Genomic DNA, 42,654 nt, shown 5'->3' on the forward strand with positions numbered 1-42,654 from the left:
CACTAGACTGCATTAGCTCTTGATGTGTCCCTATGGCAACTATTTGGCCTTTTTCAAGCACGACAATTCTGTCGGCATTAATCACTGTCGCGAGTCGATGAGCGATAATGAGCGTTGTTCTCCCCTGCATTAGGTTGTCTAACCCTTGCTTAACCTTGACTTCACTCACAGCATCTAACGCACTCGTGGCTTCATCTAATAACAATATTGGTCTATCAGCTAATATTGCCCTAGCAATGGCAATACGCTGTTTTTGTCCACCAGATAACTTAACCCCACGCTCACCAAGATAAGTATCATAACCGTCCGATAACTCCCGGATAAACTCATCCGCTTTTGCGGTAATGCAAGCTTGCTGCACTTGCTCTTTTGTTGCATCAATACGACCGTAGCGCACGTTTTCAAATACACTGGTGGCAAATATGACTGACTCTTGAGGCACCAATGCATATTGCGCCCTAAGCTGCTCTAGACTTAACCTCGCTACATCAATATCGTCTAACTTAACCAGACCTGCTTTAGGCTGATAAAAGCGCAGTAATAGCTCAAAAAGCGTGCTTTTACCTGCACCACTCTCGCCCACTAAGGCCACCCTTTCGCCTGCTGATATAGTAAGGTCAATGCCTTTAATAACGTCTTCTTTACTACTTGGATAGGCAAAACGAAGCGCTTCAAGACTCAAACACCCATTGATGTTGGCAGGTAAAACTACAGGGGTTGTCACTTCGGGGATATCAACCGGAGTACGTACTAACTCAATCAGTCTTTCTGCAGCCCCTGAAGCACGTTGTATTTCACTAAAGACTTCGCTGATTGTGGCAACAGAACCTGCTGCCATCACCGCATAAAACATAAAGGCAGACAATTCACCCGCACTGATATTATTTTGCATTACATCTTGTGCGCCTACCCACAAAACCAAGGCTATTGCTGCAATACTTAAGAACATCACTGACGAGATTAAAATTGACCGATATAAAATTCGCCCTTTCGCTGCGGTCATAACCGATTCAACTTGGCTATTAAACTCGGTTCTATCTTTACGCTCATGCCCATAAGCCTGCACGGTATGGATCTCATGCAGAGTTTCATCAATGTATGCGCCTAAATCGCCGACTTTATCTTGGCTTTTACGTGAATACTGACGCACTTTTTTGCCTAAAAAGATCACCGGAATAAACACCATTGGCACAGCGAGTAACACTAGTCCTGTGAGTTTAAGACTGGTTATCGCCATCATCACAATAGCACCGAGTACTGTCACAGTTGAGCGAAATGCCATTGATAAACTACTGCCAACAACACTTTGTAATAGTGTGCTGTCAGCGGTAAACCTTGATATGACTTCACCAGTACGCTGCTCGGCAAAAAATGCAGGGGATAAATTCAATAAATGGTTGTAAACAGTCAAACGAATATCAGCGATAACTCGTTCGCCAAGCCAGGTCATTAAGTAAAAACGACAAAATACGGCACTGCCGCTAATGGCCGTGATGACTAATATGAACAGTACAATTTCATTAAGGCGCTCAGCGTTATCAGCCAAGAAGCCTTCATCCACCATCATCCGCACGCCTTGACCTAAAGAAAGCCAAGCAAAGGAGCCAATAAACAAAAAGATTATTGCTGCAAACACTTTTAGTTTATAAGGTTTGAGAAAATCAAATATCCAAGGTAATACAGCAATAGAAGAGGAAGTATTAGATAAGAGAGCCTCTGTTGACGCTCTCTCTTTTGAATTCGGCACAGTTTACATCCACCAGAAACTAAGTTAATTAGGATAATAACAACAAAAACAACTAATGTAGATGTATTATCAATCGGCGTTATGTATCAACACAACCTAAAATGCTGCTACTATTGTTAACAACATAAGTAAGCCAAAAATAATAACATTACATAGAAATACATTTTTAAATATATGAATAAAACATTCTTTTGCTCACCTAAAAATCACTCAGCCCAATTCAGTTATTCGAAAAAATCATTTGGTTTCACATTAATTGAACTGGTTGTAGTTATCATTATATTGGCTATTTTAGCCATAGTAGCTAGCAGCAAATTTATTGACTTTAGAAAAGATTCTATTGTCGCAACAATGGATGGAATGGAAAGTGCCATGCAGTCGGCTGCAACACTAACCTATTCAAAAGCATCTATCGCCGGCGTTGAAAAACTGCCCACATCGACTCTAAGCATTAACAATATTGATGTAGAGCTAGCCTACGGTTATCCAGATGGCACTGCCGCAGGGATTGATTTACTTATGGACTTCCCAGATGGGGACTGGAACAAACGCCCTAGTGTATTTGCAGGCGCTTGGATTTATTGGCATGGCGTTATCACTGAAGATGCAGGTCAAGCAGCTTGCTATTTACGTTATCGACAAGCTACTTCAGCAAGTGCAAGACCTATTATTAATGTCGTCACCAATGGCTGTTAACGACACACCACCATATTTACAGCATTAAGCATCAGGGTATCTTTTTTCTATACTTTTTAACGAGCGTAGAAATATCCCTAACCCACCGACACTTAACACCAATATAACGATTAAATCGAACGCGCTCATATGGCTAAAGCGGAAATTGATTGAACTTATCACACCAAATATCAAGCCGACTAATGAACCAAAAGTGAGGATCCAGCCAAAGATATTCTTAGCATTATAAAACATCAGTCCAATACCAAACATGAATGGGATCATGATCATGCCACTGGTTAACCCAACCCCGCCCACACTATAAAGGCTATGACTAAAGCCGAATGAACTGGTCACTTTTATCGCTTTTAATAGCATATAAAAGCCACCGCACATCATAATTAATCCAATAAAAAATGAGCCAATCCCACCTGATGTTCCACCTGCACCGTTCATATCATTCCTTTGTTTTGAGTAAAATTACTATTTCTGTATTGAGTGTTTATCGACTTACTTCTTCAAGCACTTGCCCTGTTGCACCGCTAGGTTGAGTGATCCGTAATTTATTCGATAAGGTTGGCGCAATGTCATATGGCGTCACCTCACGATCAATGCGTTGACCTTTAATATTATATCCAGCAAAAATAATTGGTACATGGGTATCGTATCGCCAAGGTGAACCGTGTTTAGATGCGATAACCAAACCTTCTAAATCATTAATATACTTACGTGGAGCAAACACGATATAAACGTCGCCAGAACGCTGTCGATGATGGTTGTTCATTACCAGCTGCCCGACTCGGGTTGGCGGAACATTATTCAACTCAATATCAGTCGACGTAATGGCCATTTCGACCCCTTTTACTTTCATCACTTCTTGGGCTATCGCGGTTTGCACTTGTGCAAGAGACAGATTCTTTTTGGCAATTAATTCACGGTCTAAATAAATATAAGGCTCTGAAAACAAAGTTATTACATCATCATTTAAACCAAACTCTTGTTTTAAGCGTTTTTTAACCCCTTGGTTTAATAAGCTATCAACTTCAAAGTATCCCGCATCGTGATACCCGATATCATGTACATGTGGCGCAGTTTCAGGCACACCATGATCCGCCGATAACACTATCAAAGTATTTTCTAGACCGACTTGCTTATCCACATGACTGAATAGATCAGCAAGGGTTTTATCCAAACGCAGTAAATTATCTTCGGTTTCCAGACTATTGGAGCCAAACATATGCACGACATAATCATTAGACGAGAAACTCACCGCTAAAAAGTCAGTATGCTTATTTTGTCCTAATGCTTCTTTAGATAATAAGGTTTTAGCAAAATCTGCAGTCAGCTCATCCCCTGCAGGGCTTAAAGTTAATTTTGTCGTGAAATACTTACTATCACCTGCGCCGTAAGGGTGAGGAAATTGGTTATTAAATCCTGCTAAGTCAATTTTATGAGTCGCGGATGAATCGACTAAGGTATATTCTTTTTTCGCTAAACTTAACTGCCAACTTTTATCTGAGTAACGCTTGAAAAGCTTACTGTCATTCCAATCATTAACCCACTGAGGATATTGCGGGTAATAATAGTTACTGGTGGCAAACTCACCTTGACTCTTAGAAAACCAAAAAGCTTTACCCATATGCCCTGCAAGTGAAATCGCGCCACGATCTTTTACGGATACTGAGTACACTTTTGATTGACCATTGGTCGCCACCATCAGCTCGTCAGAAAACGTAGTACTCAGCATTGGAATTGGAGAACGACCATCCATTAAAGCCGTCTTCTGAGTTGGATCTATTTCAGTTGATTTATCAACGCCAGCATTCGCTGACAACATATGATAATTTTCATCTTCAACATTATAAACGAGGCGTTCTTGGCTTCGATCATACCAAACATTACCCACCATGCCATGAACACTGGGTGTCGCGCCTGTCGCAAGCGATACGTGGCCTACAATCGTTTCAGTGTTACTGTGTTGATAATGGGCATTAGTATAATGAGTGCCTTCATCAAGCAGATACTTAAACCCATTATCACCAAAGTTATGCTTGTAGCGATCCAGTAAATCACCTCGTAGACCATCAACGGTAATTTGTAGGATTAATTTAGGTGGTGTTTCTGCTGAAATTGCTGCTAGTGGGCTTAAACTCGTCATGCACGCCAAAGCATATAAAGACAAACTAAGTTTATTCATTAGAACTCCGTGATTTAAAAATAGAACGTTCCATATTCATTTAAAACTAGTTAGCATCTTTTGCTAACCTTAGCCCTAAATCAGACATTAAGATTGACTGACTTGCAAAGTCTCGTCGAAAGTTTTCAGACTCGTTGGCATCATAAGCAAAGCTGCCACCACGGGTAGTTTTATGGGCTAAATTGATATCTGAATGCTGAGCGTTATTAGGATTATGCTTAGGCGATACTCGATAAAAACCTTCATCAAATTTATCAATAACAAACTCGCCAACATTACCTGTCATGTCGTAAAGGCCAAGTTCATTTGGCTTTTTGAGCCCTACAGGTTGAGCACGATTATTAGCATTGTGGGCATACCAGCCAACATCATCGATATTGTTCGAGCCACTGTAAGTAAAGCCTTTAGACTTATTGCCACCAATGGCAGCAAATTCCCACTCAGCTTCCGTAGGTAAACGATAATTATCGCCAGTTAATTCATTTAAACGTTCAATGAAATATACCGCTTGCTGCCAACTTAAATTATTAACTGGCACTTTAGGGTTAATAAAAAAGCTATTTGAACCACCCATTACTGACTCAAACAGTTCCTGAGTCACTTCAAATTTTGAAATATAAAAACTATCTACACTGACTTCATGAGCCGGCTGTTCTGACTTTTTAGCTGTTTCCAAGTTGGAACCCATGACGAAGGAGCCGCCATCAACTAACACCATGTCAGCCATAATCGACACAGAAATTGAGTGAGATGAAATGTTAGTGGTGCTGCAAGCGCTTAAAAAAAAAAGACATGTAGCGCCAATCACTCCCGACACTATCGTGCGAGTGCTCTGCAGTATTGACGGTTTAACACTATGGTTAATGTGACCAAGATTATCACCAGCTTGTTTCATATATTTCCCATTATTAATCCGCTGTTTTAAGTAGCAATTATAAAACGCTATATCGATTTGTTAACCAAACTAATGGTTATATTGGATATAGCCGAATTGAGCTTATATCATCAAAGTGAATAGCTTACAATTTACCTCAATTGATACAAACCTGTCAGCTTACATACGATACAAAGCAATTCTGTACAAAACAGACACGCTCAGCCATTAAGAGGTAGTGATATGAAGATAACTCAAGGTCCACAATTTAATGGTAAAGCTTCAAAACGTATGCACGTCATGGCAAAACCCATTGGCGCAGTGTGCAACATTGATTGTGACTATTGTTACTACCTCAGTAAACAAGACTTGCTAGAATATAAAAAAGGCTGCTCCCCTGAAATGGATGAGGCCTTACTAGAAGAATATATTCAGCAATATATTAGTCAGCAGAACACACCAGAAATCATCTTCTCTTGGCAAGGCGGTGAGCCGACGATGCTGGGGCTCGATTACTTTAAAAAAGTCGTTGAGTACCAACAAAAGCATTGTCCGAAAGGGGTTGTCATCTCTAACGATTTGCAAACCAACGGCACATTGCTTAACGACGAATGGTGTCAGTTTTTTAAAGCAAATAACTTCCTGATTGGACTGAGCATTGATGGTCCAGAGCTGATGCATAACACTTACCGCACCAACCGTGCTGGTCGTGGCACATTTAGACAAGTCATGCTTGCGGTAGAACTGCTGCATAAATATGAAGTCAGGTTCGCAACATTAACCTGTGTCAACAAAGTGACCAGCCAAAGCCCTGTTGAGGTGTACCGCTTTTTACGCGATGTGGTGAAGTCTCCGCAAATGCAATTTATCCCAATTGTTGAGCAGAAAACCTTCAGAACCGATGCACCTCAAACCGACACTAAAGCTCCGCAATATCGTCAAGGTGATAAACGTCTTATTCCGGGAAACAAAAGTTCTGTAATGGAGCCTTGGTGTGTTTCAGATGAAGCATGGGGTAACTTCCTCATTGCTGTATTTAATGAATGGGTGATGCATGATTTTGGTAAAATCATGGTGCAATATTTCGAAGCCAGTGTTGAAGCCTGGATGGGCAATAAAAATCCGTTATGCACTTTAGGTCAAGTCTGTGGCAAAGGCTTAGCGCTCGAGCCTAATGGTGATGTTTTTGCCTGTGACCACTATGTCTACCCTGAATATAAAATTGGCAATATAAAAGACACGCCTTTAGCTGATATGGCATTTTCAGAAAAACAGCAAAGTTTTGGTTTAGCAAAATCACGCGGGATAAACTCCCAGTGCAGCCAGTGTGAATATCAGTTTGCATGTTATGGCGAATGCCCTAAAAACCGCTTTATCAGCAGCCGTGATGGTGAGCCGGGCCTGAATTACTTATGTGCAGGCTGGAAAAAGTTTTTCGCCTATATCGATAAACCTTTAGCGTACATTTTACGCAATACAGGCCACCCTGTCGCACACGGTAAATATAGCGATAAGTTAATCCAACAAGCCACAAAAAACCGATAACATTTACCTTTACATATTATTTTTAATAGAGGGTATTTGTATGCCTTCACTACATGAATTGATAGGTTTTAACTATGACATTTCGTCCATTGACATTGTTCACCTTAGTAGCGCTTTCAATGTCGCTACCTGCAATCAGTATCAGCTTGCCAGCCAATGCTGCACAAACTGAAACGACAACCAGTGATTCAAGTGAAACAGTAACTCCTCAAGCAATGGCTTATATTGCCCAAAATATTAATGAGCCTGCAGAAAAACGCGCTCAAGCACTGCGATTTATTGCCCAATACCCAAATGAAAACAGTCTGGTTGCAGTCGCTAGAGCTTTAAAGGACAGCCAACCTATAGTCCGTGAAGCAGCAATTGCAGGTGCAATGCCCTACCCTTTAGAACACCGTTACCGTATGGTCGCACCGTTACTGCAAGATGACGTTGAGTCTGTACGTTTTAGCGCAACAGTTAGCTTGATAAAAGATTTTGAACAATTACAAATGGGACAACAAGCAGAGCTTAGAAGCCAAGCTGATAAGCTGATTGCACAACTTAAACTTGATGAGTCTTATACCCAGCAACTGTTATTAGCTGATGTTTATCGTTGGACATTACGTCCTAATTTGGCGCAAAACATATATCTCGGTTTATTAACATCAGTAGATAAGACTACAGAGTTATATTTAAATCTATCCACTAATTACTATGCACAGGGACAAGATGAACTCGCACTGAGTACATTGGATAAAGGCATTGAGTTTGATAGCAGTAATGCTAACCTGCATTACTCTAAAGCGCTGACGCTAGTTCGTTTAAATCAGAAAAGCATTGCCGCAATCTCGATGAGTAAAGCCACTGAATTAGCGCCTGAAAATGCCTATTACTGGTATTTAAATGGTGTGTTTCAAGAGCCACTGGATATCGAATTATCTATTGAATCATTTGAGCAAGCATATTTAATTTCAGGCTCACCTGAAAACCTGTATGCAATGTGCGATATTTATATTCGTAATAACCACAAAAACACAGAAGAATGCATCAGTGCGTTAGCTGACATCGCCCCACCACAAGTTATTAATGACCTACGCGCTAAACAGGCGCAGTAACACATACAGTAAAGACGAACAATAAAGAACGCATAAGAAAAAGCCTGCAAATAGCAGGCTTTAGCTTTTATATTATGTCATTCACAGCCACATAATATCTGACTCTTAATCAGCGTTTTTCTCTAGACCAAACTGCGATTTACCAAACTGCGATATACCAAACTGTGATTTACCAAACTGGGATGCTTCATTTACTAAATAGTTTCTTAGCCACACATGCCCAGCGTCAGTATCTCTAGAAGGATGCCAGTACAATTTGATACTCAGTGTATTTTTGTCGAGGGGTAAAGCGAATGATTTAACCTTATATAACAGGCCTTGCTGTTTGACGATACTCTTAGCGCAAATAGCCAATAAATCGGTTTGTGAAACCAAAGGTAAACATTCAGTCACTGTGCTAGTTCGATACACCACATTACGAGAATCCAGTTCAGAGATATGAGCAGATCGCATAATACTACTCCGCGCTTGCCAACCTGAGACTGTAATATGCTCTTCTGCTAAAAACTGCTCTAACGTCATCTCATCATGGATCCGTGGATGCTCAGCATTCATCACAGCCACTAATTCTTCATCAAATAAGTGATGAGACTTAATAAAAGATGGCGAAAAATGATCTGCATCGATGACAAAATCATAGCGCTGCAAGCGCAAATCTAATTCAGTATCTTTTGAAAAAATGGGATGAACTTCAAAATGAAGATGTGGCGCTTCTTTGCGAAGATGGCTAAATACCAATGGCAAGAACGTATGGCCGAGGCCCGATATAACTGCAAATGAATACACACGCTCTGCAGAGGCCGAATCGAAACCGCCATCAATTGCGATAGTACTCGTGTAATTTGTCAGTGCTGCAGCCAACGCAGGGTAAATATCTATCGCACGAGGTGTCGGTACCATGGCACTATTATCACGTAAAAATAACGGATCATTATAAATATCCCGTAACCGTTTTAATGCTTTACTTACCGCAGGCTGAGTAATATTTAATCGGTTGGCAGATTTAGATAAACTGCACTCCTCATAAATAGCCACAAAAATGGGAATAAGGTTTAGATCGGTATTTTTCATTTTTACGCATTTTTCACCTAGCCATAAACCCAATAATCATAAACTATTTACCCGTTTAAGCATAACAAGGATTACTTTGGTTCAGGATCTTGATTTGAATATTTTGTTAGCTGCGGCAATGCTTTAGGAAAAACCTTAGTTAGAAATCGTCGAATTAAACGACTTTGCGGTTTTTCCTCATCCGTTTTAACTGCAAACCATAAGGCATAAGCTGAACGCTTAGTTAATGGTTTTGAGTTTGCTTTTGATGGATCAAGTTGCTGAATATTAACAGCAAGATTTTGATTTTGTTGCTTAACCCCATCAAACAACGTGAGCTGTTGGTTTGACTGACGCACCTTGTAGTAAAGTAGTCTGCGCACCTTGGGCCAGGTTTTGGCTTTCACCGCCTGCAGATATAACCAGCCTATTGGCTTCTGGTGACTTTGATAATATCTAGCCATAGCCAAAAATAAACTTATCAAACCAATCACTAAACAAGTCATTACAATGAGTGTATTGCGATAATATTTAAGCCAAGAAGTTAAAGTATGCTTAACAATAACAACTTTTCCTTCGAGTACTTGTTGTTTCATCTCTTTGTTAACGGTATCCCACCAACGAATAACCACATCATCAAATATCAGCTCTCCGCCTTGTTGAACAATGTAAACTTGCTGCTCAATTCGAGTCGATAAATAATCCCCGCGTTGTTCAGAATCAAATAATTGAACAGGATCGCTATAGGTTTGAAATTGTTCATTAGCCGTTTGGGGGATAATATGGCCGATTAAAACAGATAAAGTATCAGCGGCCTTAATTGTTACTGTTCGCGTTAAGCTATCACCAACATATACAGGTGAGTTTGATTGCTGCCATTGTTGCTCAATATTAACGTCTGGCGAACTGAACCAATTATCATCGGGTAAACTCGCATCAGGTATAATCGATTCAAACAGTTGTGATTGGCTAACAAGCTTGCCACTGACTTTGCCATCGCTCGGGGTCATCACCTCTACTGATAGTCCTAATTCAGGAACTTGATAACGTCCAGGAGCTTGTGGATACAAAGAAATTTGCCACAATTGAAATGACCAGGTTTCGCCATTAATTCTTTGGGTAGAATTCACTGAAAACTGTTCACGCTGCTTACTCATCACATTAGGCAGTTCGATATTGTCTATTTGCGTACCACGAGTAAACCACCTATTGGTGCCAAGTTTGATATTTAAGGTTATCTGTTCGCCCACAACCGTTGTTAGCAAAGACTCCCCTTTAGCACTATCAGATTGCCGACTAGCTTGATTTAGGTCGGCTCGATTTGAATCAGCCTCACTAGATAACCAGGTCTCGATGGTTAACATTTTTTGATGCTGTAAATCACTCACAGTCACTGCTGAAGCAGAGAACGAAACTAATGAAATCAAACATATCAAACACAGCAGCGGATTAAGTTTATTCAATGACATGTTCATATTATTGCGCCTCATCTTGCTTTTGCTGCAATTGTAACTGTCGCTGTAAATAAAATTTGGCTTGTAAAAAACGTTTAGGATCGGCTTCAACTCGTGATAACCATTTGTTCGCTAACTCTTCACTGCCTAATATCTCACGAGCATTTAGCGTATCTTTACCTAGCACTTCTTCGGGGGCTATCTCTTCAAAACCGTCAGAGGTCAGTGGCTCATCCTTACCAAGTTCAGTAGACTCTTCCAGTCCATCTGTCGTACCTTGCTGACTCTCACTGAAACGGTTAATTTCATCAATGATAGCTTGAACAGCGGCAAGGTTATGCGCCACATCGGCACGCAATTGAACTTCAGACTCAAGTGGAGACTTATCCATTTCATTGATGAGATCGCGCAATAAATTTCTAGCCGCTATGTATTCACGCTGTCTTGCCAATGCGCTGCCAGCATAAAATAAACTTAGATGCGACGGTTGCTGCATAAAACTAATCTGCGCCGCTTTGTACTGAGCCGCATAGTAGTAGGCAATACCTTTGCGTAAAGGGTCTTGATAATACTGAGCAGCCTGAAAGTATTCTTGTTGATGAAAAGCCCGATCGCCTTGTTGATCAGGCGTAAACCAAAAGTCCAGCCAAGCTTGATGTATATTCTGCCAAACATCAGTCTTCAACTCTTGACTAGCCAGTTCGGAACTTTCACTAGCTTGGAGATCACTATCAGTGTCTGGAGTTGATGCCAGCGCCTTAACACTCGCAGACTCATCTTGAGGTAATGACGATGTTTCTGCGTACGCTGGCGAAGGAGCAACAACGCTGCTACCGCAAACGATTAATACTAGCCCCCAATGCACTAACCAGCCCTTTCTGAACCAAAGCAATAACAGCAATGCCATAGGAAAGAGCAAGTAATAACCCATATCTTTCCAGGGCATAATGCTGTCAGTTGATATCTGCATATGCCGATCTATTTTTCTGATTAACCACTGCACATCTTGATTATCGACTGTCACTAACTGCAAACTAGCATTAGCTTTACTGGCTAAGGTTTCTAAAGAGCGAACATCTAGGGGAATAGTGGCTTCGCGATTAGAATTTCCCACACCTAATATTAATAACTGGTGAGCGGAATGTTCAAAATAAGCCTCGTAAGCATCAATGGCGTTGGGCACCATACCGTCAGTAAATAAAATAACACTAGCACCCACTTCATCTGCCAATAATGTATCAACTAAGGTTAAGGCTTCTTGGGCTTGCTTACCCTCTACAGGCATAATTTCAGGTGCTAATGCACTGACAAAAGGTGTAAAGACTTGCTTATCTTCGGTTAGCGGTGCGACAACATGTGCCGAGCCAGCATAAGCAATTAATCCTGTTTTACCGCCGCTTCTTAATTCAATTAAATCAAGAATTTTATGTTGCGCTCGTATAAGCCTATTTGGCGCGACATCTTTTTCTAACATGGATTGGCTTAAATCAACTAAGACCACCAAAGCGGCTTTATCTTCATTAAATGGCGACTCATAGCGGTTCCAGGTAGGTCCTGCACTGACAATTATGCCCATCATCATCAACACTGAGAGTAACTTTAGTGGTAATAGTTTTCGCCAGCCTTGTTCACCAACAGTTAACGCTTTCCGCAAATGTTCAGGTAAAACTTGTTGAGATTGCGCAGCTTCATTTCGATACCAGCGGATATACACAATCAGTGCAAGCGGCAACAATAAGCACAACGCCCATGGACGGATAAAATGAAAGTTGGCCCATAATAAACTCAAAAAGGAGCTATCAAACATCTTGCTCTCCTTTGATTTTTTCTACACTAGTTTGTTGAGTAGCTTTAGTTTCCTGAGTAGCTTTAGTTTCTTGAGTAGCTTTAGTTTCTTGAGTCGCTTTAGTATTAACGACCTTTGAGCCAGCTAATTTAGATTGATGCCCGCCACTTTGAAGCAATAAACTGACACTAAAGGCGAGCAAGTAAAGCATGACGACAAAAATGACTAGATAATGATGCAATGTATAGGTTATTTGGTAACTAGTACTATTAAATAGTTGAGGTTCGAGTAACGAAACTGCCTGGTATGCCTCATCAAGTTGTTGTTTATCTAACGCAGTAAAAGTGCTACCGCCCGTTTCGCTGGTTATCCGATCAATAGTTTCCATATCTAACGCTTGCTCACCTACAGTCAAAGGATCGCCCATCGCAATAACATGTACCCTAATGCCTTTAACTGCAGCCACTTTAGCGGCATCTATAGGAGCAACAAAGCTTCCGGTATCATTACCATCAGTTAGCAAAATAACGACTTTCTCAACCGAAGTTTCATTTATGCCTCGGTCTGTTCCTTGAGCAGAAACAGTATCTTGCTCAGCTTGTTCGAACACTTTGATTGATAAACCAATCGCATCACCAAGATGAGTACTTTGCCCTGCCATCCCAGTATCTGATTGTGCTAATAAACTCTGCCACACAGCAATATCAGCAGTAAATGGGGTTTGTAAAAAGGCCGCATCGGCAAATAAAATCAGCCCTAAACGATCGCCTTGCCTCGTTGCTGAAAAGTCCTGCAAAACTTGTTTTGCAGCATCAATACGACTAATACGCTTACCTGAATCATCCACAAAATCGGTTTCGTTCATCGAACCAGATAAATCTAATGCGATCATCACATCTCGACCTAATTGTTCGCGTAATTGTGGCTCACTTAATTGAGTTGGTTTAGTCATTGCTAGCACTAAACAGCACCAACTCAACACTAGAATAACTCGTTGCCACAAACGCGGTGAGAGCATACTCGCTCCCTCACTGGGTTTTTCATTTAAGGTATCAATCAGCACTTGAAAAAATGGCACTTTAATTGCGGTTTGCTTAGTTTTATAGGCTTTCGAGAAGCGCATAACAAGAAAAGGCAACGGCAATAATAGTAATAACCATGGGTAAGTTAGGTCTATGGAGGACATGTTACTGACCCCTCACAAATGAACGTACAACCGAAAAAGGCCATGACTTAATCGAAAATTGATTTCTGTGGCCGTTAATCCACAGTATTAACTGTTGGACTAATGTCGTCATTTCACTTTCACTCAAACAAATATTGGGGTTGTATAAGCTGTTAATCCAGCGCTGGCCTACGTCACTTTGCCAACTAAATGCATCATTTTTAGATTGATGACTGATTAATTTATCCATTGCGTTTAATACTGAATTATCAGCAAGTTTTGCAGTCTGTGGCTCTACATAGATGAGAACTTGTTTTAACACAAAAAATAATTGCTGATTCAGCATAGCCTGAGTTTTAGGCTCAGGTTGAATAACCTGATGACCTAACATGATTTGTTTAATCGCCAATATCGCTTCAGCGCGATAGCGATTTTGCCAGCGATAATTCAAACCAATAATCACTGCTGTGACAATCAATAAACTTGTTATGACAAGCAGACACCACCAACCTGTAGGAAGTTGCTCAAACCCTGGCCACCATGACACAGCATCAACTGGGTAGACATCAACAAGCTCCCGTAAAATATAAGTCGACGGCGGGTTATGCTGCATTTTAAGCTCCAATAGCGCGTTTAAGCTGACTTAAATGATTACCGTCTGTACTCAACTCAACTAACGGTAAATTGTGACGTGCCATCAAGTAATTGAGTGCCTTAGCATTTTCTGTCGCGGTCGTGGTAAAGCTTTCATTAACCTTTGATATTTGCTGAGTTTGATGCAAACTAAGTTGATAATTACCATCACCCATCACCCACTGAGCATCATCAGGAATCGCTTGTTCCATCGGATCTGAAATCCTTACTGCCAGTAAGTCATTGCTACGTTGAATTTGTTTAAGCTTATTGATATCGCTGACATTTAAGGACAAAAAGTCACTTAAAATAATCACTGTGGATTGGCGAAGGTCTCGCTGGGCTAGCTTGGTTAGTGACTCAGAAAAACTCACCGAATCAGTCGAGTTCACATTAAGAGATTGGTTACTTTGACTGAGTGTTTTTAATAGCTGCAATACATGGTTTTGGCCACGCATCGGCTCTGACCATAGGCATGCCTTCGGTGTTTTAAGTAGCATACCAATGCGGTCGCCTTCTCTTAATACCCGCCATGAAATTAATGCTGCCACTTCAGCTGCCACCACTGACTTCATGGTATGGCTAGAAGCAAAAAACATATTGGCACCTTGATCGACCAAAATCACCACATTACGATCTTTTTCTTCGGTATATAAACGCACATGAGGTTGGCCAGTTCTTAGGGTCACTTTCCAATCTAAACAACGAATATCATCGCCTATCTGGTAATGCTTTAGTTCTTCAAAGTTTAACCCACGGCCTCGAAACTGGGAGCTATGACGACCTGCCATTAAACTCTTTGCCTGCCAATGAGGTAATAATCTAAATGAATGGCTCAATGCCTGCAGCTTGACCAAGTGTCGATATTCGACATGCAATCGTGGATCTAATGTCGATTGCTTTGCATGACGCGATATATTGCCATTCATCATCAATTACCCAACAGCCACAATATCCAACAACTCATTAACCACTGCTTGCCCATCAATATTATCTGCTAATGCATCATAACTAAGGGTTATACGGTGAGATAACACTGAATGAGCAATACTTCTGACATCATCAGGAAGAACATGATCTCGGCCAGATAACCATGCCTCTGCGCGTGCGCATTTATCAAGTGCAATTGAAGCTCTAGGGCTAGAACCCGTTTTAATCCAAGCGGATAAAGGCGAGTCAGGATAACGTTCTGGGTGTCGAGTGGCCATCACTAAGGCAACAATATATCGTTCTACAATGTCAGAAACGCTGAGAGTGGATAACTGCTGGCGAGCCGATAGAAAAACCAATGGGTCTATTTTCGACACTGCGGATCCTTCATTCATTTCAGGCGCATTTTCTTCTGCACGCACCAAGCGAATAATATTTAACTCAGCTTCATCATCTGGATAATCCACATTAATTTTCATCATAAAGCGATCCATTTGCGCTTCAGGTAATGGATAGGTTCCTTCTTGCTCAACTGGATTTTGCGTTGCTAACACCATGAAAAGTTCATCAAGTTGATGCGTGGTATCACCCACAGTTACCGTGCCTTCAGCCATCGCTTCTAATAATGCAGCTTGCACTTTTGCTGGAGCACGATTGATTTCATCAGCTAATACTAAATTATGAAACAGTGGTCCTTGTTGAAAGGTTAGCAATGGGCTACCGTTGTTGTCTTGATATTGCACCGTGCCAGTTATGTCGGAAGGTAATAAATCAGGGGTAAATTGTACTCGACCAAATGAGGCATTCATTGCATCAGCAAGAGATTTTACCGAGCGTGTTTTCGCTGTACCAGGAAGACCCTCTAATAGGACATGGCCTTTAGTTAATAAACCTATGACTAAAGCTCTAATGACATGGGATTGTCCAATGACAGACTTTTCAACTTGGCTTATTAATGCCGTAATACTTTGTAAACTATGGCTCATTCGTCACTCCTCACTATCATTTAGTCCATACTTTTTAATCAATAATCATAAACGTTTTTAAGTAAATAGACGTATAACAAAAGGTTATATTCTGTATTCAGTGCTAAATTTTATCCACTTAATATAATTAAACAGTTAAAAAATCAAACTAACTAATTGATTTAAATTATTTACGATTAAAAACGTTAAGCTAAACAAAGCATCACGGAGTCTATATGGCAAGTTTCTTTAATACGAGTAAGATCGCTCTTTGCACAGGGTTGCTAGCTGCATCTTCAGTTGCAAACGCTGCTGACAAACCCAATATTCTCGCTATTTGGGGCGATGATATTGGTATATTCAATATCAGTGCTTATAACAATGGCATGATGGGATATCAAACCCCAAACATTGATCGAATTGCGAATGAAGGTGCATTATTTACTGATCACTATGCTCAACAGTCTTGTACCGCTGGACGTTCTGCGTTTTTAACAGGACAAGAGCCATTTAGAACAGGCCTATTAACTATTGGTATGCCTGGTTCTGATGCTGGTATTCCTGATTGGACTCCTACGATTGCTGATGTGTTAAAAGAGCAAGGTTATATGACCGCGCAATTTGGTAAAAACCACATGGGCGATCAAGATAAACATCTGCCAACTGCCCATGGTTTTGATGAGTTTTTCGGTAACCTATATCACTTAAATGCTGAAGAAGAACCAGAGACTTATTACTATCCAAAGGATCCTGAGTTCCGTAAAAAGTATGGTCCTCGTGGTGTTATCCGCTCAAGTGCTGACGGAAAAATAGAAGATACCGGCCCGATGACGCGTAAGCGTATGGAGCATGCTGATGAAGAGTTTTTAGAAGAATCGCTAGCCTTCATGGAAAAAGCGGTAAAAGCTGAAAAACCATTCTTTATTTGGCATAACACAACCCGTATGCATGTATGGACTCGTTTACAAGAAAAATATCAAGGTATTTCAGGTATCTCTATCTACGCTGACGGCATGATAGAACATGATGATCATGTTGGTATCTTACTTGATAAGCTAGATTCATTAGGGGTTGCTGATAACACTATCGTACTTTACACAACCGATAATGGTGCTGAAACGGTTTCATGGCCTGACGGTGGTGCGACATACTTCCACGGTGAAAAAGGGACAACCTTTGAAGGTGGTATGCGAGTACCTCAGTTAGTTCGCTGGCCTGGTGTTATTAAACCTGGCACTAAAATTAACGACATCATGTCACATAAAGATTGGCTACCAACATTCGCAGCTGTTGCGGGTGATGACAAAGTCATTGAAAAGCTTAAGTCAGATAAAGGTGCTCGTTACAATGGCACAAACTGGCGTGTACATTTAGATGGTTACAACTTTAAACCTTACTTCGAAGGTAAAGTTGATAAAGGCCCTCGTGACGGTATGTTATATTTTTCAGCTAACGCTGAGCTAAATGCTGTTCGTACAGGTGACTTCAAAGTATCGTTTGCCACACTAGAAGGTAATATTGTTGATGCGGTTCGCTTCCAGTCAAACTGGCCTCAAGTGGTTCATTTAAGAGCTGACCCTTTTGAAAAAGCGCCTCACGAATCTGGTATGTACTTACGCTGGATGGCTGACAACATGTGGTTATTCGTACCTGTTGGTAACCAAGTACAAGAGTTCATGGCAACATTAAAAGACTATCCTCGTCAGGAAAGTCAGGTATTGAACCCAGGTAACATTAACCAAAATACTTATATGCTTCAGGGTAAACTGCAACAAATTGAGCAAATCCGTCAAAAAGTATTAAAGTAACTTTTTAATTAACTGCTTTGTTTAAAAGTGAGTAAAAAGTACCTTTCCAAGCCAGTATCTCTCAGATACTGGCTTTTTCTTTATTTGAACCGTGTCTAAGATTTCAATCACTGCATTTAACTGCGATAATTGCTGACTTCGAGTTTTTAATTAAGGTAATCATCATGACGGCAAACCAATTCTCTTGTTCAGGGATTGAGTTATCACTTTTTCGCTATCCTAAACAGCAAGAGTCAAACCTTCAAGCTTGGGATGCTGCCGATGAACACCTAATTAAACAATTAGTCGATAACGAGATTGTCGCTCAAAATACCGCCATTCTTAATGACAACTTTGGCGCAATTCAATGTGCCCTAACCCAATTAGAAGCTTCATGGCCTTTATTTGTTGAAACCGATGCTAAAACCAGTTTATTGGGTGCGAAACAAAACCTAACAGACAATCAGTTAGCAGATAGCAATATTACTCGTTTTAATAGCCGCGACTTATTACCTGCAGACACGCAACTTGTATTAATTAAGTTGCCTAAAAACCTGACTTACTTTGCCCACCAGCTTCAGCGATTATCGCAAGTTCTCCCTAAAGGAACACAAGTACTGATTGGCGCGAAAGCCAAAAGCATCAACAAATCATTATTGGCATTAATTGAGCAACATCTGGGCTCTGCCTCAGCCAGTTTAACCTGGAAGAAAACTCGAGTAATTAGTTGTATAGCTGATGGAAAAAAACGTCCAAGCGTGGCTGAAGTCACTTGGACGGTCGATGAATTGAATCTCACCATCAGTAACCTCAGTAATGTGTTTGCGGCCAATAAGCTCGATATTGGTGCCCGCATCATGCTCGACAACATGCCAAAAGATGAATTTAAAACAGTGATTGATTTAGGTTGCGGGAATGGCGTTTTAGGGTTGCGCGCAGCGCAATTATATCAAGATGCGAATATTCACTTTGTCGACGATTCTGAAATGGCCGTTGCATCAAGCAAACATAATTGGCAGCTAAACAATTTACCGAGTGAATTAGGCCACTTTCATTGGGATGACTGTTTAACCCATTTAGACAGTGAAATCAGTGCAGACTTAGTCTTATGTAACCCGCCATTTCACCAAGGCGAAGCCATTACCGATCATATCGCTTGGCAAATGTTCCTCGATGCTAGAAGAAGACTGGCGCCTGGCGGGTTATTACAAGTTGTTGGTAATCGCCATTTGTCTTATCACATCAAGCTTCAGCGCATATTCAAAAACTGTAAGACGGTCGCATCAAACGGTAAATTTGTTATTTTGCAGGCACGAAAATAGCAAAATCTATTTACCTGGTTTTAAACGCGTTTTCTTAATAAAAACTGTGAGTTAGATAAAGTAGCTCATGGTTTATCTCCTTTAAACACCTTATTCTATTTTTTAGCATGTAAACGCTTTTTACAAACCAAGCGCGACTCACTAGCAAACCACGTGTTAACTCCAAGCCCTACAACTCAGCTTAACACTATGACCTATATCCCTAAGTGCAAGGCGTTAAGTGCTGCTTTGTATTAAGTGCTGCTCTATATTCGAGTGCTGCTTTGTACTTGAGTACTGCTTTGTATTAAGTACAGACGATATGTAAATAGTGATACCTAAGTGTTGAGCTCAAAATCATAAGCTTAACTCAACCCGCACATGCTCAATATTGAAGTCGATGCTATTACTAGTAGCCTAAAGTAATAGCCTAAAACTAATAGCCTGAAACGGATGATTAATGAGGAGCTTGAGATAGATTGCTCCTTGGCATACACAACTAAAATCTCACTGCCACATCGGGATATTGGTAATAACATAAGAATCCATTGGTCGACAAAGAGTTTCGACCTGCTCCTTTATATAGCCATAACATGATGTTTAACAGTAAGAATTGCACAAACATAACTTAACATCCTAGCAACAAACAATATAATCCCAATCGATTTATAAGATAAAAACGTGAATTTAGGCTAACCAAATTTTGCCAAAATTCAAAAAAAGAAGTGTAATTGTATGAATTTTGTTTCAGCTCAAGGATAAAATTAATTGCCTAAAACTGTTTTAAACAATTTGAAAATCATGATGGCCATAAAAGGAATGAACAGAGTTGAACGCTATTACGCTGAAAATAATCAACAGCTTATACGAGGTGACATTCAATTTTTAATCAGTAGCGCTACTCGCTTTGTCATCTTGAATGTTTAAATCGTCAAAGTTCGCTCTAAACCTTTCCCCCTCGATTAGTTCGAAGTAAAACAACTCTCATTTCTAGCGTTTTCCTCCTTCAAAGTAAATCCTTTAATTTTAATAATTTATGCAGGTTTTTAGTCAATTCGTAGATATAAAAAAGCCTTTCATATAGAAAGGCTTTGATGAAATATAATCAGTTACTTGTTAACGAATCGATTATTATCTTAAATAACAGAACCACGTTAACTTAATCGGTTAACCAAATTATCAATAGAGTATAAGTCGCGTTTTTCACTGTTTTTACGACGGACTTCTTCAAGAGATCGCGCTTCGACAGTATCAAATAAAACATTAATGAGTCGGTTAAAGTGTCTATGCATTGCCAGTCTTGCTTCAGAAGCATCATTGGCTAACAAAGCTTCATATATAGAAGTATGCTCATCAAGGGTTTTCTTATTATCCTTGCTACATACACTGTCGTAATCAGTAATAATCTTTTGGCTTGAAGCTCGTAATGCCCACAAGTTTTGAAATGATTTAATCAAAGCACCATTGCGAGTCGAGTTAGCGATGATCTGATGAAACATCTCATCCGCTTCTTCAACATATGACTTATTTTCCATCATTATCAATGTTTTGTTTAACTCAACAAGTTCTTCTTTAGTTATCGTATTTGCAGCAAGGGCGGCAATCTCGCCCTCTATAAGAGCACGAGCTTGCGTCAGCTCAAATGCATTAATCTTATTGGTTTGATCAGCTTGATTAGCAGAGTGCAATACATATACACCAGAGCCCGTTTTAACTTCAATTTTCTCACGCACTTCCAGTGCAATAATTGCTTCACGAACTGTTGGTCGGCTGACATCAAATTTTTCAGCCAACTCCCTTTCTGGAGGTAAACGACTTCCAGGAGTATATTCGCCGCTAGCAATAGACGCTTCGATCTCTTCTACGATGCGCCAAAACATACGCCTACTTTTCATCTTTGGTCCTTCAATGGTTAAAACCAATTTTATTGTATTACTAACATAATATCTGTTTACCTAGTCAACGCAAATCCTATTTTGAAAATTTGTTGTACTAGAGCAAATTTCATATTAGCCCTGATTTGGTTAAAAAAATGCTATTGGTAATAACAGTAGCATATATTTAAGATCTTGTTGGTAACATAAATTGGTTGACAACTAACATGACCATTAGTAAGTTTCTATCTAACGCAAAGTTGTATTTAAAGATCATGTTTAAAGGATTATGTTCACTTTTATTTAAACAAACAATTAATCTGGGGAGATTAACGTGAAACTTAATAAAATAAGTCGCGCATTAAACACGATCAGAATACAGCCTAAAAGTGCCATTTATAGTTCAGCATTATTATCGTTATTAGCATCACCGGTATTCGCACAAGATGAAAATGAAGCCATTGAAGTTACAGCGCCAACTGCCCAAGTAGCAGAACAAACAGTTGACGTTAAAAAGATGATTCAGAAATGGAAGTGATCAAAGTCAGTGGTAACCACATGGATCCTTATCTTTCTAACAACTATGACTTATCGTTAGAGTGGTATCCAAGTGAAGATGCTGCGATCTCATTAGCTTATTACTATAAAGACTTTACTGGTGGCTATGAAAATGTCGAAGAAAACCGTGATATTACGGTGTCGCTCGATGGTGTTGAGAGTATTTATCCAAACGTGTCCCATACCACTCGTCAAACCTCTGATGACTCATCTGTCATTCAGGGTATTGAAGTCACTGCGCAAAAACATTTCTCTGAGCTACCTTACCCATTTGATGGCTTAGGTGCCAAAGTGGCTTACAACTATGCTGATTCAAGTTTTGTCACAGCTGAGCCTGGTAGCCCTTATGTTGTCGCTGATGCGAACCTATTTGGCTTCTCTCCACAAGTGGCTTCAGCATCAGTTTACTGGGAAGGTGATTGGGCGACATTCCGCGTGCTTTATAAGTATCGCGAACAATATTTCCAACCTAATAACTTGCCGTTCCCAACACGTTCACATCGATACGTGCAGGACTCAAGCTACTTAGATTTCTCAGCTAACTTCAAAGTGACAGATTACTTATCACTATCACTTAAAGCGCTGAACTTGTTAGATGAACCGCAAATTATGACTCGTGGTAACGATACTACTGTATCGGACTACTCTCGTTCTGGTTCAAAATATTTCCTTGGTGCAAAAGTTAAGTTTTAGCCTTAAGTAAAACTTAGTCGTGCAACTCCTACCTTAATTATTGAGGTAGGGGTTATTTTGTTTAGAAGCGAGCAATATAAGCAGAAAGTAAAGTAAAGAAAGTGAAGTAGAGAAAGTGAAGTAGAAAGTGAAGTAAGAGAAATAATGCACTGAATCAATGTACGAACTAATGAGTATGAAATCGCAGGTTTAGCCTGACATCAATAACAATTACAGCCACTAAAAATAATAAGAGAGTCTTTATGCGTTTTCAAAACAGAATCAAGCTTCACTCAGTTGCTCACAGCACACTGTTATCGGTTCCTGTTAAATCAACTCTCTTAATGGGTTTATGTCTGCTGTCTGTTCAAGTCAACGCCGAAACCTTTACCGTAAGTACGCAAGATGAGTTTAATCAAGCAGTAAAAAAACTGGCCGCGGGCGATGACATCATTCTTTCAAATGGCACTTGGCAAGACTTTGAGATCAACTTCATCGGCCAAGGCAGCAAAGAAGCCCCTATTCGCCTTTCAGCTCAAACCAAAGGCAAAGTGATTTTATCGGGTCAATCCAATCTACAAATGTCCGGCACCTATTTAGAAGTGTCTGGCTTAGTCTTTAAAGACGGCTACACCCCAAACAATTCGGTTATCTCATATCGAACCAGTGAGGATGAATTAGCCAACCACTCCCGTGTAACAGAAGTGGTTATCGACAATTTTAATAATCCTGACCGTCATGAGTCTGATTATTGGGTTGCACTATATGGTCAACATAACCGTTTTGATCACAACCACCTCGTCGGTAAACGCAACAAAGGCGTTACGCTGACAGTTAGGCTTCGCGGTGAAGACAGTCAACAAAATCACCACAGAATAGATCATAACTATTTTGGCCCTCGCCCAACTTTAGGCTCAAATGGCGGAGAAACCATTCGCATCGGTACCAGTCATTTCTCAATGACGAATTCATATACGGTAATCGAAGACAACTATTTTGATCGCTGTGATGGCGAGGTTGAAATTATCTCAATCAAAGCCGGCAAGAATATAATTCGCAATAACACCTTTTTTGAGTCTCGCGGCACTCTGACTATGCGCCACGGTAACGGTAACCAAGTCGACAGTAATGTGTTTTTAGGTAATGGCGTTGACCATACGGGCGGTATTCGGATTATTAACCGAGATCAAACAATTACTAATAACTATTTAGAAGGGCTAAAAGGCTATCGTTTCGGCAGTGGCTTTACCATTATGAATGGTGTACCAAATTCGCCAATCAATCGCTATCATCAAGTGGTTAATGCCAAGGTAAGCCGCAACAGCTTTATCAATGTCGACCATATTCATTTAGCTGCAGGCAGTGATAAAGAGCGCTCTGCAGTGCCAAAAGACTCAGCATTTACACACAATTTATTTGTTAATAATAACCAACAAGCACCCTTCTCCATTTTTGATGACATCTCAGGGATTCAATTTTCTGACAACTTATCCAATGAGCTTAATAATAATCAAATAAACCAAGGTATTAAACCAACAGCAATATCACTACAGCGTGCAGATAATGGCCTATTTTACCCATCAAACAGCCATAATGCTGAATTTGGTGCGACTCAAACACTCACCCCAACCTTAAAAGCTAACACTGGCGTGAGTTGGTACACCAAAGCTGAGCCTAACACCGCCTTCGATTCGGGAATAACTCATAGTGTATCTACAGCCGAACAACTGTTGACTGCCGTAAGTAATGCTAAAGATGGCGATATTATTGCGCTAAAAGCAGGCAAATATCAGATAGAGAAAATCATCGAAATCAACAAAACCCTTTCGATTATTGCCCAAGATACCCAAAAACCAACATTGACCTTTAGTCGAGGCAATCTATTTGAAATTCAAAATGGCGGCAGCTTAAAGCTTGATAGTCTGATAATTACAGGCACAAGCAGCCCAGATTCATCTGGTAATACTGTGGTAAGAACCAGTAAATGGGGCATGTTAACCAACTATCGCTTTAGCATGTACAACAGCAAAATCAGCCAGTTAAACATCAACCATTCCTTCCACTTTTTTGACTCTGGCGCTCGCGCTTTTGCCAACAAAATTGAGGTTATTAATAACCAATTTAGCACTATCACAGGCGACCTTTTTAGACTTAACAAAGAAACCGATGATCGCGGTATTTATAACGTGGAATATCTCACAATCAATAACAATCAATTTAATGATATTGGCGGTGCACTGGTTAAGCTTTATCGTGGAGGCACTGACGAAAGCACTTTCGGCCCGCACATTAGCTTTAATAACAACGACATTACTAATGTAGGAAATGGTAAGCAAAATAAGAGCCAAGCCAGTTTATACCTTCATGGTGCCCAAGTTGCAGATATCAATAAAAACCACTTTAACAATAGTGCCTACATTAATATCGAACACACTACAGGTGAACCAATGACTCAGGTGACGCATAACCAATTTATAGATTCTGGGGCAGTAAAAGTGACAGAGCTTTATTCAATCAGTGAATCCACTGCCAAGCTAAGCGACAACCTTGTACAACAATCAGATAAAAAAGCGCTCTAATAATGAATAACATCATGAAAGCGCTTATCAATAACATCATGTCTAAGATGAACCTGATGAGAACAGCACACTTGTTAATTGGCTTTTTATTGCTGCAAGGCAGTTTATTCGCTGCACAGGCAAGTACATTAAGCCATCCTAGTTTAGTGATTAATCAGCATGATGTGACTCAGATGCGCGCAGCACTTAAACAAGCAGGCGCTTTTCAGCAAACTTTTACTGCTAAAAAAACAGCTGTAGATAAAGTGATAAACCAACCGTTAGTTGTGCCGTTTCCTGTAGATGGCGGCGGTGGTTATTCACACGAACGTCATAAGAAAAACTACCTGCAGATGTACGATGCGGGCGTGATGTATCAGCTCACTCAAGATATTCAATACGCGCATTTTGTTCGCGACATGTTGCTACAATATGCCGAACTTTATCCAAGATTACCGCGTCATCCAAAGCGGAGAAACAGCAATGAAGGTAAGTTGTTCTGGCAAGGTCTAAACGAAGCCATGTGGCTGGTGTACACCATTCAAGCCTACGATTTTATTGTTGATGCTTTAGATGAACAAGACCAGCAAACGATAGAAACTGGCATCATTTTGCCTGTGGCTAATTTCTTGTCGATAGAGTCACCTAAGACCTTCGATAAAATCCATAATCATGGCACTTGGGCAACGGCCGCTGTTGGGATGACAGGATTTGTACTCAATAAACCTGAGTTAGTAGAAATAGCTCTACTTGGATTAGACAAGTCCGGTACAGGTGGTTTCTTGCGTCAACTCGATGAGCTGTTCTCACCAGATGGTTATTATAACGAAGGCCCTTACTACCAACGTTTTGCTCTGCTACCTTTTGTCACTTTTGCTAAAGCCATTGAGCAAAACCAACCGCAGCAAAAAATCTTCAGCTATCGCGATGGTATTTTATTAAAAGCAATTTATAGCACCATCGAGCTAAGCTATAACGGCTTATTCTTTCCGTTAAATGATGCGATTAAAAGTAAAGGCATCGATACCATGGAACTGGTTATTGCCGTCAGTATTGCTTATGGGCTCAACGGCGATAACAATTTGCTTGATATTGCCAAACAGCAGAATCGTATTTTACTCACAGGTGATGGACTTAAACTCGCCCAAGCGATTGATGCAGAAGCTAAAACAAATAGCATCAGCCAATACCCGTTTTCATCTATGGTATTCCGTGACGGTAAAGCGGGAAATGAAGGCGCATTGATTGTTATGCGCCAGCAAGCACCAATCGAACAAAAGCTTACCGACCAAGCATTAGTGTTTAAAGCCACAGCCCAAGGTTTAGGTCATGGCCATTTCGATAAGCTTAATTGGCAGTTTTATGATGATGGTGAAGAAATTGTCTCTGACTATGGCGCGGCGCGTTTTCTGAATATTGAAGCCAAATCTGGTGGCGGTTATTTAACTGAAAACAAAACCTGGGCGAAACAAACCATTGCCCACAACACCCTCATCGTTGATCAAACAAGTCACTTTGGTGGCAAAACAAAAGTGGGCAACAACCATCACCCTGACATCCTGTTTTATCATCATGATGCAAAGGCCACATTAGCATCTGCAAGCATTAACAGCGCCTATGAAGATGTCAGTTTCACCCGCACCATGGCGATGGTTACAGTTGAAACTGCAAATGCCTCATACCCTCTTGTAATCGATATCATGGATGTCAGCAGTGAAAATGCTCATCAATATGACTTACCCGTGCATTATCAAGGTCAGTTTATTGATTCAAACTTTACGCGCCACGCTTATACTCGTCAGCTCAATCCATTAGGTGAACACTCGGGTTACCAGCATTTATGGTTAACCGCTACGTCTCAACTGCCAAATGCAAAATCAAAACTTGAGGCAGCATCAAACCTTGCTCAAATAACTTGGTTAAATGACAACGGCCATTTTTACACTCATAGCAGCATCAATGCCGGCAATACTGAAGTACTTTTTACTCAGCTTGGTGCCAATGACCCAAATCAAAACCTTCGCCTTGAGCATAGCTTTATTCAACGAGTGCAAGACAGTAAGCAACATCAATTTGTCAGTGTATTAGAGCCCCATGGCGAATATAACCCATCAGCAGAATACACATTAAATGCCACCAGCAAGTTGCAATCATTAACCTATGATAGTCAGGACGACATCAGTGTCATTGGGTTTAGTCTACAAACGACACCAAGTACAACTCAGCAGTTCGTATTGGCTATTTCTCACCGTCAGGATTTGAACCTTGCCACTCGTTTGCAACGCAACCTTGAAAACGAGAATGTAAAAAACAACCAAAAACAACAATCAAACCAACCAATAACTAATCGTTTTTCTTACGCAAACAAGCCATACAGCTTTAGCGGAAGATACCAGTTATTAACCATTACGCAGTAGGAGTTAACCATGAAACAGAGTGCACATTTTTCTTTCGGAAATGAAACAGAAATTGAAGATATCGGCGGCGGTCTTAAGCGTCAAATGCTTGGGTTTAATGAAGAATTAATGGCTGTAAAAATTTGGTTTGAGAAAGGCGCTATTGGCTACAACCATGCCCACAGACATTCTCAAGTGACTTATGTTGTTGAAGGTGAGTTCCACTTTAACATTGATGGCGTCACTAAAATCCTTCGACCGGGTGACAGCTGCATGATCCCACCTCATGCTGACCATGGCGCAACTTGCCCAACCGGCGGTATTTTGATTGATACCTTTAGCCCAGCAAGAGAAGACTTCATCGAGGGCTTAAAATGAAGATAAACAATCTTCGATGGTGGATCATACTGCTTATTGCGCTAGCGACGGTGATTAATTATATCGATCGCTCAGCCCTTAGTGTGCTTTGGCCTGATATTGTTGAAGATATATTTCCTAACGAAACCGCGCTTGAGCGTAAACAGATTTACGCCAATATCTCTATTGTGTTCATCTTATCTTATGCGTTTGGTCAGGCGATATTCGGCAAGATATTTGACTGGATTGGCACTCGTCTTGGTTTCGTTTTATCTATTGGTGTTTGGTCTATTGCAACTGCGGCCCATGCCTTTGCACAAGGTATGCTGAGTTTCAGTATTTTTAGAGCAATCTTAGGTGTCGCTGAGGCCGGTAACTGGCCAGGTGCAGCTAAAAGTAACGCTGATTGGTTTCCAACTAAAGAGCGTGCTTTAGCCCAAGGCATTTTTAATTCAGGGGCTGCAATCGGTGGTATTATTTCTATTCCACTCATTGCCTATATGACCGTCTACTTTAGCTGGCAAATGGTCTTTGTGATCATCGGTCTGGTCGGTTTACTCTGGTTAATCCCTTGGATTATCTTAGTTAAAGCGCCGCCTAAATCTCACCCTTGGATTACTGAAGAAGAACGTCAATACATCCTAACTGGGCAAAAAGCCACTGACACTGACGATGGAAGTGATGCTGAAGAGTACAACCCATCAACCGTCCAACTGCTTTCTCATAAGCAAAGTTGGGGAGTGATTATTGCTTCGGCAGCTATCGATCCTATTTGGTGGCTATTTGTATTCTGGATCCCTATTTACCTGAATGAAGTGTATGCAATGGATGTTAAATCCATTGGGATATACGGTTGGGTCCCTTATGTTGGTGCAATGCTTGGCGCTTGGTTTGGTGGTTTATTAGCACAAAACCGACTCAAAGCCGGTTGGAATATCAATAAAACGCGCAAACTGACTATCACTTTAGGTTGTTTAATTATGTTGCCTGCTTTGCTTTCAATGGCAAGTCCAGGTGGCCCCACAACTGCAGTGATGATCATGGCAGTGATCCTATTTGGTTTTCAAACAGCCATTGGTAATGTGCAAACACTGCCAAGTGACTTGTTCGGTAAAAAAGCCGTGGGAACCCTAGCAGGATTTTCAGGTATGGCAGCAAAATTAGGCGCATTAGGCTTAACCGCTTTAGTGCCTTATCTAACTGCTGATGGCAACTACACCCCTGCATTTGTGATTGGCGCATCTTTAGCGGTTATTGCCATTGCATCTGTGTGGATTTTGATCCCTAAAATCGAACCTGTTAAGTCACCTCAAAAGTAGTGGTGAAATAACAAGTCTGCGATTTATAACGATTTAGCAAGACATTATCTTTAACGTATAAATTGATAACCATGTCGATAGATTGACTGAAAAACTACTCATTGCTCAGTTGATTTTTAGAATGAGGTTATGGATTTGATATTGATAATTTAAGCTGGGGCTGTACCCAAAGAGCCCTTTTTTATTTGGTGAGACCTACTTATCACGTACTCAACCCCTTCCGAGTATGTGGTAAGTAGGTTAAACCTTCTTTCCTTTACACGACAATGGGTCAATCGACCACACTATCATCATTTCTTTCAACAGCGACCTTCTCACGAGTATTAACATCAGCTTGAGACGGGGGTGAAAATAAAACACCTAGTCGCTGCTTTATGCTCAATCCTGACTTACTCACCTCTTTAAACATCTCGCGCCATTCAGCAAAACTGACAATCAAAGGATTAAAGCTATTAACAGGCTTAGTGATCCCATAAATCACGGTTTCTTTTTCCGGCTCAAATGTGCCGAAAAGCTTATCCCAGATGATCAATACACCGGCGTAGTTTTTGTCTATGTATTGCTGGTTTTGACCATGATGAACACGGTGATGTGAAGGGGTATTAAATAGCCACTCAATTGGACCCAATGATTTGACAGCCTGGGTATGAACAAAAAATTGCAGCCCAAGATTTAAAAGCACCACAAATACTACCCAGTTAGGGTCAAAGCCAATCACAATCAGCGGTAACCAAAACAGCCACATTCCAGCAAGCGGGTACATTAAGCTTTGTCTAAATGCGGTGCTAAAGTTCATATTCTCAGAGCTATGATGAACGACATGAGCCGCCCACATCCAACGCACTCTATGACTTGCACGATGGAACCAGTAATAGAAGAAATCCTGTAGCACCATTAATACGATAAAACTGACCGCGCCCATTTGGATATCAAATAATTTCCAGCCAAATACTGCTAAATAGATTTTGGCAATGAGCAGCCCTGCAAGAATATCAGTTAACTGATGCATGCCCGCTAAGCTGATATTGCAAAACACTTCCGCTTTTTTATATCGCGCGGAAAGAGGGAGTTTTTGGCGTTTATCACCTAAATACCATTCGAGGAAAATACAAACAAAAAATACTGGCGCTAATGCAAGCAGCAGCATTTCCGGGTGATTGATGATTGAGTTCAAATCCATTGAAAACCTTTATACTATTATTTTATTTAAATTGTTTTGGGCGGATAATTAAACGCTACCACTTAGCAAAGTGATCTTCAGTTAAACCAAGCTGATTACGCAATACATGTTTGTGGCCATTATTATCGATGATGTGGCCGCTAAAATAGCCGATGTACTGCCTAAAGTTACTTTTTAGAAAACCAAAATTGAGTTTTTCGCTGCGGCAATTAAGTGCCCTAAAAGTCAGATCGACTTGACCTGTGGCAGTGCTGATTTGCCAAAAGTCGTCACTCACATGCCGATTAAAATCGAACTTTACTCCTGGGAGTAAATGGCGCTCACCATTAATCCATAAGACATTTTCAGTCGCGCCTGTTTCGTTCACCCCTGCGGCAAGGTTTAAGCCTAAAACCCCTTGCTCCACTTGCGCATTGATTGACGCCCAGCGCCAACTGGTTTCGCGGCGCATATAACCTGCAGAAAAGTCATAACCACCTAAAGCGAAGTTAAGCGGCTGCGGTTCATCTTTTATGGTTAAGCGACCAGAGACTTTTAAACCATTGTGCTTTTGAGTATAAGTCCAGCCGTTATAGCCAGTTGGAGTACACAAGCTCATGGGTAAACTTAATGGCGGAGGATTGAGCTGTAATTCTGCTTTTATATCATCGGTGTTAATGGTTAATTGCCACAGGGAGTCTTTAATTGAAAATTCAATCTTACCTTGGCGGTGCTTAATCCTTGCCTTACCTTGCTGAGGCGAGCGTGATACAGACATCCCCCAGGATAACGGTTTTAAGGCTTGAGTTTCTGTCAGCTTATTCTTTTCAATATCATATAAGTAACAAAAACTGCTGCCCACATAGCGAATATCGGCAATCGCGACACCAATGATGTATCTCGCAGTGGTAATATTAATAAATTGAAACTGTTTATAATCAAAATACTTAGCAAACCAAGAGCAAGGCTTATCCATTTCATTAAAATAGTTAAACTGTTTTACCCCTAAGTCCCCTACCACACCATCAAAGTGTCCGAAAATAGGCTGACCTTCAGTGTTCATTAGCTTGTCTGGCGCAAGTTGTAAATGATTCAAAGACATACTTCATCCGTTATATTAAAACTGGTTACAGTGTCGATATTTGTCGAGCATTATCCGAGGTAATAATGGCTTGATTGCTTTCTAGCGTTTTTATCAAGAGTATTTATTTAGAGTAAATCATCAAATACACCACACTAACGTGAATAAATTATCAGCATAAGTCAATGGCTAGTGATTGAATTAAGATGGCACTGCTTTTATTTAACGAGCTAAAATTTGTTGCGACTCACTATATTGGCACAATCTAATTAACTGCCATTTTTTGACTGGAAAGGCGCTAAAAATCTGTTATTCTGACCGCACCATTTTTTACCGTTTTTAGTCATGAAATCATTGTCATTATTGTTGTGCTCCGCATTATTTTTATCAGCTTGTGCTAGTCATACTCCTACTCATATTGCACTTAATCCCAATGTGCCTAATGTCATCAATAAAATTGATCGTTACGACACTGTCGCAGTGAGCACCATTGATGTCCGTAAAGCCAACTTTATTGTTCGCTTTAATCAAGGCGATGAGGCAGCAAAGCTTGTTAGTCCGAGTGAACCAATCAGACAGCAACTTGATAGCGTGTTTAAAAAATCAATGAGTAATGCCGGATACCAAGTAGATCCCGCCGCCAGCAATACTGTTGAGTTCCAGTTAGATTACTTACTGACAGATGTTACTGAGTCTACTTTTGGCTTTGAAGCCAACACTAACTTAACCATCAATGTTGTCGCTAAAAACCAAACCCAAGAATTCACTAAAATTTATAATGGTAAAGGCATGTTAAAAGGACCTTTTAGCCCAGATTTTGCCACCTTAGAGTTGGATATGAACAAGCTTATCGATGAGCTTACAACTAAGATTATTAACGACCCTGAATTACATCAGTTTTTACAACAGTAATCTCAATAATAACGTCAGACCACAAATTAGGAATGCCTTATGCTTAAACGGATTGTAGCCAGTGTAATGTTGTTTTCGTCAATGATGGCAAATGCTGCCGTCGATATTCAGCCTAATACCCTTTACCCAAAAGTGGAATTTGATACCACAATGGGCAAAGTCGTGGTGGAGCTAGACCGCACTCGAGCGCCTATCACCGTCGATAACTTCCTCACTTATGTGGTTCAAGGGGACTATGACAACACCCTTTTTCATCGTGTGATTGCTGATTTCGTTGTTCAAGGTGGGGGGTTAAATCCGCAGTTAGAAGAAGGCCCATCAATGGACCCTATTGTTAATGAGTCGGGTAATGGTCTATCAAATTCTGTTGGCACTATTGCAATGGCACGCGATAACGATCCTCACTCTGCAACGCGTCAGTTCTACTTTAACGTTGGCGACAACAAAAATCTCAACCCATCTAAACGCCGCTGGGGCTACGCTGTATTTGGTGAAGTCATTGAAGGTATGGCGGTGCTTGAAGCAATGTCTTACGCACCAACCATGACCAATCCAGAGTTAAATTGGCCTGACTTTCCAGTAAAAGAAATTAAACTTAATAAAGCGACGCTTTTGCCGCAATAAGCGACTTTATTTATATGTCTTTTTTTGCGTTAAAGACTCGAGAGATAAGACTGCAGCAAGCACTTTTTGAAGTAAATAAAGTTTAATTTGATTACTACTGCGTGATACACAAAACAGAATAAGTGGAGTGAAATATTGATTTCATTCCACTTTTTTTTAGCATGTTCTTCTTCGCTGATTTCTAATAACAGCTAAAACCACTTTTTTAGCACTTACATTGTAAATTTGAGTAATTATTCAACAATCCTGACTATACTTATTTTTACCTGTAAGCAGCTTTTTCCCGTGTTTAGATAATTACTCATTAAGTTGTCAATAAATCGCTGCTTGTTCACTCTGTATTATTTGATGAGTAAATTCGTTTAGTTTTGAGTGCTATTTGATTAATAGCTGCAATAAAAAGGATGTCATCAATGACCCCAAATGACTTCATAGAAACCAAGGCGCCACAACTGGCCTATTATGGAAAGGCTTTTTTAGATAACCAACTAGAGCATAAAGAAATCAAGCTTTACATGTGGGATGTACTAGAAGAATGGCAAAGTATCAGCCTCGATACCAACACAGACGCAGCAACCCCCACAGATACCGAAAAAGTGTTTTGGCATTTATTACACTGCTTCGATCAATGGCCAGATATGGTTATTAGAGGTAATCAGTATCTAAGGCAACAAATTCATGACTGCTGTGATTACATTAATATTGGAGGGGATATGCCCCATGGTTGTATCGGGATCAGGCCGACAAATTGACCAACAACTTCAATTACTTTAAGTTAATTTTACACTCTTCAAAATTTCCAACCAGAATGGCTTGAACCAATACGCTACGCGACATAAGCTAGAGCCATTCTCCTTCAATCCGTTGCCTTAATGTCTGAACTGCTAACTCGTACCCGTGAAGCCTTGTCTGTTTATTATCACAAGCGTGTTCTAATCATGTTATTGCTGGGGTTTTCTGCTGGCCTACCGCTTATGCTGGTGTTTTCAACATTAAGCTTTTGGCTTCGCGAAGCAGGTGTTGACCGTGCCGCTATTGGCTACTTTAGTTGGATCGCATTAACGTATGCATTCAAATGGGCTTGGTCACCATTAGTGGACCGTATGGCGCTTCCCCTATTCACCCGATTTTTCGGACGGCGAAGAGGCTGGATGATCTTCGCCCAGCTCGGCCTAGTGGCCGCGATATTGGGCATGGCACAAAGTGATCCCTTAGTTGATTTAGAGCAACTGGCCATTTTTGCCCTGATACTGGCATTTGCCTCAGCGACTCAAGATATCGTCATTGATGCCTTCCGTATCGAATCAGCCCCCCAAGACATGCAGGCAGCATTAGCTGCTGCATATCAAGTGGGCTATCGTAGCGCAATGATTGTAGCAACCGCAGGGGCGCTAACCATTGCCGCTTGGGTAGACCCAGGTAATACCGAATATAATTTAGAAGCATGGCAAACCGCATATTTTGTCATGGCAATGCTGATGTCTGTAGGCTTAATCACCACTTTGTTTAGTAAAGAGCCACAAGTCGATACAAAAGCTGCAGATGAAAAAGAACGCCAACTTAAAGCGCAGTTTGCCCAAAAGTATCCGACTAAAATAGCCAGTGCTATGGCCTGGTTATACAGTGCCAGCGTCCTGCCTTTTGTCGATTTCTTTAAACGTTACGGCAAAAGTGCCATCTTGATTTTATTGCTGATTTCTTGCTATCGGATCTCCGATATTGTCATGGGCATTATGGCCAATGTGTTTTATGTGGATATGGGTTTCAGTAAAGAAGAAATTGCCTTTTTAAGTAAAGTATATGGTTTAATCATGACGTTACTTGGCGCGGGCGCAGGCGGAATTTTAATCATGCGCTATGGCACGATGAAGATACTATTTGTCGGTGCTTTATTGGTTGCTGTCACCAACTTACTCTTTGCATGGCAAGCTTACATTGGCTATAACGTACCATTCTTAACCTTTGCGATATCGGTTGATAATTTCAGTGCAGGCATAGCCACCGCAGCCTTTATCGCCTATTTATCCAGCTTAACCAGTAGTGGCTACAGCGCTAGTCAGTATGCTTTACTGTCTTCAATTATGCTGTTGTTCCCTAAGTTTATTGCCGGATTCTCAGGGGTATACGTCAATGCTTATGGCTACGTAAACTTCTTTATTGCCGCCAGTTTGATTGGATTTCCGGTGTTAATATTAATCAGTCTGTTATCGCGTATGCAGCCCGAGCAGCAGTCAGATGAAAGCAATAAAAACTCTGAAACAGAGCCACAAAACACACCGTAATAGTAAGGCGCTCAATAATACCACCCAAGCTCAATTGGCATAGATTAGATAATAATTGCTGTAATCATGCCATCAGAGCTTGTGGTAAACCCTCACTTTTAAAACCCTGAACCCAAAGTAAAGTAAACTGCATTTTCATCACCACTGGTGGCGAAATCCATCCCCATATGAATGCCATATCGACGGGCAATTTGGTAACGAAAGCCAACCCCATAACTATCAACAGAATCACTATTTTCTTCAATAGCATCACTGTCTGTCACGCCATAACCGTAGAATGCAGATAACGTCCAACGATGATTGAGGTGATACATCAACTGAGATTGAACTGTAGCCACTTGGTCACCTTGATACTTAAACGCCGACACACCGCGTAACTCTACATAAGGTTTAGTCGTAGGTGACAGCTGAATATCGCCAGCATATAACTGGTCATAGCCACCTGCGAACGCTAATGTCCAATGATTAGAAAGAGGAAGGTAGACTTCACCGCTTGCTTCTAATGTTTGATAATTATGATCAGAGCCAATAGATTCATCAAACACCATATATTCTGCCGAGAATATATAACCCTTCTTAGGAAAGAAAATATTGTCGCGGGTGTCATATTCCGCAATAAGCCCTAAACCAGAGGTTGTTGTTTTATCACCCAATTGTTGCTGTAAAATCCAGTCAACCACAGCGTTAGAAGATGAAACTGATGATTCAGCCCAGAATTGTTTAAGCCCTAGCATTAATGGGGTTTCAGCCACTCTAAATTGAATTTTTTGTAAGGCGAATAGCGCTTCTGTTGTGGTATCAAATTGAATAGCTTTATCAGGAGGAAGTAGCCCACCTAAACGAGTATAAATATCAAGATTGGCATTAGCTGCGCCGCCTACTACGGTATAGCGAATGCTATCATCTAACCAAGAATGACGATGACCAGCAATACCAAACCAAGTACCATTGGCCGTCCCACCCGCGCCAACCAATGTCATCGCAGCTGGCATTAATTGGGCTCCGCCATCAATTGACTCAAGGGCTTTTTGTCTTCTCGCTTCTTTCTCAGCTTCTGTTTCATGTAAAAACAACCCAACGATCCCCCCACCCGCACCAACGGCTGGTTCAGTAATTAATACCGGAACAGGAAGGAATCCATAAGCGTTTTCAGCAAGGTGATACCCTAAATCAAACTGACCATCTTTTTCATCAAAAAAGTACGAACTCTCGGCGATCGCCACTGAAGAAACTAAGCTCAGAAAGCACAAAGAAACAAATTTAAACATGGTTTTTTCAACCTATTAATGTGGTTTTAAATATAGAGGAAGTAAGATTTGAGTCACTGCGATAGACAGTGACTTGTGGTGTTTCAGCGCTACATAAAGTTCAACACCATGGAAATAACCAACAACATCAAAAAGCTTGAAGTAATATATGAAATGGCTATCGCATACATTGCACTCTGCTCGTGCAAACGATAACGACTTGATATGCCAACACCATCACTTTTGCTTTCAATATTCTTGCCTATTGCTACTGAAGGTTTGTTAAATTTCAGCATCTTACTGGCAATCATTAATGAAAATAGTTGGGATACGAGTACGACACCTAAACCAATTAAGGGGATTTTCATACCACTGGTATTCATTTCGTTAATCATTTGCGGGCCAAAATACAACCCTGTGATGGCGATGAATGCCAGCAAGGATAACTCTCTAACAAACGTGATAGTGTGACGAGGTAACTGAGAAAGTGGATTGATTTTATTGCTCAGCCAGCCTACGAAAGTACCAGCAATCAAGCTACTCAGCCCAATGCTTAAATAAAAATACAAACCACCAATGTTGAGATTCCATAAGCTCATTAAATAAGCTGCCACTAACCCTATTCCAAACAAGGCGAAACTCTCGGTATTACGGCCAACATTGTTACTAAAGTTATGTTTAACGAATTGAATATCACTAGCACTGCCCATGATTTGTAAAATATCATCTTGTTTCACAATTAAATCTGGCGTGATTTCTATAGATTGTTGATCTCTGACAAGTCGAATGATGCAAAGATTTTTGTAGGTATTTTGGTTAATTTCAGTCTTGATATCATTTAATGATTTGCCAACAAAGCCATGGGTATTGATGAGCATATTAAAATGCGCTTCATTGTTATCTACTTGAGTGTCACTAGGTAATTCACTACCTATTACATCATCTTCAAAATAATATAGCGTGTCGTGTCTGCCCGTTATGGTAACGATATCGCCCGCGACAAGTGGCTCATTGTGATTAACTGCGTCATCAATCTCATTCGAACTACTTTTTGCCTTATCAACTAGATTGACTCGTTCGAACATGATGTCAAAATACGGTGCGTTCAGTTGTTCAATGCTTTTACCAAGAACCGTACTGGTTGGATTAACTTCAAAAACACGTTTTACGACCGTTTCAAGAGTGTCGATTGGGTAGTATCTATCACAATGACTTTCATCCAATTCATTTTGAGTCGCTTTATCAAAAGGTGAATCACTTTGCTTCATTGCAGCAGATTGGAGCCATTTCATCATGATCACAGGCCCTACCATGCCAAAAATGACCGTCAGTACATATCCCATGTAAGCATTATTAAGCGCCACTAATTTCACTGTTTCAGAAAGTTCAGGCAACTTTTCAATCGAATCAGTGACCATGTACATTACCTCTGGATGGACAAAGCTTCCTGAGATCATGCCTATGCTGGTATACAAATCGAGATTAAAAAACCAGGTGGCCAAGCACATGGTGGATATAGTGATAAGGCTTATAATCAAACTGGTCATTAAGATTGTTTTTTTACGTAATTGCCACACCCTTAAAATGCTATAACCACCTTGATAACCGATAACATACAGAAATAAACCGAAGAAAATCCATCGAGACGAAGGTTCAATATAACCACCCAATTGGCCAATTAAAATACCAACTAACAAGGTGCCCGCCACACAACCTAAAGAGAAACCTTTGATTGATAACTTGCCTAGCAAACACCCTAAAACTAAGGTGACCAAAACGGAAAAATATGGTGATTCTCCCAATAAAAGCTGTATTTCTTCCATCGTTATGTCACTTTTTATCACTGGCACTGAATATCGGCCATAATTGAAATCAGGTTGTTACAACGCAAAAATCTCTGTTAAAGAGCGCAATTAAGGCCTATGGAGATTTCAGGTATTTAATTAACGCTGATTCTATGGCTGATAAGATGACTGTCATAATCGCGCATGAAGGATAAAACCCTACATAATTTTAAAAGAGGCACACTTGAGGGAAGAACGTTGAGGCTTTTAAGCTAAGGGGTAACGAAATAGCGTATAAAAACCAACAGATTCAGATTAATCAGCATCAATGACTTTAAAAAACTGATGCTCAGTTAGCACAAGCCTTTGGCTTTACTTTACTTCATTTAATGTCAATTCATTTCTCTGTCTCTGTCTCTGTCTCTGTCTCTGTCTCTGGCAAATGATACAAATCGGCTGGTTTGCATTAGCGCATGATGTACCGGCAATAAGGTTAAATCATCATATTGGTACGCGAGGAGAGTGATCGACAATGTTAAGTCAGATGCGGCATCAAAGGTGTATTAGGTTGAGCGGATTTGATAATTAAGTATCTTCTTTCATTGAGAAATGCTGTAACAGCAACCTGTTACAGCATCTTTTTTTGATATCATTTTTATTTAAAACAACATAAATGGCTTAAAGCCAATCAAAGCTAGTCGCGGAAATTATTAAACTGAAAAGGTTGGCCTAATTCAGACTCTTTCGCTAAACGCATGACCGCTTGTAAATCATCACGTTTTTTACCCGTCACTCGTACTGAGTCACCTTGAATAGACGATTGTACTTTCAGCTTGCTGTCTTTAATTTGCTTAACCAGCTTTTTAGCCACTAAGGTATCAATGCCTTGCTTAAAGTTAACTTTTAAGCTGAAGGTTTTACCGCTATGAACTGACTTTTCATCAACATCCATAGCTGAAGGCTCAACGCTACGCTTACTCAATTGAATACGCAGAATGTCCACTAACTGACGACATTGGAAATCATCTTCCGCTTTTAAAGTCACGGTATGATCTTTATGTTCAATATCGGCTTCTTTGCCGCGAAAATCAAAACGACCAGCAAGTTCGCGGCGTGAGTTCTCAACAGCATTTCGTAATTCAACTTCATCTACTTCTGAAACGATGTCCATTGATGGCATTGTTATTCTCCCAATTAATCTTTGTGCTAATACTAACATTTTCAGCGAAAGCGCAAACCCTCCATAAAATAGAAAACAATAATTAACTGGAAATTAATGACTTTAGCCGCTGCATTTTTTATTATTGCTGCAATCAAAAGATATCGCATCAGGCTAAGTACTCGACAGCATGAAATTAAAACTATTTTTTACAGCATCATTTGCGTTTGCTGTACTTGTTGTCAGTTACCTTGTTTTCTCAAAGCCCAATTACCCCGTTACGTTTAACAACATGGATAAAGTCGGTCATGTATTAAGCTTTTTCGGCTTGGCATTTTTAGCTTATTTCGCCTTTAAACCTAAATGGTATTGGATGTGTTCGATACTGGCTTTTTACGCTATTTTAATTGAAGTCATCCAATCTCAAATTCCTTATCGCAGTGCTTCTATTGCCGATGTAGTTGCCGATTTGGCTGGTATCGCGTTGTTTTATATCTTTCTGTTTGTTTTTAGAAAGTATCAGGCAGCCAAGCTGTTCCCTAAACGTTCTTCAAAAGCATCATAAGAGAGCCCGTTATGCGCTCACACTCCCCGGCTCCTAACACTGTGACTTCAAACATTGCAATTGTCGGCGCTGGCGCCATTGGCATGTTGATCTATCATCAGCTTAATGCATTTACTCAGCCATTATTACTGGGACGAAATTTCACCCTAGCTGATGCAGAAAACCAAACTCAGCCGCTGACTTTTGATGCTTTATCCAGTGACGTTAAGCCTAGCAATGTTGTGAACGTGCATACCGAAACATGTTTAGTCAACAATCTTAAAACGGTGACAACTAAGCAGTTGGCCAGCATTGAACTGGTTATTGTGTGCGTTAAGTCCTATCAAGTCGAAGCGGCGTTAACAGCGTTAATTGACAAACTGCCCCACAATGCCACTTTACTCCTTTTGCACAACGGTATGGGGCCGCATTTACAGGTCATGGCGTTGTTAGCATCTCAGCAAAGAACTGATATCAATCTGTATCTCGGCACAACCTCTCAAGCGGCAATAAAAGTAACTGAGCGTCATGTCCGTCAAACAGGTACCGGCAAAACAGTATTCGGACATTTTCATGGCCATAAATTAACTCCGCAGTTAATTGAATTACTCGTTACAGCCATTCCTAACTGTCAAATCAGTGATAATATCTTGCTCGGTTTATGGCAAAAACTCATTGTGAATTGCGCCATTAACCCCATCACTGCCATCGAGCAATGTCAAAATGGTCAATTAGCTCAACCACAGTATCAGCAGCAAATAAATGCCATCACCACTGAATGTGTCGCTGTCGCAAATGCTGAAGGCATCACTATATCTTTATCGGAATCACTTGAGACTATTGCTCAGGTCATTACCCTCACAGCCAATAACTTCTCATCCATGCATCAAGATGTGAAACATCAACGCATGACAGAAATAGCTCAGATTAATGGCTTTGTTGCAGCTCGTGCCGACGTTTACAAAATTAAGGTTCCTATGAACAATTTGGTTTACGATAGAATTAATCGAATACGGTTGCTGTTCAAATGACCAACAAAACTATCTTGTAGATAGTACTTACATGGCTATTGAAGAATTAAGAGTTTTATTGTATTACCAACATTTTCTGTATTATATATTAATGCACTTCAGCTCTAGATTATAAATATCAAGTCAAGTATCGTCCATAATTAACTCATCTATTGTTCTGATATTTAATGATTTACTAGCAAAACAATTAATATACGACTTGTTAAAATAACAGCTAATTGGTACTTTCTGAACATCACAATATACGATAGCAAAAACGATTATTTTAGAGTCGGATATTGTCTACATTTAAATTTAAAAGGATATATTAATGTTTAAAAAATTTTTTATTGGTGAGGACATTGCAAAACTCACTAAGAAAATTGAAGAATTAACAAATGCTACTGAGAGCCTAACTAAGACAATTCACAGATTAGAAACTGGTAAAGAGAATTCAGCCCTCCAGCCGAATTTAAAAACAGAGAGTAAATTAAAAGGTTTATCTATTGCTCTTTTAGGAACTCGTGGACATGGACAAAAACATATCGCAGCCTATTCAAAACTAAAAAATTGTTATATTTCATATATATGTGATGTTGATACTAAACAAGGCAAAGCAGCTGTAGAAAAAGTCTACGAACTCACAGGCCATAAACCAAAATTCGTTCAAGATTTTAGAGAAATGCTAAAAGATTCAAGTGTAGATTGCGTTAGTATCGCAACACCACACCATTGGCATGCTAAAGCGACAATACTTGCTCTTCAAGCAGGTAAGCATGTATATGTCGAAAAACCTGTTACTCATACATTTTCAGAAAAGCATGCTGTTTTAGCAGCCGCCAAAAAATACGGTAAGATAGTTCAAACAGGCACACAATTACGTTCCAATACCTCTTTAAGTGCAGCTGGTGAATATATGCGAGCTGGTAAATTAGGTAAAATTAATATTGTTCATTGTATCGTTCATAAAGATAGACCAATTACCCCTATAGTTAATACCAGTAAAATTCCATCAACTATTGATTACGATGTTTGGTGTGGTCCAGCTAAAAAGGATGAAGTAACTCGAAGTAAGTTCCATTACCATTGGCATTGGTTATGGCAGTTTGGCAATGGCGCACTTGGAAATAATGGAATTCACAGAATTGATGCTGCTAGGATTGCCTTAGATTTAAAAGGATACGGTGACCTTGTATTTAGTTGCGGAGGACGTTACGGACCTACCGACGCTGGCGAGACCCCCAACAATATGCTAACAGTTCATAAATTCGGGGAAACTTGGATTTTGCAGGACATCTTAGGGCTTAACCCTAAACCATTCCATGGAATGGAGAATGCAGTAATCTTTTACGGCACAGAAGGTACTATTGTGTATAAGTCTGGTTACGCGGCAATCTGTGATGAAAAATTCAAAGAAATCAAAAGATTTGATGGTAAACAACTAAACCATTATTACAATTTCTTAGAAGCAATTAGAGCCAATAACCAACATATTGCTAAAGGCCCATTGGAGCAAGGGCTTCTATCAGGAGATCTTTGCCATTTAGGTAACATCTCATATCGAGTAGGTTTAAAAACTAGTTTTGAAGATGTCACAGATGAATTAAATAACATTGGTGCACCAGAGTTTATAGCTAAAAGACTTGAAGCAGTGAAGGAAAACTTAATCGATAACGAAGTTGATCTTGATATAGTAAAAGGACAAACACTATACCTATCAGAAAACGATGAAAACCCAATAGTTGATAACTTATCTGCATCAGCGCTATTACAAGGCTATCATCGTGAAGGGTTTGAGCTCCCAGAGCCTGATGCTGTTTAAAAGCTAATATATCAAATGATAAAACCCTTATGTTGGGTTTTATCATTTGATTACTAAAATAGTACACTTAATAAATATTCAAAAATTTAT

Annotated in this window: 35 protein-coding genes and 1 pseudogene (1 of these 36 cut by a window edge); 18 read left to right on the forward strand and 18 right to left on the reverse strand. The window is 40.2% G+C overall.

Translation table 11 applies throughout. The features are described 5' to 3' along the window. Positions 1–1,687 carry the 5' portion of an ABC transporter transmembrane domain-containing protein gene (locus BCU84_RS20375; protein WP_241906507.1) on the reverse strand. Its footprint begins 53 nt before the window's first position, so 1,687 of the gene's 1,740 nt are visible here — the first part of the coding sequence; it begins with the start codon at positions 1,685–1,687; its stop codon lies off the left edge, out of view. A gap of 432 nt (positions 1,688–2,119) precedes the next feature. On the opposite strand from BCU84_RS20375, the gene BCU84_RS21070 reads away from it, so the two are divergent. Continuing rightward, a complete protein-coding gene (locus BCU84_RS21070) occupies positions 2,120–2,443 on the forward strand; it encodes a hypothetical protein (protein WP_241906503.1) in 324 nt (107 codons plus the stop codon). 24 nt (positions 2,444–2,467) lie between these two features. Here BCU84_RS21070 and BCU84_RS20385 read toward each other — a convergent pair whose 3' ends face one another. Genes BCU84_RS20385 through BCU84_RS20395 form a run of 3 tightly spaced genes read right to left on the reverse strand, consistent with a single transcriptional unit; the run spans position 2,468 to position 5,514 of the window. Further along, positions 2,468–2,878 (reverse strand): hypothetical protein, encoded by a 411-nt coding sequence (locus BCU84_RS20385; protein ID WP_102529870.1) that lies wholly within the window; start codon positions 2,876–2,878, stop codon positions 2,468–2,470. A 46-nt stretch (positions 2,879–2,924) separates the two neighbouring features. After that, a complete protein-coding gene (locus BCU84_RS20390; RefSeq protein WP_102529871.1) occupies positions 2,925–4,619 on the reverse strand; it encodes an alkaline phosphatase family protein in 1,695 nt (564 codons plus the stop codon). A 46-nt stretch (positions 4,620–4,665) separates the two neighbouring features. Continuing rightward, positions 4,666–5,514 (reverse strand): SUMF1/EgtB/PvdO family nonheme iron enzyme, encoded by an 849-nt coding sequence (locus BCU84_RS20395; RefSeq protein ID WP_102529872.1) that lies wholly within the window; start codon positions 5,512–5,514, stop codon positions 4,666–4,668. Positions 5,515–5,736: 222 nt separating this feature from the next. Here BCU84_RS20395 and BCU84_RS20400 point away from each other — a divergent pair, with 222 nt between their 5' ends. Continuing rightward, positions 5,737–7,038, forward strand: coding sequence for an anaerobic sulfatase maturase (locus BCU84_RS20400; RefSeq protein WP_102529873.1), 1,302 nt, complete (start codon positions 5,737–5,739; stop codon positions 7,036–7,038). 74 nt (positions 7,039–7,112) lie between these two features. Continuing rightward, entirely contained in the window at positions 7,113–8,135 is a 1,023-nt protein-coding gene (locus tag BCU84_RS20405; protein WP_102529874.1) for a hypothetical protein, read from the forward strand. A 105-nt stretch (positions 8,136–8,240) separates the two neighbouring features. Here BCU84_RS20405 and BCU84_RS20410 read toward each other — a convergent pair whose 3' ends face one another. The 7 genes from BCU84_RS20410 to BCU84_RS20440 all read right to left on the reverse strand — a co-directional run bounded on the left by BCU84_RS20410 (position 8,241) and on the right by BCU84_RS20440 (position 16,139). Then, positions 8,241–9,206: a LysR substrate-binding domain-containing protein gene (locus BCU84_RS20410; protein ID WP_102529875.1), complete on the reverse strand. Its 966-nt coding sequence runs from the start codon at positions 9,204–9,206 to the stop codon at positions 8,241–8,243. 71 nt (positions 9,207–9,277) lie between these two features. Beyond that, on the reverse strand, positions 9,278–10,660 hold the full coding sequence (locus BCU84_RS20415) for a BatD family protein (RefSeq protein ID WP_157936249.1): 1,383 nt from the start codon (positions 10,658–10,660) through the stop codon (positions 9,278–9,280). Position 10,661: 1 nt separating this feature from the next. Beyond that, complete coding sequence (locus BCU84_RS20420; RefSeq protein ID WP_102529877.1) at positions 10,662–12,446, reverse strand: VWA domain-containing protein; 1,785 nt, start codon at positions 12,444–12,446, stop codon at positions 10,662–10,664. Continuing rightward, positions 12,439–13,611, reverse strand: coding sequence for a VWA domain-containing protein (locus BCU84_RS20425; RefSeq protein WP_102529878.1), 1,173 nt, complete (start codon positions 13,609–13,611; stop codon positions 12,439–12,441). The genes BCU84_RS20420 and BCU84_RS20425 overlap by 8 nt, the downstream gene beginning before the upstream one ends. Before the next feature lies 1 nt (position 13,612). Continuing rightward, positions 13,613–14,203, reverse strand: a complete 591-nt coding sequence (locus BCU84_RS20430) for a DUF4381 domain-containing protein (protein ID WP_102529879.1) — start codon at positions 14,201–14,203, stop codon at positions 13,613–13,615. Position 14,204: 1 nt separating this feature from the next. Then, positions 14,205–15,155, reverse strand: coding sequence for a DUF58 domain-containing protein (locus BCU84_RS20435; RefSeq protein WP_198589630.1), 951 nt, complete (start codon positions 15,153–15,155; stop codon positions 14,205–14,207). A gap of 3 nt (positions 15,156–15,158) precedes the next feature. Beyond that, positions 15,159–16,139, reverse strand: a complete 981-nt coding sequence (locus BCU84_RS20440; RefSeq protein WP_102529881.1) for a MoxR family ATPase — start codon at positions 16,137–16,139, stop codon at positions 15,159–15,161. Between the two features lie 215 nt (positions 16,140–16,354). Between BCU84_RS20440 and BCU84_RS20445 the strand changes: the two genes are divergently transcribed. Then, entirely contained in the window at positions 16,355–17,926 is a 1,572-nt protein-coding gene (locus tag BCU84_RS20445) for an arylsulfatase (RefSeq protein ID WP_102529882.1), read from the forward strand. A 164-nt stretch (positions 17,927–18,090) separates the two neighbouring features. Next, positions 18,091–19,227 (forward strand): methyltransferase, encoded by a 1,137-nt coding sequence (locus BCU84_RS20450; RefSeq protein ID WP_102529883.1) that lies wholly within the window; start codon positions 18,091–18,093, stop codon positions 19,225–19,227. Positions 19,228–20,360: 1,133 nt separating this feature from the next. Here BCU84_RS20450 and BCU84_RS20455 read toward each other — a convergent pair. After that, entirely contained in the window at positions 20,361–21,101 is a 741-nt protein-coding gene (locus BCU84_RS20455; protein ID WP_102529884.1) for a FadR/GntR family transcriptional regulator, read from the reverse strand. Positions 21,102–21,414: 313 nt separating this feature from the next. On the opposite strand from BCU84_RS20455, the gene BCU84_RS20460 reads away from it, so the two are divergent. The 6 genes from BCU84_RS20460 to BCU84_RS20485 all read left to right on the forward strand — a co-directional run bounded on the left by BCU84_RS20460 (position 21,415) and on the right by BCU84_RS20485 (position 28,940). Further along, complete coding sequence (locus tag BCU84_RS20460; protein ID WP_102529885.1) at positions 21,415–21,618, forward strand: hypothetical protein; 204 nt, start codon at positions 21,415–21,417, stop codon at positions 21,616–21,618. After that, entirely contained in the window at positions 21,609–22,331 is a 723-nt protein-coding gene (locus BCU84_RS20465) for a TonB-dependent receptor (RefSeq protein WP_102529886.1), read from the forward strand. The genes BCU84_RS20460 and BCU84_RS20465 overlap by 10 nt, the downstream gene beginning before the upstream one ends. A gap of 242 nt (positions 22,332–22,573) precedes the next feature. Beyond that, the gene (locus BCU84_RS20470) at positions 22,574–24,889 is read left to right on the forward strand and encodes a polysaccharide lyase 6 family protein (RefSeq protein WP_241906504.1); all 2,316 of its coding nucleotides are present in this window, start codon (positions 22,574–22,576) and stop codon (positions 24,887–24,889) included. Between the two features lie 2 nt (positions 24,890–24,891). Beyond that, on the forward strand, positions 24,892–27,285 hold the full coding sequence (locus BCU84_RS20475) for an alginate lyase family protein (protein ID WP_241906505.1): 2,394 nt from the start codon (positions 24,892–24,894) through the stop codon (positions 27,283–27,285). Between the two features lie 9 nt (positions 27,286–27,294). Continuing rightward, entirely contained in the window at positions 27,295–27,642 is a 348-nt protein-coding gene (locus BCU84_RS20480; protein ID WP_102529887.1) for a cupin domain-containing protein, read from the forward strand. Continuing rightward, the gene (locus tag BCU84_RS20485) at positions 27,639–28,940 is read left to right on the forward strand and encodes an MFS transporter (RefSeq protein ID WP_102529888.1); all 1,302 of its coding nucleotides are present in this window, start codon (positions 27,639–27,641) and stop codon (positions 28,938–28,940) included. The genes BCU84_RS20480 and BCU84_RS20485 overlap by 4 nt, the downstream gene beginning before the upstream one ends. A 271-nt stretch (positions 28,941–29,211) precedes the next feature. On the opposite strand, the gene BCU84_RS20490 is transcribed toward BCU84_RS20485, so the two are convergent. After that, on the reverse strand, positions 29,212–30,120 hold the full coding sequence (locus BCU84_RS20490; RefSeq protein WP_102529889.1) for a sterol desaturase family protein: 909 nt from the start codon (positions 30,118–30,120) through the stop codon (positions 29,212–29,214). A gap of 55 nt (positions 30,121–30,175) precedes the next feature. Next, positions 30,176–31,201, reverse strand: a complete 1,026-nt coding sequence (locus tag BCU84_RS20495) for a DUF2804 domain-containing protein (RefSeq protein ID WP_102529890.1) — start codon at positions 31,199–31,201, stop codon at positions 30,176–30,178. 324 nt (positions 31,202–31,525) lie between these two features. Between BCU84_RS20495 and BCU84_RS20500 the strand changes: the two genes are divergently transcribed. The 4 genes from BCU84_RS20500 to BCU84_RS20515 all read left to right on the forward strand — a co-directional run bounded on the left by BCU84_RS20500 (position 31,526) and on the right by BCU84_RS20515 (position 34,998). Further along, on the forward strand, positions 31,526–32,092 hold the full coding sequence (locus BCU84_RS20500) for a YajG family lipoprotein (protein WP_102529891.1): 567 nt from the start codon (positions 31,526–31,528) through the stop codon (positions 32,090–32,092). Between the two features lie 39 nt (positions 32,093–32,131). After that, the gene (locus BCU84_RS20505; protein ID WP_102529892.1) at positions 32,132–32,716 is read left to right on the forward strand and encodes a peptidylprolyl isomerase; all 585 of its coding nucleotides are present in this window, start codon (positions 32,132–32,134) and stop codon (positions 32,714–32,716) included. A gap of 413 nt (positions 32,717–33,129) precedes the next feature. Then, positions 33,130–33,468 carry a hypothetical protein gene (locus tag BCU84_RS20510; protein WP_102529893.1) on the forward strand — a complete coding sequence of 113 codons (339 nt, stop codon included), beginning with the start codon at positions 33,130–33,132 and terminating at the stop codon, positions 33,466–33,468. A gap of 120 nt (positions 33,469–33,588) precedes the next feature. Continuing rightward, positions 33,589–34,998: an MFS transporter gene (locus BCU84_RS20515; protein ID WP_102529894.1), complete on the forward strand. Its 1,410-nt coding sequence runs from the start codon at positions 33,589–33,591 to the stop codon at positions 34,996–34,998. 98 nt (positions 34,999–35,096) lie between these two features. Here the strand turns inward: BCU84_RS20515 and BCU84_RS20520 are convergent, their stop codons facing one another. The 4 genes and pseudogenes from BCU84_RS20520 to BCU84_RS20530 all read right to left on the reverse strand — a co-directional run bounded on the left by BCU84_RS20520 (position 35,097) and on the right by BCU84_RS20530 (position 39,209). Beyond that, the gene (locus tag BCU84_RS20520; protein ID WP_102529895.1) at positions 35,097–36,266 is read right to left on the reverse strand and encodes a BamA/TamA family outer membrane protein; all 1,170 of its coding nucleotides are present in this window, start codon (positions 36,264–36,266) and stop codon (positions 35,097–35,099) included. An 89-nt stretch (positions 36,267–36,355) separates the two neighbouring features. After that, positions 36,356–38,068 carry a hypothetical protein gene (locus BCU84_RS20525; protein WP_102529896.1) on the reverse strand — a complete coding sequence of 571 codons (1,713 nt, stop codon included), beginning with the start codon at positions 38,066–38,068 and terminating at the stop codon, positions 36,356–36,358. A 353-nt stretch (positions 38,069–38,421) separates the two neighbouring features. Beyond that, positions 38,422–38,580: pseudogene (locus BCU84_RS20670) on the reverse strand (hypothetical protein); the annotation flags it as partial. 143 nt (positions 38,581–38,723) lie between these two features. Continuing rightward, entirely contained in the window at positions 38,724–39,209 is a 486-nt protein-coding gene (locus tag BCU84_RS20530; protein ID WP_102529897.1) for a YajQ family cyclic di-GMP-binding protein, read from the reverse strand. Between the two features lie 169 nt (positions 39,210–39,378). Between BCU84_RS20530 and BCU84_RS20535 the strand changes: the two genes are divergently transcribed. From BCU84_RS20535 to BCU84_RS20545, 3 genes are all read left to right on the forward strand, one after another. Further along, a complete protein-coding gene (locus BCU84_RS20535; RefSeq protein WP_102529898.1) occupies positions 39,379–39,753 on the forward strand; it encodes a VanZ family protein in 375 nt (124 codons plus the stop codon). A gap of 11 nt (positions 39,754–39,764) precedes the next feature. Beyond that, positions 39,765–40,763 carry a 2-dehydropantoate 2-reductase gene (locus BCU84_RS20540; RefSeq protein ID WP_102529899.1) on the forward strand — a complete coding sequence of 333 codons (999 nt, stop codon included), beginning with the start codon at positions 39,765–39,767 and terminating at the stop codon, positions 40,761–40,763. 310 nt (positions 40,764–41,073) lie between these two features. Next, positions 41,074–42,564 carry a Gfo/Idh/MocA family oxidoreductase gene (locus tag BCU84_RS20545; RefSeq protein WP_102529900.1) on the forward strand — a complete coding sequence of 497 codons (1,491 nt, stop codon included), beginning with the start codon at positions 41,074–41,076 and terminating at the stop codon, positions 42,562–42,564. The last annotated feature ends 90 nt before the right edge of the window (positions 42,565–42,654 follow it).

It is taken from the genome of Shewanella sp. 10N.286.51.B7, from assembly GCF_002873615.1.
GTDB lineage: Bacteria > Pseudomonadota > Gammaproteobacteria > Enterobacterales > Shewanellaceae > Shewanella > Shewanella electrodiphila.

Coding starts and splice junctions, on each gene's coding strand:
- BCU84_RS21070 (WP_241906503.1), top strand. CDS start 2,120: ATGCAGTCGGCTGCAACACTAACCTATTCAAAAGCATCTATCGCCGGC.
- BCU84_RS20385 (WP_102529870.1), bottom strand. CDS start 2,878: ATGAACGGTGCAGGTGGAACATCAGGTGGGATTGGCTCATTTTTTATT.
- BCU84_RS20390 (WP_102529871.1), bottom strand. CDS start 4,619: ATGAATAAACTTAGTTTGTCTTTATATGCTTTGGCGTGCATGACGAGT.
- BCU84_RS20395 (WP_102529872.1), bottom strand. CDS start 5,514: ATGAAACAAGCTGGTGATAATCTTGGTCACATTAACCATAGTGTTAAA.
- BCU84_RS20400 (WP_102529873.1), top strand. CDS start 5,737: ATGAAGATAACTCAAGGTCCACAATTTAATGGTAAAGCTTCAAAACGT.
- BCU84_RS20405 (WP_102529874.1), top strand. CDS start 7,113: ATGACATTTCGTCCATTGACATTGTTCACCTTAGTAGCGCTTTCAATG.
- BCU84_RS20410 (WP_102529875.1), bottom strand. CDS start 9,206: ATGAAAAATACCGATCTAAACCTTATTCCCATTTTTGTGGCTATTTAT.
- BCU84_RS20415 (WP_157936249.1), bottom strand. CDS start 10,660: ATGAACATGTCATTGAATAAACTTAATCCGCTGCTGTGTTTGATATGT.
- BCU84_RS20420 (WP_102529877.1), bottom strand. CDS start 12,446: ATGTTTGATAGCTCCTTTTTGAGTTTATTATGGGCCAACTTTCATTTT.
- BCU84_RS20425 (WP_102529878.1), bottom strand. CDS start 13,611: ATGTCCTCCATAGACCTAACTTACCCATGGTTATTACTATTATTGCCG.
- BCU84_RS20430 (WP_102529879.1), bottom strand. CDS start 14,203: ATGCAGCATAACCCGCCGTCGACTTATATTTTACGGGAGCTTGTTGAT.
- BCU84_RS20435 (WP_198589630.1), bottom strand. CDS start 15,155: ATGATGAATGGCAATATATCGCGTCATGCAAAGCAATCGACATTAGAT.
- BCU84_RS20440 (WP_102529881.1), bottom strand. CDS start 16,139: ATGAGCCATAGTTTACAAAGTATTACGGCATTAATAAGCCAAGTTGAA.
- BCU84_RS20445 (WP_102529882.1), top strand. CDS start 16,355: ATGGCAAGTTTCTTTAATACGAGTAAGATCGCTCTTTGCACAGGGTTG.
- BCU84_RS20450 (WP_102529883.1), top strand. CDS start 18,091: ATGACGGCAAACCAATTCTCTTGTTCAGGGATTGAGTTATCACTTTTT.
- BCU84_RS20455 (WP_102529884.1), bottom strand. CDS start 21,101: ATGAAAAGTAGGCGTATGTTTTGGCGCATCGTAGAAGAGATCGAAGCG.
- BCU84_RS20465 (WP_102529886.1), top strand. CDS start 21,609: ATGGAAGTGATCAAAGTCAGTGGTAACCACATGGATCCTTATCTTTCT.
- BCU84_RS20470 (WP_241906504.1), top strand. CDS start 22,574: ATGCGTTTTCAAAACAGAATCAAGCTTCACTCAGTTGCTCACAGCACA.
- BCU84_RS20475 (WP_241906505.1), top strand. CDS start 24,892: ATGAATAACATCATGAAAGCGCTTATCAATAACATCATGTCTAAGATG.
- BCU84_RS20480 (WP_102529887.1), top strand. CDS start 27,295: ATGAAACAGAGTGCACATTTTTCTTTCGGAAATGAAACAGAAATTGAA.
- BCU84_RS20485 (WP_102529888.1), top strand. CDS start 27,639: ATGAAGATAAACAATCTTCGATGGTGGATCATACTGCTTATTGCGCTA.
- BCU84_RS20490 (WP_102529889.1), bottom strand. CDS start 30,120: ATGGATTTGAACTCAATCATCAATCACCCGGAAATGCTGCTGCTTGCA.
- BCU84_RS20495 (WP_102529890.1), bottom strand. CDS start 31,201: ATGTCTTTGAATCATTTACAACTTGCGCCAGACAAGCTAATGAACACT.
- BCU84_RS20500 (WP_102529891.1), top strand. CDS start 31,526: ATGAAATCATTGTCATTATTGTTGTGCTCCGCATTATTTTTATCAGCT.
- BCU84_RS20505 (WP_102529892.1), top strand. CDS start 32,132: ATGCTTAAACGGATTGTAGCCAGTGTAATGTTGTTTTCGTCAATGATG.
- BCU84_RS20510 (WP_102529893.1), top strand. CDS start 33,130: ATGACCCCAAATGACTTCATAGAAACCAAGGCGCCACAACTGGCCTAT.
- BCU84_RS20515 (WP_102529894.1), top strand. CDS start 33,589: ATGTCTGAACTGCTAACTCGTACCCGTGAAGCCTTGTCTGTTTATTAT.
- BCU84_RS20520 (WP_102529895.1), bottom strand. CDS start 36,266: ATGTTTAAATTTGTTTCTTTGTGCTTTCTGAGCTTAGTTTCTTCAGTG.
- BCU84_RS20525 (WP_102529896.1), bottom strand. CDS start 38,068: ATGGAAGAAATACAGCTTTTATTGGGAGAATCACCATATTTTTCCGTT.
- BCU84_RS20530 (WP_102529897.1), bottom strand. CDS start 39,209: ATGCCATCAATGGACATCGTTTCAGAAGTAGATGAAGTTGAATTACGA.
- BCU84_RS20535 (WP_102529898.1), top strand. CDS start 39,379: ATGAAATTAAAACTATTTTTTACAGCATCATTTGCGTTTGCTGTACTT.
- BCU84_RS20540 (WP_102529899.1), top strand. CDS start 39,765: ATGCGCTCACACTCCCCGGCTCCTAACACTGTGACTTCAAACATTGCA.
- BCU84_RS20545 (WP_102529900.1), top strand. CDS start 41,074: ATGTTTAAAAAATTTTTTATTGGTGAGGACATTGCAAAACTCACTAAG.